Genomic DNA, 47660 nt, shown 5'->3' with positions numbered 1-47660 from the left:
TGGCGGCTGGTTTGCGCCTCCCGGCTACGCTACCGCTCGGTCCACGCAGCGCAATCGCGCTCCCGTCGCCCCCGCGCCGATCCTCCAACGACTTCCTCACAGTCGCTTGAACTGGCGATTTGGAATTTTGCAGGGCCGACTCAGTACGAATCTCATGAAGATGTGGGCGCGGCAACAGCGCCGAAGGAAGCTGCCCGATGTCCGTAGAGCACGAAGTGATGGGTCGTCACGGGCCTTGCTCGCGACATCAAAGCGCTCACCCCGAAGTGCTGCATGGAGTCCCCTTCGCCGCGCTCCGCCGCGTTTCTCTTTCCGTAGACAGCACGCGCTCCTAGGTGTCGTTCACGAACAGAATACAAGCGGCTGCGGCGTGCAAGCCTTGCTTACTAACAAACCTATGTATTACCTACACACCATGGTCCGCGTCGAAAACGTCGACGCCTCGATGAAGTTCTACCGCGACGCCCTCGGCCTGCAGGAGGTCAAGCGCTCGGAGAGCAGCGCCGGCCGCTTCACGCTGATCTACCTGGCCGCTCCGGGCGACGAGGACGCCCAGGTCGAGCTGACCTACAACTGGCCCGATGCCGACGGCAAGGCAGAGACCTACACCGGCGGCCGCAATTTCGGCCACCTGGCCTATGCGGTGGACGACATCTATGCCGCCTGCCAGCGGCTGATGGACCACGGCGTGACGATCAACCGCCCGCCGCGCGATGGCCGCATGGCCTTCGTGCGCTCGCCCGACGGCATCTCCATCGAGCTGCTGCAGGCCGGCGCCGCGCTGGCACCGGCCGAGCCCTGGGCGTCGATGCCCAACACGGGCAGCTGGCAACTCACAGCGCCAGGCTGTCGGCCCAGATGTTGTCGGCCCAGGCGCGAGCGATGGCGCCCTCGGCGAGGCTCGCCGCCGGCGACACGCCGCCCGAGCCGGGCACCGCCTTCATCGTCTTCTCGGCTGCGTCGTACTGGTGCACCGAGGCCACGTGCATCGCCTCGCCTGGCGTGACGAAGCTGTAGCAGGTGTTCATGACGACGGGCGCCGGGTTCACCGCCTCGCCCTGCAGCAACCGCAACACCGCTGCAGCGGCGAGCTTGGCCTGCTGGTTGGCGAGGTGGCCCGACTTGGGCATGCCGGGTGCCGAGAAGATCGCGTCGCCGACGACATGCACGCCCGCCGCTGCGTGAGCCTGCATGCTGAGCCAGTCGACACCGACCCAACGGCGGTTGATGTTGGCGAAGTCGCGCACCAGGTCGCCGGCGCGCTGCGGCGGAATCAGGTTGAGCACGTCGGCCTTGACGTCCTCGAACTCGAAGCGCGCGACACCGTCCGGCGTCACCTCCTTCAGCTCGGCGTTCGGCCGGTACTCCAGCACGCCGGCGTGATGCTGCGCAAAGGCGCGCTCGAACAGCGCCTTCTTGCTCTGCACCTCGGGGTTGGCATCCAGCACCAGCAGCTTGGCGCGCGGCCTGGCGCGCTGCAGGTAGTGGGCAATCAGGCAGGCACGCTCGTAAGGCCCGGGCGGGCAGCGGTAGGGCGCCTTGGGAATGCTCATCAACACGACGCCGCCGTCCGGTAGCGCTTCGAGCTGGCGGCGCAGCGCCAGCGTCTGCGCACCGGCCGTCCAGGCATGCACGGCGCGGCCGCTGTCCAGCGCCGCGGCCAGGCCAGGAATGCCGTCGAGCATGAAACCGATGCCGGGCGCCAGGATCAGCCGGTCCCAGCCCAGACTGCGGCCATCCGCCAGGCGCACGGTTTTCCCCGCGGGGTCGATGCCGACGACCTCGCCGCGCAGGCGCTTGACGCCCTGCGCTTCCAGCCCGGCATAGCCATGGCTGATGCTGGCCAGCTCGCGCTCGCCGGCGATGACGAGGTTGGACATCGGGCAGGAGACGAAACCCTCGTTGCGCTCGACCAGCGTGACGTCGACCGCGGCACCGCCCCAGAGCTTGAGATAGCGCGCCGCCGTCGCACCACCGAAACCCCCACCGACGACAACGACGCGCCCGGGCGCAGCGGTCGTCGTCGCACAGCCCGCCAGCGCCAGGCCGCCCGCCGCCATCAACTGCCGTCGCGCGATCATGGCTTGGCCTGGGCTGCAAGGTAGGTGGCGATCAGGCGCAACTGCTCCTCGGTATAGCCCTTGACGATCTGCGGCATGACGGTGCCGGGCCGTTTGCCGCTGCGGTAGTCGGCCAGCAGTTGCAGCATCACCTCAGCCTTCATGCCAGCCAGCGGCGGCATCGCCGTGTTGCGCGGCCGGCCTTGCGTGCCATGACAGTTGGCACAGGTCGCGGCCAAGCTGCGGCCCACGTGGCTCAAGTCCTGCGCCAGCGCAGGCGCGCAAAGCAACAGCAAGAGCCAAGCCTTCATGCAACAACCCCCGTCAGAGCTTGTGTGAACGGTCCCCGCGCTCGAACCCCAGCGCATCGAAAGGCGCATTCAGCGGCGCAAAGCCGATCACCTTGAACAGCTCGCCCATCTCGTGCTCGGCCAGCAGGCGATGCGCCATGGCGCGCTCGCCCAGCGATGCCCCGTGCAACAGATCGGCGATGCCGCAGTTGAGCAGGAAATTGGCCTGGCTGGTGTAACCCAGCACGACCAGGCCCGCGTCCTGACCCGCCAGCGCGATGCCGGTGAAGTTGACGTGGGCGGTGATGTCCTTGTCGCCCACCGCGACCAGCGGGTCGCTTTCCCCGCTTTGCGCCAGGTGGCCCTGGTGGCACATCAGCGTGCCGCCCAGGCGCTGCGGGTGGTAGTACTCGCCCTCGGGGAAGCCGTAGTCGATGAAGAACGCGGCGCCACGCTTGAGGCGGCGGGCCAGCGTGGCGACGAAGGCCTCGGCCTGCGGGTGGATCTCGGTGACGGTGCCGGGGACGAAGCCTGTCTCCAGCGGCGGGCGCAGCCGGCTGTCGCGGTCCTCGAAGGCAAGGCCCTCGCCCGCGCTGACCACGCCGCGTTCGCGCCACACCTGCCCATCGAAGCTGACCAGCTGCACCGGCATCGCGTCCAGCACCTCGTTGCCAATGACGACGGCCTCGATGGACTCGGGCAGCGCGTCCAGCCAGTCGACGCGGTCGGCCCAGTGGACAAGGCGCTCCCGCTGGCGCTCGCGCAGCTCGGCCGACAGCTCGACGATGGCGTAGCGCGCCAGGCCGGCGCCCAGGGCGTCCAACTCGGCAATGAGCTGGTCCGCCAGCGCGCCCGAGCCGGCGCCGAACTCGATGAGGTCGCGGCAGTCGCTGGCATCCATGGCCTGCTTGAGCTGGCGTGCCAGCGCGCGGCCGAACAGCGGTGACATCTCGGGCGCGGTGACGAAGTCCGAGCCCTCGCTGGGCATCTGGCCGAACTTGCGCCGGCCACCGGCGTAGTAGCCCAGGCCGGGCGCGTACAAGGCCATGGCCATGAAACGGTCGAAGGGCAGCCAGCCGCCGGCGGCGGCGATTTCGGCGTGGATGCGGGCGGCAAGCTTCATCGGTGGAAAAAAGTGCAACCACAGAGGCACAGAGGCACAGAGAACCCCATGAAAAGTCTTTTCTCCGTGCCTCTATGCCTCTGTGGTTGCATTCGTGTCTTCATCGTGCCTTCACCCAGGCTTCGAACTCCGCCGCAGGCATGGGCGCGCCCACCAGCTCGCCCTGGAACTGCTGGCAGCCCCAGCCGGCCAGCAGCTGCCATTGCGCGGCCGTGCGGACGCCCTCGGCCGTGACGGTCAGCCCCAGGCCCACGGCCATCTGGACGATGGCACGCGTGATGGCCTGGGCGCCGACGTCGTCGGGCAGGCGGGCGACGAAGCTCTGGTCGATCTTGAGCTTGTCCAGCGGCAGCTCGGTCAGGTGGGCCAACGAGGTATAGCCGGTGCCGAAGTCGTCGACCGAGACGGTCAGGCCCTGTGCGCGCAACTGAGCCAGCGTGGCCGGCGCGTGCGCGATGTCTTCGATCAGCATGCGCTCGGTCAACTCCAGCTCCAGCCACTGGCCCATGGCGCCGGTGTCGGCAAGCACGCGTCTGACCGTCTCGGCAAAGCCGTCGAGGTGGAACTGCATGCGCGACAGATTGACGGCGATGCGCATCGGCCCATGGCTGTGCGTGATGCCCTGCTCGCGCCAGCGCCGCGCCGTGGCGGCGGCCTCGCGCATGACCCATTCGCCCAGCGCGAGCATCAGGCGGTGGCGCTCGGCCACGAAGATAAAGCTGTCGGGCGCCAGCAGGCCGCGCTGCGGGTGGCGCCAGCGCAGCAGCGCCTCGGCGCCGGAGAGCTGGCCGGTCGTCGCTTCCACCTGGGGCTGGAAGAAGAGCTCGAACTCGCCGCGCGTCAGGGCCTGGGCCAGCTCGGCCTCCAGCACCAGGTCGCGCAGCGCCGTCTCGGCCAGCGCCGCCTCGAAGAACTGGTAGGTCGCGCGGCCGCGCGCCTTGGCCCGGTACATGGCCGTGTCGGCATGCTGGATGAGCTCGTCCGCCTGCTTGCCGTCGTCGGGATAGACGGCCACGCCGATGGAGGGCGTGACCGACAGCGCGCGGCCGTCGGCCTTGACCGGCACCTCGACAACGGACAGCAGCGCTTCCAACACGACGACGATGTCGGCGCGGCTCTCCAGGTCACTCAGCAGCACGACGAATTCATCGCCGCCGAAGCGGCCGACGAGGTCGCTGCCGCGCAGCGCGCCGACGAGGCGCTCGGAGACGGTCGTCAGCACCTGGTCGCCCTCGAGATGACCGAGCGAGTCGTTGACGCGCTTGAAGTTGTCCAGGTCGATAAAGAGCAGGGCCAGCATCTCGCCCTTGCGCTCGGCGCGCCGCATCAGCGCGGCCATGCGGTCCATGAAGGCCGCGCGGTTGAGCAGGCCGGTCAAGCCGTCGTGGTGGGCCAGGTGCTGGATGCGCGCCTCGCTGGCCAGGCGGTCACGGATGTCGCGCACGATGGTCATGCGCAGCTTCTCGCCGTCGCGCTCCAGCGTGCGCACGATGAACTCGACCGGGATGCGCGTGCCGTCCTTGTGCATGACGGCCGTCTCGTAGCGCAGCTCGCGGCCGGCCCGCATGACTTCCTTGACCTTGGCCAGCTCGTCGGGCGCGATGAAGGACAGCACGTGGCGGCCGACCATCTCGGGCAGCGTGTAGCCGACCAGCTCGCAGCAGGGCGGATTCACGTCGGTCGTGATGCCTTCCTTGTGGAAGAGGATGCCCTCGACCGTGGCCTGCATGAACTTGTCCAGCCGCGCCTCGGACTCGCGCACCTGACGCTCGGCCAGGCGGTGCTTGGTGATGTCGTTGATGAGCACGCAGCTCGCCACCGGCTCGCCGTCGGCACCGAGCTGCGGGATCAGGTGGACCTCGATCCAGCGCGGCGTGCCGTCGGCCGCGGGCAGCTCGCGCTCGTAGCAGACGGCGACGCGCTCGGACAGCACGCGCTCCACGGAAGGCTGGATCAGCGCCGCGGCCTCGGGGCCGATGACTTCGGCGAAGGTCTTGCCCAGGATATCCGCCTCGGACAGCCCGAAGGCCTCGGCATAGCCGCGGTTGGCGAACAGGCAGACCTGGGTCCTGGCGTCGTACAGCGCGATCCAGGCCGGCAGGTAGTCCGCCAGCAGCTTGAAGCGCAGCGCCTCGGTGGCGCGCGCCGCGATGTCGAGGGCGGCGTTCATTCGGCCGCCTTGCGAGCCAGGCACAGGTCATCCCAGGCGCCGGCCTTGTCGGCCGGCGAACGCAGCAGATAGGCCGGCGCATAGGTGACCACCAGCGGCAGGCCGCGCCAGTGGTGCACCCGGCCGCGCAGCCGGCCCAGCGGCTCGGCCAGGCCGGTCAACCGGCGCGCGGCCTGCAGGCCCATGGCCAGCACCAGGCGCGGCTGCAGCAACTCCACCTGGCGCGCCAGCACGGCCTCGCAGGCGTCCAGCTCGGCCGGCTGCGCGGGCCGCCCGCGCGGCGGACGGCACTTGACGATGGGGGTCACGAAGGCGGTGGCCATTTCATCGGCAGTGCGGCCCGTGCGGCGCTGGCCGGCGGCAAGCAGCATGCGGTCCAGCAGCCGGCCGGCGTTGCCGACCAAGGCTTCGCCCGCCAGGTCATCGGCCTCGTCCGCCGGGTCGGTGACCACCAGCCACTGGGCCTGGCGCTGCGCGCCACCACCGAAGACGGCATGGCGCCGCTGCTCGCCCAGGCCGCAGGCGCGGCAGGCGGACACGGCTTCGGCCAACGCGGTCAGGTCCAGGCTGCCGAAGCTCGACGGCGCGGCGGCTACGGCCACGCGCAAGACGGTCGGCGCAGGCGCGACGACGACGACGGGCGCCGGCTCATCGGCGTCGATGACGGCCTGCGCGACGGTCGGCGTCACCGCCGGCAGGCGAAATCCCATCTCGGCCAGCATCGCCCGTTGGCGCTCATCCCAGCTCATGCACCCACCATCAAGCTCATCAGTATGGCGTCCTCGCGCGGGCCCTGTGGCACGGGGTAATAGGCCCGGCGCCTGCCGACCTCGGCAAAGCCATAGCGGCGGTAAACCTCGCGGGCGCGCTCGTTGCCCACGCGCACCTCCAGCCACAGCTGGGTCAGGCCGCGGCTTCGGCAGTCGGCCACCAGGCGGTCAAGCATGGCGATGGCCAGGCCACGGCCCTGCCAGGCTGGCACCACGGTGATGTTGAGCAGGTGCATCTCGTCCAGGCCGGGCATCGCCACCCAATATCCCAGCAGCCCGGCACGCGGCCCGCGCAGCACCTCGGCCGGATAGCCGGCCGCCAGCGAGTCGACGAAATTGCCATGCGTCCATGGCACCGGGTAGGCCTGGCGCTCGACCGCGATGATCTCGGTCAGGTCGGGCCCCCGCATCGCCGCGGCCTCAAAGGGCGGCAGGTGCCGATCCAGCACGGCGCTCATGATTTCTTCTCGCGCTCGGCGGTGGTGAGCGCGACCTTGTCGCGCACATAGACGGGCAGCGCCTCGGCGGCGTCGCGGCCTTCGCCGCGCTGCCAGGCGGTCAGCGCCAGCTGGCCCAGGGCGGCGGCGCGAGAGTGCGCTCGCGGCCAGGCCCGCGGCAGGTTGCCCAGCGCCGCGGCGTACTCGGTCAGTGCGGTACCTGCTGCGGCAACAGGTGCGCCCCAGTGAGCGGCCAGCACCTCGGGGCGGTAGAGCGCCGGCGCCTCGACGACGGCCCAGGCGCCGCGCTCCCAGCGGTAATGCGCCGCATAGATCTCGCCGATGCGCGCATCCATCGCCACCCAGATGTCGTCACCGGCGCCTTGGCAGCGCGCGTCCTCGGCCACCAGCATCAGGCTGTCGATGGCCAGCACCGGCTTGCCCAGGCCGAAGGCCAGGCCTTGCGCGACCGCGCAGGCGGTGCGCAGGCCGGTGAAGGCGCCGGGGCCTTGGCCGAAGGCAATCGCGTCCAGGTCGTCCATCGCCATGCCGGCACCGGCCAGCAGGGCCTTGATCTCCGGCAGCATGCGCGCCGAGGCCTGGGCACCGCCGGCGGCCTCGAAGACCCTGGTCTGCCCGGGCGTCACGAGGGCCAGGGCCATCATGTCGGTGGAGCTGTCAAGGGCCAGGAGAGAGGGCATCCAGGCAGTTTAGGGGAGCGCGGCGGCGCCCTGGGTGGCCGCAGCGGTATCGGGAGACGGTGATGCGCCGGTTTCACTCCACCGCGGGTGCGCCGTCAGAGCAGCGCGGATGCCCTGCCAGACAGACCAGGCCGGTGCCGACGCGAACGCCACTCAGGCAATACAGGGCAGCAGCAAGACCCGCCGCCCGGCGGAGCGCCAGAACGCGATGGCGGTCGCGACGACGAGGCCAGCAGCAACACCACGTCGGCAAAAGCGAGCGCGCAGGCGAGCCGGCGCAGCCCGCACCAGTGGGTAGGAGGCTGCCTACCGTCGGTCTGAACGGCGTCCGACCGGGCGCGCCCGGCGTGGCCCCTAGAGTGCTTCGACGAGATGGGGCGCTGCGCTCCATCAAAGCTGGAGGTGCTATGTCGTTCGCGCTCTACATCCTCGGGCTGGCAGTGCTGCTGGGCGGCCTCGCCTGGGCCCTGATCACCGCCGGCCTGGCCATGACCTATGTGGCCATCGCCTGCCTCATCGTGGCGGGCATCGGCATCATGATGGCGGTGTCCCGCACGCGGGCCAAGGACCCGCCGGCCTGAAAGGCCGGGCGAGCGCCAGGGCTGGTCTCGCCTGATGGCTGCTGGAGCGTCCTCAGGCGCACGGCAGCAGCCCGCACGCTGCAACGCCGCTCGGAGCGGCGGCGGTTGCGCCGAGTGACGGCCTAGAACGCACCGCGTTCGGGCGCGTCGTTCCAGCGCTCCGGCTGGGGAGCCCAGGCCGCGTCCGGCTCACGCTCCAGCACAGCACAAGCAGCCGCGCCGAGGTCGATATGCAAATGCTCGCGCGCCGCTGCCGCCGCGCCGTCCGCCAGATCCGCGTCCAGCGCAAAGCAGCGAAAGCGCCCCCAGTCCACCGCGAACTGGGCCACGAGGATGCGCGCCAGGTCGTACGACAGCTCGTTGCCCTCGTCATTGCGCAGGAAGGACTTGCCGGACCAGAACTGCTGGATCTCCGCCTCGCCCCAAAACGCCTGATGGCGCATGCGCATCTGCCGCAGGTCCTGCAGCGCGCCGGGCCGTGGCGCGAGGCGCTGCTCGGTGTTGACGGCCAGGCCCTCGTTGAGCCAGGCCGGGAGGGGCAGATGGCTCACGCAGGCATGCGTGAGCTCATGGGCGATGACGGGTTCCACGGCGTGCAGGTCGGCCTTGACCGTGACGAAGTGGCCGCAGCGGTGGTGGATGTACATGCCGCTGCTGGCCGCGAACTCGCCGGCGTCGGGGTAGTAGTGCGAGACGTAGCGGTAATAGCCGTCCTCGTCGTCGAAGACGATCAGGATGTCCTGGCCCCAGTCCGGCGTGCTGGCCACGCCGTCAAGCGTGCGCAGTATGCGCTGCACGCTCTTGTTGACGAAGCCCAGCGTGGCCTCGGCCACATGGGCCGGCAAGGTGGACAACAAGATGGCGGACCGCTGACTCTGCAGGCGATAGGCCGGCCCCAGCGCGGCTTGCAAATGCTGCAACCAGGCCGTCTCGCAGGCCGTCCAGGCCCGCGCCTGCTCCGCCGAATCGGCAATACGCGCCACCCAGGCCTGCGCAGCCGCCCAGTCCAGGACGGGCAAGCCATGGGCGTCGGCCAGCGCGGCCCGCACGTCGAAGGCCTCGACGCCCGGCGCCTGCAACCGGTCGGGCGCCGGGCTTGGCTGGGCCGCAGCGACGGGCGCCGGCAGGACCAGCGATTTCAGGAACGTGAACATGCTTCAGGCGGAGTCGTGCGGCATGCCGAGCTTGTACCGTGGCTGCCGTTCGTGCGGCGTGGGCACCATTCACCCACGCCGGTCCGCCGTTCGCCCACCCGCCGCGCCAGCGGCAGCGTGCCGGCGCCAGCATGGCGGCCATGAACCTTTCGCCCAACCTCAAACAGACCCTGCGCGACAACCGCAGCTTCCTCCTCTTCCTGCTCAGTTTTGCGCTGCTGCGCACTGCGGTGGCCGACTGGAACCCCATCCCTTCGGCCTCGATGCGGCCGACGTTGCTGGAAGGCGACGTGGTGCTCGTCAACCGCCTGGCCTACGACCTCAAGCTGCCGCTGACCGATGTCGTGCTGCTGCCGCTGGGCGAACCGCGGCGTGGCGACGTCGTCACGCTCAGCTCGCCGGCCGGTGGCACGCGGCTGATCAAGCGCATCGTCGGCCTGCCCGGCGACCGCATCGCGATGCAGGGTGATGTGCTGATCCTGAACGGCCAGCCGCTGGGCTACAGCGACAGCCGCTCACACGGCGAGGCGGTGGCACCTGGCTGGGTGGTCGACGCGGTGCGCGCCACCGAAGAACTGGACGGCCGGCCACATGCGGTGCAATTCCTGCCAGCGCTGCGAGCGCGGCGCAACTTCGCCGAGATCACGGTGCCGTCGGGCCAATACTTCGTGCTCGGCGACAACCGCGACAACAGCGAGGACTCGCGCTTCATCGGCACCGTGCCGAGGCAGAAGCTGATCGGCCGCGCGCATCGCGTCGTCGTGTCGGCCGATTGGCTGGGCGAGGATGGCTGGCGGATGGCGCCGAGGTTCGGGCGCTGGGTGTCGGAGATCCTGTAGCGCAAGCATGGCTCGGGTAACTCCTTGATTGCGCATGCGCCTCCCGCCGCCATGTGCCCGGCATGCTCTTCATCCGCCACCCCCAGCCAGTCGTCGATTCACGGCCTGTCGTGGAACTCTCGGTTCGATGCGAACGCCCAGAACCAGCGGAGCGGGCGCTGCTGTGCGAAGCACAGAACACCGGGCCGGCACCACTCCCAAGGCTGCAGCCATCGGGCGCCGCGAGCCCCAGCGCCGCAGCGGCCGACAGGCCGATCCGTTTCACGGTGAGCTACGGCCTGCGTGAATACCTGGCCGTGCTGACGGACTATCTCCCGATCGCGCTAAGAGAGACCGGCAGGCCGTGCGAGAGGCTGGGATGGGGCGCACGGTTGATGTTGATGCTGGTGGCCACGCCGCAGTTCCTCTACAAGAAATGGCGAATCGGCGATTGCCACTTCGAGATCGACGCGCTGGGCCTGAGCCGGCACAGCCGCAGCGGGCCGCTCGTCGTGCCGTGGAGCGACGTGCGGGAACTGCACCGCCTGGGCAGCGCCTACCTGGTCGGCAAAGACAGCGGCAAGATGCCCCTGCCCTACCGCTGCCTTGGACTGGGCGATCGGGAACGCTTCGAAGGCTGGGCTGCGGCTGCAGGGGTGCTCAGATGACAGGTGACGCCACTGTCGCCGCCAGGGCCGCCTCACTCCTCCCACCGAAACCGCCACACCGCCACCACGGCAAACGCCGTGCTGAAGCCCAGCATCACCGCGCTCGGCAGCAGCGCCTCGCCGAACCCTTGGCCACGCCAGGTCATCGCGTCCAGCGCATCGACCGCCCAGCGCGTCGGCACGGCGAAGCTGAGGGTCTGCAGCCACTCCGGGAAAATGAAGGCCGGCACCCAGGCGCCGCCGAGCATGACCATCAGCAGCGTGACCAGGATGGCCAGGCCACGCGTGGCTTCGGGCGTGCGGCCCAGGGCCGCCACCAGCAGGCCGAAGCTGGCCGTCAGCAGCGAGAAGCAGACCAGCACCAGGCAGAAGCCCCCCACGCTGCCGAGCACGCGCACGCCGAAGGCGGCGATGGCGACGGCGTAGATGACGGCGAAGACGATCAGCGAGATCAGCGCGCTGGCCAGGATGCGGCTGCCCAGCAACTGGGCGCGCGACAGCGGCGCGGCGCGCAGCCGCTTCCAAAGGCCCAGGCGTCGCATCAGCAGCAGACCCACGGCCATGTCGACGCCGGCCATCAGGATGAACTGCACGCCCATGCCGGCAAACGCGTGGGCATAGCTGTTGTAGGCCATGGGCGCGGCGTTGGCGCCGGACTGCACGGCCTCGACCTCGCGGGTCGCATAGGGCATGGAGAGGCTGCCGCCCTCCGGCGCCGAGGCTGCGCCACCGTGGCGCTGCGCGCTGCCGATGGCGTCGAGCATGCGCATCAGGTCGTCGCGCTGTGCAGCGGGCATGCTGGCCGCGCCGCTGACCTGGCGCTGCATGTCGGCCAGGCCGGCGGGGCTGAGCGTCGAGCGGCTCACCTCCTGCATCAGCGTCTGCGCGAGCAGCCCGCGCACGACGGCCAGCACCGCAGCCTGCGAGGGGTCATAGTGCAGCACGATCTCGGGCTTGGCGGCGCTGCCGAGCAGCGCGCCGCCGGCCTGCGCGCCCAGGCCCTTGGGCAGCACGGCCACCGCGCGCAGCTTGCCGGCGCGCACCTGGGCCAGCGCATCGGCCTCGTCGGTGATGCTGGTCTTCAGCGAGGCCTCGGCCTGCAGCGCCGCGACGACACGCTGAGACAGCGCGCTGCCGTCCAGGTCGACCACGCCGACGGCGATGCCGCCCATCTTGGCGTCGGGGCGGAACAGGCTGCCGAAGAAGGCGGCAATGAGGATGGGCGCGACGATGCTGAACAGCACGGCGCGGCGGTTGGAGAAGTGCAGCTTGAGTTCTGCACGGACGAGGGCGAGCAAGGCTTGCATCGGTGTGCTCAATCGCGGAGGGCGCGGCCGGTGAGTTGCAGGAAGACGTCTTCGAGCGTGGCGCGCGCGGTGGCGAGGCCGCGCACCTTGACGCCGCGCTCGGCGAGCGCGGCGAGCACGGCGCCGGTGTCACGCGCGATGTCGCTCACGCTGACCTCCAGCCGCCGGCGCGTGCGCTGCACGTTGGGCAGCCCCGCCAGGGCCGCATCGTCAGGTTCGCCCCCAAGCTCGACCTGCAGCACCTGCGCCGCCGGCAGCAGTGCGAACAGCTCGGCCTGGCTGCCGCTGGCCACCACGCGGCCATGGTCGACGATGACGATGCGGTCGGCCAGGCGCTCGGCCTCTTCCATGTAGTGGGTGGTGTAGATCAGCGCCTTGCCGGCGCGTTTGAGCATCTCCAGGTTGTCGAAGATGGCGTTGCGGCTCTGCGGGTCGACACCGGCGGTGGGCTCGTCCAGCAGCAGCACCGCGGGGTCGTGCACCAGGGCGCAGGCGATGTTCAGGCGCCGCTTCATGCCGCCGGAGAAGGTCGCAGGCCTGTCGCCGGCGCGGTCGCTCAGGCCCACCATGGCCAGCACCTCGTCGGCGCGGCGCTTGAGCACATCGGGCGCCATGCCGTAGAGGGCGCCGAACAGCTCGACATTCATGCGCGCCGGCAGCTCCTCGTACAAGGCGATGTCCTGCGGCACCAGGCCGATGCGGCGCTTGTAGCCGGCCTCGTCGCTCGCCAGGCTGAGGCCACCGGCCAGCGTGACGCTGCCTGCGTCCGGCACCGTCAGGCCGCAGATCATGCCGACGGTGGTGGATTTGCCCGCGCCGTTGGGCCCGAGCAGGCCCAGCACCTCGCCCGGCCGCAGCGCCAGGCTGACGTCGTCCACGGCCACCCTGTCGCCATAGGCCTTGCACAGGCCTTGGGCCACCAACACGTCTTCTTTCATGCCGCCTCCAGGGGTTCAGGTGGCGGCATGCTAGGCAGCCCTGCCGACGTCCGGGGGTGGATTGCGACGGCTTGCCAGCAGCCGCCGTGAACGAACAGCGGCGCGAGCCGGCCCGCCAACGACAGACTTGAAACCTGCGGTCGGCCGGCCTAATTTCGCCGCATCCGGCCCCGTGCCAACCCGTGAGACCAGGAGAAGGAGCTGAGCATGTCGTCACGACCCCGCACCCCCGCCGACCGGCAGGCCGCGCTGAGTGAGAAGCAGATTGAGGCCTACCTCGCCGCACGCGACGTGCTGCGCCGCATCAGGCGGACCCACTCGCTGGTCGCGCCCTTGCTGGCGCGCCGAAGCACGCCGGCTTCGCCCCACCCCGGCCAGGCCGGCGGCTAAGGGGCGGCGCGGCCCGCCAGGGCGAATGCGCTGGCAGCCCGTTCGCGCCCGAGCTCGATCAGTTCCTCGGCGCGCCAGAACTCGAAGAAGCCGCAGGCATTGCGCGGGATCTCGACGATCACGTCCGGCGGGCAGGCCGCGAGCTTGAGGTCGGCAATCGTGTCCTCCATGGCCTGCATGGCCGTGAAGGCGACATCGAGCAGGCCGCGCGAGGGCTCGGCGCGCTCGCGCACCGGGCGCACCGCATCGACGAACTGCAGGATGCGCCGGCGGTAGCTGTTGTCGCCGATGAGGGACGGGCTGGGGGGCGGCATGGGGCTGGCTTCGCGCGGGCCGCTGAGGTCCACGGCGACGGTCAGGTCGGTGGCGTCGTCGAGCGTCGGCGCGACGGGCACCGGGTTGACGACGGCGCCATCGATCAAGGTGCGCCCGCCCAGCTTGAACGGCGTGAACACCAGGGGCGTGGCGATGGAGGCGCGGATCGCGTCGAACAGCTTGCCGCTGCGCAGCCAGACTTCCTGGCCCGTGTCGAGGTCGGTCGCCACCGCCGTGAAGGCGATGGGCAGGGCCTCGATGTCGCTGTCGCCGATGAGGTCACGCAGCACACCGATGATGCGCTCGCCCTTGAAGAGCCCGGGGCTGCCGATGGTCGGGTCCAGCAGGCGCAGCACATGCATGCGCTCCAGCGCAAGCACCCATTCGGCATAGACCTCCAGCTTGTGGGTGGCGTAGATGCCGCCCACCAGGGCGCCCATGGACGTGCCCGAGATGGAACGGATGACGTAGCCGTTCTCGGTCAACCACTGGATCACGCCGATATGGGCCAGGCCGCGCGCGCCGCCGCTGCCGAGGACAAGTGACACCGTGATCGGTTGGGCAGTGGTCGCGGTCGCAGCGGGTTCCAAGCTCATGACGCGGAGGCTTCGCAAAAACAATGCCGGCGCAGGACATCCCTGCCGAGGGCGGGCCCTCGGCAGGGCGGCTGACGGCCGGGCGGCAGGCGCGGGGACAGGGCTCAGGCCGCCCTGACCTCGATGCGCCGGGCGCGCGCCTCGTCGGCCTTGGGCAGTTCGATGCGCAGCACGCCGTCGCGGTAGCTGGCCCGGGTCTTGTCGGCCTTCACCGCTGCCGGCAAGGCCACGTCACGACGGAAGCTGCCGTAGGCGCATTGCACGACGCGGTAGCGCCCGCGGCTGAGCTCGCGGTCGGACCGCTTCTCGCCCCACACGGTGAGGCGGTCACCGTGCAGTTCGATGTTGAAGTCCTCCCGCCGCAGGCCGGGCGCCTCGATGCGCACGACGACCTTCTCGTCGTCGTCGAACACGTCCGACGCCATGAAAGCCCAGCCGCCGAAGGGCAGCGGCCCGGGGTCGGGTGCGGTCGCCTGCCGGGGCGAGGCTTCGGCGGCCTCGGCCCGCTCCGGCCACAGGCGCGTCAGCGCGCCGCTGGCGCGGGCGCTGAGCTCGCGCCAGCCTTCGGCCAGCGACTCCCAGGCCTGATCCGCGCCCTGCTTGAATTGCTCTGCAAGCTTGGTCATGGTTCATTCCTTTCGACAGATCGGTGCGGCAGCGCGCCGGCGCGGCCCTCAGCCCGCGGTGACGGCGATGCGCCGTGGCTGGGCGTGGGCTTCCTTGGGGATGCGCAGGCTCAGCACGCCGTCCTTCAGGCTGGCGTCGATGCGCGCCGTGTCGAGCTCGCGGCTGAGCGTGAAGCTGCGGCGGTAGCGGGGCACGCGCACCTCGGCGTGGAGGACCTGCAGGCCCTCGGGCGTCGCCGGCTCGGCGCTGCCCTCGATCAGCAGGGCATCGCCCTCGATCTTCAGCTCCAGCCTGTCCTTGGGCACGCCGGGCATGTCGGCCAGCAGCGTGATGCCCGAGGCGTCTTCGACCACGTCGACCGCGGGCAGCACGGTGCGCTGGCGGTCCCGTTCGGCGCCGGCAACGGCGCCGGCATGGCTGAGGGCCACTTGCTTGTTGTCGCTCATGATGGTTTCTCCTAGCGGTTGTTGCGCATCACTGCACGGCGATGCGCCGGGGCTGGACGGACTCGTGGCGGGCGATGCTGATCTGCAGCACGCCATCGCGGTAACTGGCGTTGACCTGGGCCGGGTCGACGTCGTCCGGCAGCGCGATGGCCCGGCTGAAGCTGCCGCTGCCGCGCTCGCGGGTGTAGACCTGGACCTTGGGGTCGTCAAGGGGAAAGGCCGATGCGCGCTCGCCAGAGATGCGCAGCACGCCACGGTCCAGCGTCACGTCGATCTTGGCAGCGTCCAGGCCCGGCGCGTAGGCATGGACCTCCACGCTGGTGGCGGTGCGGCCGACGTTGATGGCCGGGAAGCTGCCGGGCGCGACCGAGCGGATGCTGCTGGGCAGGCCGGAGACGCCGAAGGCATCGTCGAGTTCACGACGCAGGCGCTCGAACTGACCGAACAGGCCTTGTGGCGGGTTCAGGAGTGCTTCGTACATGGTGTGTCCTCCGATTCAAGGTGGCACCGGCAGGAGACCAGACCCGCCGGCTCGGGGCCTGACATAGAGCCCGCCGGAATGGTTTCAAGGGGGGCGGCCATACTGGCGGCATGAAGGCAAGCATCGGCATCATCGGCACCGGCTGGGTCGGCACCAGCGTCGCGTTTTCCACCCTGCTGGCCGGGCATGCGCACGAGCTCTGGCTGTACGACCAGCGCGGCGCGGTTGCCGAGGGCGAGGCCATGGACCTGTCCGACGGCGCGGCCTTCTACCCACGCTGCAAGGTCAGCGCCGTGCCGCTGGCACAGATGCGCGAGGCCGACATCGTCGTGCTGGCCGCCGGGCGCAACGGCCGGCCGGACGAAAGCCGGCTGGACCTGCTGCGTGACAACGCCCGCATCGCCGCCGGCATGGGCCGGGCGCTGGCGGGCTTTGGCGGCATCGTCATCGTCGTGACCAACCCGGTGGACATCCTGACCCGCGTGGTGGCCGCCGCCGCCGGCCTGGCCGCGGAGCGCGTCATCGGCACCGGCACGATGCTGGACACGGCGCGGCTGCGCGAGCGGCTGGCCATGCATCTCAAGGTATCACCCGCCTCGGTGCATGCCCAGGTGGTGGGCGAGCATGGTGATTCGTCGGTGATGCTGTGGTCGGGCGCCCGCGTGGGCGGCGTCGCGTTGCGCGACTGGCCCGGCTGGCCGGCCGACGAGGAGCCGACGCTGGCCCAGCATGTGCGCCGCGCGGCCTACCACGTCATCCAGCGCAAGGGCGCCACCAACCATGCCATCGGCCTGGTGACGGCCGACCTGATCGGCGCCATCGTCAACGACGAGCGCCGCCTGCTGCCGGTCAGCCGGGTGCAGCAAGGCGCGTTCGGCCTGCGAGGCGTGGCGCTGTCGCTGCCGGCGCTGGTGGGCGCCGGTGGCGCAGTGCAGGTCATGGAGCCGGCGATGGACGCGGCCGAGCGCGAGGCGCTGGACGCATCCGGCGCCGTTCTGGCCCGCGCCTTCGCGTCGCTGGCGGGTTAGTCCCGACCCGGCGAGGGCTTCCGCCCAGCAAATGGTCGCGCTACCATTGCGCACCATTTTCGCTTCTCTGTCCCTCATGCCCTTCGTCTGCCATGACCGTCGCCGCCTGCTGCTGAGCGGGCTTGCTCTCCCCTGGCTGGGTGCCTGCGGCGGCGGAAGCGCCATTGCGAGCCCCGCGCCCGCCCCGGCCGCGCCGGCCACAGACATCCCGGCGTTGAAGACCCATTTCGCGGCCAACTTCAAGCTTGGCATGGCGGCGGACCCGGCGGGCTACAAGGGCGCCATCGGCAACCCGCTGATCCTTCGCCACGCCAACTCCATCACCGGCGAGAACTGCTTCAAGCCCGCCAGCCTCGGCACCGCGCCCGGCGTCTACAACTGGACGACTGCGGACGAGCTGGCCAGCTTCGCCACCGCCAACGGCATGGTCGTGCGCGGCCACACGCTGTGCTGGCACTCGCAGACGCCCGACTGGTTCTTCACCGGCACGGCGGCCGAGGTGCGCGCCCGGCTCGAAACCTACATCCGCGACGTGGTGACGCACTTCAAGGGCAAGGTGGCCTGCTGGGACGTCGTCAACGAGTGCACCAGCGACGACGCCGGCCCGGCCTACCGCAACTCCAAGTGGTTCCAGATCCTCGGACCCGCCTACATCGAGATCGCCCTGCGCGCCGCCCGCGCCGCCGACCCCGACGCCAAGCTCTTCATCAACGACTACAGCACCGAGGACCCGGCCAAGTTCGCGCGCCTGATGACCATCGTGGCCGACGTGCAGGCCCGGGGCGCGCCGCTCGACGGCATCGGCCACCAGTTGCACGTCAGCACCGCCTCGCCGACCGCTGCCAACGTCGACAACGCGCTGCGCAGCGTGGCCGCCAAGGGCCTCATCAACCACGTCACCGAGCTGGACGTCTCGCTCTACAACGACCCCGGCTCCTGCTTCGCCAGCAAGACCGGCTGCGCGGCCGACATCACCGGCGACCCCGCGCTGCTGGCCGCCGCCCTCAAGGCCCAGGCCCTGCAGTACCGCGCGCTCTTCAAAGTCTTCAAGCAACACCCCAGCCTGCAAAGCGTCACCACCTGGGGCATTGCCGACGATCACACCTGGCTGTCGACCTTCCCGGTGACGCGCGGCAACCGGCCGCTGTTGTTTGACAGGGCGGGGGCGCCGAAGCCGGCGGTGCGTGCGATCACGGATGACGCCTACCAGCCTTGAGGCGCGCCGCGCCCAGCACCAGCCCCAGCGCCGCCATCGGCAGGCCCAGGCCGGCCCGCTCGGGCACGGGCGTGGCACCACCGTGAGGAAGGCGGTGAAAAGCCGTCTCAGCCCGCCGCCAGCGCCCGCCCGATCAATATCTTCTGCACCTCGCTCGTGCCTTCGTAGATCTGCGTCACGCGCACATCGCGGTAGATGCGCTCGACGGGGAAGTCGCTGAGGTAGCCATAACCGCCGTGGATCTGGATGGCCTCGGAGCAGACCCTCTCGGCCATCTCACTGGCAAACAGCTTGGCCATCGCGGCTTCCTTCAGGCAGGGCCGGCCGGCATCCTTCAGGCTCGCCGCATGCCAGATCAGCTGGCGCGCCGCCTCGATCTGCGTGGCCATGTCGGCCAGCTTGAACTGCACGGCCTGGTGGTTGAAGATGGGCTGGCCGAAGGTGACGCGGTCACGGCTGTAGCGCAGCGCCGCGTCAAACGCCGCACGCGCCATGCCGACTGACTGCGACGCGATGCCGATGCGCCCGCCCTCCAGGCCCGACAGCGCGATCTTCAGGCCCTGGCCCTCGTCGCCGAGGCGGTTGGCCACCGGCACACGGCAGTTCTCGAACAGGATCTGGGCGGTGTCGCTGCTGTGCTGGCCCATCTTTTCTTCGATGCGCGCCACCGTGTAGCCGGGCGTGGCGGTGGGCACGAGGAAGGCGCTGATGCCCTTCTTCCCGGCGGCCTTGTCGGTCACGGCCATGACGATGGCGATGTCGCCATATTTGCCGCTGGTGATGAATTGCTTGACGCCGTTGAGGACGTAGTCATCGCCATCACGGACCGCGGTGGTGCGCAGGCCGCCGGCCTCGGAGCCCACATGGGGCTCGGTCAGGCAGAAGGCGCCCAGCATGTCGCCGCGTGCCAGCGGTTTGAGGAAGCGCTCCTTCTGCGCGTCGTTGGCAAACGCCATCAGGATGGAGCAGACCGGGCAGTTATTGACGCTGACCACGGTGCTGGTGCCACCGTCGCCGGCGGCGATCTCCTCCAGGATGACGGCCAGCGCCAGGTAGTCCAGGCCGGCCCCGTCCCACTCGGTGGGCACGGCCACGCCATAGCAGCCCAGGGCGGCGAGGCCCTTGAGCTGCTCGGCGGGAAAGTGGTGGTTCCTGTCCCAGGCCGCGGCATGGGGGGCGATCTCGGCCTGCACGAAGGCGCGGATGGCGTCTTGCACGGCGAGGTGGTCTTCGGGTAGCAGCATGGTCAGCTCAACCTCTGTCTTGGGGGTGAGCCATTGTCCCCGGCGCCACAACCGGGCGCGCCGCGTCAGGCGTCGCCGGCCTTGACGAGCAGCGTGCCGCGCCCCACCACGCAGGGATGCGCGTGCCGCACCGTCGCCCGGCCATCCACATGGGCCAGCCAGCCGCCGAGCGTGGCATTCCATTCCACGCTGGCGACGCGCCAGTGCAGCACCAGCTCCTGCTCGGCGAACACGGGCGCCTTGAAGGCGAAGTTGAAGTTCAGGCACAGCAGCTCGCGCTGCAGGCCGTCGTCGGTGCGCGAGAAGTGGCTGGCCACCAGGCCGATCATCTGGGCGGTGGTCTGCTGGCCGCTGGCGATGATCTCGCCATGGCGGGCACGCTGGGCGGCCTGCACATCGTGGTGCAGGGGGTTGGTGTCACCGGTCAGGCGCGCAAAGGTCGCGATGTCCTCGCGGGTGAAGCGGACGATGCGCTCGCAGCTGTCCCCGACGCGGATCAGCGGGGTGGTCGAGGCTTCGGCCTCGGCTAGCAATGGACCCATCGGTACTCCCCTCACAGCGTTGCCCTCGATTGGATCGTTTCAAGATGACAGTACCGCCATCCGGCGCGCGGCCGCGGCAGTGCCACCTTAACGCAAGGGTTCAGGGGCGCTGTCGCCCACATCGGCGACGCGCGGGGCGGCCCTCACCAGTCCAGCCGCTGGCCGTCATAGTTGAAGAAGCTGCCCGTGTCGCCCGGCTTCACGCTGGCCAGCACGGTGCGCATGCCGGCGATGCTGGTTGATGTGTCGATGTCGGCCTGCGCGCCGCCCATGTCGGTGCGCACCCAGCCCGGGTGGAAGCTGATGACGGTGGCCTTGCCGGCAAGCGCCAGCGCCGCGTCCTTCATGACCGAGTTGACCGCCGCCTTGGAGGCGCGGTACAGCCAGCTCGCCGGGTTGCTGCGCCCGGCGAGGGCCCCCATCTGCGATGACATGATGGCCACGCGCGCGCCGGGCGCCAGCGCCTCGGCGATCTGCGGCAGCAGCCGCATGGGCCCGAGCACGTTGGTGTGCATGACAACATCGAAGTCCGCCACGGTGGGCGCCTCCAGCCCGCTGGTGCGCGGGCCGAAGACGCCGGCATTGACGACCACCACGTCGAAGCGCTCGCCGTCGATCAGCCAGGCCAGGCCCGACACGCTGCCGGCGTCGGCCACGTCCAGCCTGAGCGCGCGGGCGCCATGCTCGCGCAGCCGCGCCAGCGCGGCCTCCTCACGCGCGGTCGCCGTGATGTGCGCGCCAGCAGCGCGGTACTGGCGAACGAACTCGAAGCCGATGCCGCGCGACGCGCCGATGATGAGGACGTTCATGGTTTTGTCAGAGCCAGTTTGGCGGCCAAGGCGGTGAAGAGCCCTGCACCGCCGAGGTTGAGACCACGCCCCACCCAGGGCCGCGGTCTGGCGCGCCGCAGCGGCACGACGAGTGCGATCAGCGCCAGCATGAAGAGCAGGCCCTGCGTGATGAACCAGGCGCCCAGGAAGAGGAAGGCCAGCGTCTTGTCGGGCGCGGCGGTGTCGATGAACTGCGGCAGCAGCGCCAGGAAGAACAGCGCCACCTTGGGGTTGAGCGCATTCGTGAAGAAGCCCTGGCGCGCGGTGCGCCACAGCGAGGGCGGCGCCGTCACTTCAGCCTGGGCCGAGGCCTGCCGCAGCCCGGCCCGCGCCATGCCCCAGGCGACATAGAGCAGATAGGCCGCACCCACGAGCTTGACGGCCGTGAAGGCCTCGGCCGACGTTGCCAGCAGCGCCGCGAGGCCGAAGGCCGCCGCCAAGGTGTGCAGCACGCACCCGGCCATGATGCCGATGGCCGCCGCCACGCCCTGACGCCAGCCGCCGCGCAGCGTGCTGGCGACGGTGTAGGCCATGTCGACGCCGGGGGTCGCGTTCAGCACCAAGACGGTGGCGCCAAACAGCGCCAGATCGTGGGTGCCCAGCATCATCGCCCGCCGGGCCGCCCCGAGGGCGATGGCGCCCCCTCGGGGGGCAGTGAACGAAGTGAGCGTCGCGGCTTCATCTCTTTAGAGCATTTCCACGGCCAGCGCCGTCGCCTCGCCCCCACCGATGCACAACGCCGCCATGCCACGCTTGAGGCCGCGGGCCTTGAGCGCGCCCAGCAGCGTGACGACGATGCGCGCACCGCTGGCGCCGATGGGGTGGCCCAGCGCGACAGCGCCGCCGTTCACATTGACGATGTCGTGCGGCAGCTTGAACTCGGCCATCGCCGCCATGGTGACGGCGGCGAAGGCTTCGTTGACCTCCCACAGGTCCACGTCGGACGCGGCCCAGCCAGCCTTGGCCAGTGCCTTGTTGATGGCGCCGACCGGGGCGGTCGTGAACCAGTCGGGCGCCTGGGCGTGGACCGAGTGGCTGACGATGCGGGCCACCGGCATGAGGCCGCGCGCCTTGGCCGTGCTCTCGCGCATCAGCACCAGGGCGGCGGCGCCGTCGGAGATGCTGGACGAGGTGGCGGCGGTGATGGCGCCGTCCTTCTTGAAGGCGGGCTTCAGGCCCGGAATCTTGTCGAGCTTGGCCTTGAAGGGCTGCTCGTCGAACTTGACCACCGTATCGCCCTTGGGCGAGCTGAGCGTCACGGGCGCCATCTCCCAGTCGAAGGCGCCGCTTTCGTTGGCGGCCTTGGCACGCTGGGTGGAGGTGATGGCGTACTGGTCCATGGCCTCGCGGCTGAAGCTGTACTTGGCGACGCATTGCTCGGCGAACACGCCCATGGCCTTGCCGCGCTCGTAGGCGTCTTCCAAGCCGTCAATGGCCATGTGGTCGAACACGGCCGAGGCGCCGTACTTGATGCCCTTGCGCGCGAACATCAGGTGGGGCGCATTGGTCATGCTCTCCATGCCGCCCGTCACGACGACCTCGGCCGAGCCGGCGGCCAGCATGTCGTGGCCGAACATCATGGCGCGCATGCCCGAGCCGCACATCTTGCTCAGCGTCACGGCGCCGGCCGAGTCGGGCAGGCCGGCCTTGCGCATGGCCTGGCGGGCGGGCGCCTGGCCCTGGCCGGCCATCAGGCAGTTGCCCATCAGCACCTCGTCGACGGCGTCGCCGGGCACGCCGGCACGTTCGACGGCGGCCTGGATGGCCACAGCGCCCAATTCCCAGCCGGCCAGGGCGGAGAAGTCTCCCAGCAGGCCCCCGATGGGGGTACGGGCGGCGGAAACGATGACGATGGGGTCGGACATGGCGGTCTCCAGAACTGATACAGAGCCGGCATTTTGCTTGTTCTGGTTGACGTTCGCGTCAACCGCGCCAAAGCCGGTAGGCCCAGAAGGCTTCCTCGGTCGCAATCCGGCAGCGGAGTTCCTCAGGGCTGAAACCGGTCAGGCGGCGCGTCTCGCGACAAAGGTGGCTCTGGTCGGCGTAATCGGTCTCGGCGGCGATGTCGGCCCAGTTCACGCCCGCGCCGCTGTCCGCTGCGGCCACGGCATAGAAAGCCCGCTCCGCACGCGAGACCGCGCGCAGCTCGCGCATCGGCAGGCCGGCCCAGGCCTTGATGCGGCGCTCCAGCTGGCGCAGGCTGCGCCCGGCCGTGCTGGTGGCGGCGCGCACGGCCAGCGCCTCGGTCCAGACGGCGTAGCGATGGCCGGGGCGCTGCGTGCCCAGCGCTGCCCAGCGCGGCACCAGGAAGTCCTCCAGCAAGTGCAGCCGCGCCGCATCGTCGGGCGCCGCGGACATCGCTTCGGCCCAGGCCAGCCAGTCGCCCGGCAGCACCTCACGCGCATCGACGACCTGGTTGACGAAGCCGTCCAGCGCCACGCCGGTCATGGCCGTGAAGGCATCGGGCAGCAGCAGCAGCTTGAACGCGCACATCTCGCCCGGGTTGCGCGTGTGCGTGGGCAGCGTGAACGGGCCGCCGAACAGGCAGGGGGCATGGCGGCGCGCAGGGGGCGGCGTGGAGAAGCCCGGCGTCGCCAGCCATTCGCTGCTGCCTTCGGCCCACCAGAACAGCATGACCAGCGGCGTGGCGGGGAAGTAGTTTTCGCGCTGGATGCCGTCGAGCGCGCGGCCTCGCGTGTCGCGCAGCATCACGGCGCGCACGCAGCCGGCGAGTGCCAGCGGCGGCAGCCAAAGGCGGGTGCGCTCGTCGGTCATGCGAGTCAGTGTCGCATTCGTTCAAGACCCGTCCGGGCGCCCGGCGGCAGCATGGCGACCATGACAACACTGACCTGGAACGACCTGCCCGGCCACCCGACGCGTTGGTGGGGCCTGCCCGTGCTGGCCGCGATGCGGCGCGACTACCTGGCCGTCATCGCCGCGCAAAGGCCACTCGGCGACCTGGTGCGCCAGCAGGTCCTTGGCGAGCGCAGCGTCGACATCTTCGACCCCGAGCTGCTGCGTGCCGTCATGGTGGACCATGCCGACGCGCTGATCCGCTGGCAGCGCGGGCCCGAGGTGTTCGCGCAGCTGATGGGTCAGTCGGTGCTGGTGACCGAAGGCGCCACCTGGCAACGCCAGCGGCGCATGCTGATGCAGGCTTTCACGCCCAAGCGCGTGGCCGGCTACGCGGCGCTGATGACCGACGCCGCGACGGCCGGGCTGGCCGGTGTGGCCGACGGCGAGGTGGCGATGGACACGCTGTTCAGCCACCTGACCATGGACGTCATCTCGCGCACGCTGTTCAGCACGCCCATCGGCACCGACACGGCCGCGGCGGCCGATGCCGTGCAGGTGCTCAGCGAGACCGCCCTGGCCGAGATGTTCTGGCCCGTCACCCTGCCCGACTGGCTGCCCCTGCCGGGCAAGGCCGCCAAGCGCCGCGCGTCGCGGCTGATACACGGCCTGCTGCGCGAGCATGTCGAGGCGCGCCGGGCGTCGGGCGAGACCCGGCCTGACCTGCTGGGCATGCTGATGGCCTTGCGCGACGACGCCACCGGCGAGGCACTGACGCCGCAGGAGGTCTATGACCAATGCATGGTCAGCTTCCAGGCCGGCCACGAGACCAGCGCGACGGCCCTGCTGTGGTGGAGCTGGCTGCTGGCCGCCCACCCCACGGCGCAGGCGCAGGCGCGTGCCGAGGTCGACGCCGTGCTGGCCGGCCGCACGCCGACGGCCGACGACGCGAGTGCCCTGCCGTTTCTCTGCGCCACGCTGAAGGAGGCGATGCGCCTGTACCCGCCGGTCGCCGCCGTCATGACCCGCCGGTTGACGCGCGAGATCACGCTCGGCAACGTGCGCCTGCCTGCGCGCACCCTCGTGCGGGTGACGCCCTGGCTGCTGCACCGCGACCCGAGGGGGTGGCCGGATGCGCCGCTGGCCTTCAAGCCCGAACGTTTTCTCGGCCAGGCCGCGCACGCCATCCCGCGCGGCGCCTATATCCCCTTCGGCCTGGGCCCTCGCGTCTGCCTGGGCCAGCATTTCGCGATGTTGGAAATGACGCTGATCGCAGCGCTGCTGCTGCAGCGCTTCGAGCTGGCGCCGACCCGCCGCGCGGCGCCCAGGCCACGCATGGCCGTCACCCTGAGGCCCGAAGGCGGGCTCAAGCTCAGGCTGCAAAGGAGGCCGGCATGAACGCCTGGCTGATCGGCGCCGCGGCGCTGCTGTGGCTGACCGGCCTCGTGCACTCGGTGATGGCGGAGCTGATGATCTTCCGGCATCTGCGCCGCGGCGGCATCGTGCCGACCGGCGGGCAGCCGGCGCTGCGCGAATACCAGACACGCATCGTGTGGGCCAGTTGGCACCTGGTGACGGTGCTCGGCTGGACGCTGGCGGCGCTGCTGCTGTGGCTGGCTCGACCCGCCATGCAGGCCGCGTCGGCGGGCGTCGTCGAGAGCGTCATCGGCACCGCGCTGGCGTTCGGTTCCGCGCTCGTGCTGTGGAGCACGCGTGGCCGGCATCCGGGGTGGGTCGCGCTGCTGCTGGCGGCAGCGCTGGTGCTGCAGGCTCAGCGGTAGAAAGCCTCGACCACGCCCTTGAGCTTGATGCACAGCGGCCGGCCCTTGCGATCCAGCGTCTTGCCGGCGGGCACCTTGACCCAGCCTTCGCTGATGCAGTATTCCTCGACGTCGTGGCGCTCCTTGCCGTTGAAGCGGATGCCGATGTCGTGCTCGAAGACGGCAGCGACATGGTGGGGGCTGCGCGGGTCGACGCTGAGGTGGTCGGGCAGTTCGGGGCGGGTGACTTCGGACATGGCGATCAGGGCGGTGAACCGGGGCCGGCATTGTCAGGGGAAGCTGGGGGTTCCGCCGTGACGCGCTTGGCGCCAGCATGCGGCCATGACCGAGATCACCCAGTTGCTGACGGCCCTGGCCGGTGGCGACCCCGACGCACGCGACCGTCTCTACACCCTGCTCTACCCCGAGCTCAAGCGCCTGGCGCGCAGCCACCTGGCGGGCCATGCGCCGATGACGCTGGAGCCGGCGGCGCTGATTCACGAGGTCTGGCTCAAGAGCAACGGCCGCGAAGCGGCGCTGCACCGCGCGCAGTTCTTCGCCCACGCCAGCAAGGTGATGCGCAGCGTCATCGTCGACCATGTGCGCGAGCGCCGCGCCGACAAGCGCGGCGGCGGCGCGCAGGTGACCTTGTCCACCACCGCGCTGGAGCAGCTGGCGCCGCCCGACGTGCTCAAGCTCGACGAGGTGCTGCAGATGCTGGCGCGCGCCGACGGCCGTGCCCATCAGGTGGTCGAGATGCGCTTCTTCGGCGGGCTGGAGCTGGAGGAGATCGCCGAGTTGCTGGGCGTGTCGGTGCCGACGATCAAGCGAGACTGGCGCAAGGCCCGCGCCTTCTTGTTCGACGCCCTGCAAACATGAACACGGTCGACCGGGCCGGCGCGCTGGCTGCGTTCGACGCCTGGCAGGACGCAAGCCCGGCCGAGCGTGAGGCGCTGCTGTCCGAGCTGCCGCCGGCCCGGCGCGAGCGGCTGCAGGCCCTCATCGACGCCGACCGCGCCGCCGAGGCCGGCGGCTTCCTCGCGGAGCCGGCGCAGTTGCCCGACACCCATCCCGCACCGGAGCTGGCCGGCCAGGTGCTGGGCGCGTGGACGCTGGTCGCACCGCTGGGCAGCGGCGGCATGGGCGAGGTCTGGCGGGCCCGCCGCAGCGATGGCGCCCATCATGGCGAGGCCGCCATCAAGCTGCTGCACAGCCCCTGGCGCGGCGAGTCGGCGCAGGGCCGCTTCCGGCGCGAGGGCGAGCTGCTGGCGCGGCTGACCCACCCCAACATCGCGCAGCTGCTCGACATCGGCGAGGCCGTGACCGGCGCCACCCGCACGCGCTACCTCGTGCTGGAGCTGGTGGAGGGCGAACGCATCGACAGCTGGTGCAGCGCGCGTCACCTCGCGGTGGCCGCGCGGCTGCCGCTGTTCCTGCAGGTCTGCGATGCCGTGGCGCATGCGCATGCGCGGCTGGTCGTGCACCGCGACCTCAAGCCCGGCAACATCCTCGTGACGGCCGATGGCCAGGTGAAGCTGCTGGACTTCGGCGTGGCCAAGCTGCTGGCCGACGACACGGGGCCGGAGTTGACGCTGCAGGCGGCGGCCGGCCTGACGCCGGAATACGCCGCGCCCGAGCAGCTGCGCGGCGAGCCGGTCAGCACGGCCGCCGACGTGTTTGCGCTGGGCCGCCTGCTCTGCCTGCTGTTGACCGGCCAGCGCGAGCCGGGCCCGGGCTTGCGGGGCGAGCTGGGGTTGATCGTCGCCCGGGCGTTGAAGGACAGGCCCGAGGAGCGCTATGCCGGGGCCAGTGCGCTGGCCGACGACGTGCGGCGCCATCTGGCGCATCAGCCCGTCAGCGCCAGGCCCGACTCACTGGCCTACCGCAGCGCCAAGTTCGCGCGGCGCTACCGGCTGCAGCTGGCCGCCCTCGGCCTGGTACTGGCCAGCCTGCTCGCCGGCATGGCGGCCACCGCCTGGCAATGGCGCGAGGCCGAGCGCGAGGCCCAGCGCACGCGCCGCGTACAGAGCGTACTGACGGAGCTGCTGGCCGGGCTCAGCCCGGATGCATCGGGCAGCGCGACCGTGCCGATGGTCGAGCTGCTGCGGCGCAGCTGGGTGGAGGCCAAGCGGCGCCTGGGCGACGACCCGGCGCAGCTGGCCGAAGTGGCGCGGCCGCTGGGGCTGCTGCTGGTGCAGAACGGCGACATGGCGCAGGCGGGCGAGGCGCTGCAGATCAGCCTTGCGCATGCGTTGCGGCACGGCCGCACCGATACGCCAGAGCACCGCGAGGTGGCCTTCGAGCTGGCCACCGTGCTGCAACGGCAGGGCGATGTCACGCAAGCCCAGGCCTTGTTGCGCGGCCTGGTGGCGTCGCGGGACGACGAGTTCGCGCTGTTCGCACGGGCCAGCCTGGGCGAGATGGCGCTGGAGGCCGGGCAGCTCGCGGAGGCCCGCACCCAACTCGTGCAGGCAGCCCATACCGCGCTGGCCCGCCATTCCGCGCAGCACCGCAGCTATGTCAAGGCGGCCGACCTGTTGGCCGCCTTGGCGCGTGCCGAGGGTCGGTGGGACGAAGCCCGGCAGTGGTTCGCGGCGGTCGCCGCAGCGACCGGCTCGGCGCGCCCCGTCGATGCCGCCCTGGCACGGCTGTCGATGGCGACGCTCGAAGTCGAGCTGGGCCGCTATGCCGAAGCCTTGCCCATGCTGGGCGATGCGGTGGGCGAGCTGGCGCGCGTGCTCGGCCCGGGTCACATGCAGACGCTTTACGCGCGTGCCTGGTGGGCCACCGCCCTGTTCGACCACGGTCAGCCCGAGGCCGCGCTGGCCCAGGCCCGGCAGGCCCTGGCCGATGTGCAGGCGTCGGCCGACGCCGATATGCGCCCCCTGCTCGGCCTGACCCTGGCGCGGCTGGAGCTGCGCTCGGGCCGGCCCGCGCTGGCCGAACCGCGGCTGCGCACCGCGTGGGCGCATTTCTCGCCTGAGCCGGGCTCGACGCTGGCCTGGCGCGCGCAGGTGTTCCTGGGCGAGGCCGCACTGCGCCGGGGCCGGCCGCGGCAGGCACTGCCCTGGCTTGATGCCGCCCAGGCCGGCAATGCCGCCGGCCCGGCGGACCGCTGGCTGGGACTGGCGCTGCTGGGTATGGCCCATCTCGAACTGGGCGCGCCGGAACTCGCCCTGAAGACACTGCGCGAGGCCGAGGTGGCGGCGGACCAGGGGCTGCCGCCCGGGCACCCGGACCGTGTGCGGACGCAAGGCCTGGCCGCCGTGGCGGCGTGGGTCGTCGACCCTGCTTCCAAGGCCCCCGCCCAGGCAGCACTGGCGCGCTATGGGCAGGCGCTGGACACTCGTGCCGATGCGGCACAGGTCCGCGCCGAACTGCGTTCGCTGGCTGCTTCTCCCGCGCGCCCCGACCGGGCGGCTCTTCTTGCGCTGCTGCGCTATTGAAAGGACTCCCATGCGCCGATTCATCGCCTGTCCGCTGAGCTTGCTGCTCTCGATCAGCACGGCCGCGCTGGCCGCAGACCCCACACCCCAGGCCGGCGCCACCGGCACGAGCAAGGTCGTCAAGGCCGCCGCCGGCGCGAGCGCCGTGAACACGGGCAGTGCCGGCACGGGCGCCGTGCCTAAGGCCGGCGGCACCGGCGGCGGCGTCGGCAGCAACAAGGGCACGAGCGGCCAGCAAATCGGCCCGAAGAAGCCGCCCAAGTGCCCCGATCCCAACGAGACCACCTGCCCGGTCGTCGCGGCACCGGTCAAGTAGACCGTTGCCGAGCCAAAAAAAAGATGAGGGTCTTCGTCGCGGCAGACGAAGCCCTCATCGAACCACCGGCGGTCCACACCCGGACCGCTGGCGGAGACACATAGGGTCAGAAGCTGGCGCGCAGGCCGATCTGGTAGGTGCGGCCCGGCTCGTAGATCGCGTACGGCGCGTTGGCGAACTGGAAGTTGGTGCGTTGCGAGCTGCGGGTGACGTTGAAGATGTCGAAGGTGGCTTGCAGGTCGCGCTTGGCGCCGAAGACCGGTCCGAGGACTTCGCCGAGGTTCACGCGTGACGTGAAGTCCACCTGGTCGTAGTCCTGCCCGAAGAAGGCGGCGGCCGTGATGCCGTTCTGGCCGGCGCCGCTCGACTGCGAGCCCTTGGTGAAGGTCTTGGTCACGCGGAAGCCGCCGAACCGGCCCTCGTAGTAGGCCGCCAGGTTGTAGGTGTAGGGCGGCACGCCGGTGGCCACATTGGCGCCCGACTGCTTGACCTTGGTGTAGTTGGCGCTGACGCCGAATCCCTTCAGATAGGACGTCAGCAGATCCAGCGGCTGCTGCACGGTCAGCTCCAGACCCTTGATCTGCAGCTCGTCGGCGGTGTTCTGCGTCTGCGTCAGCGTGACGCCCAGCGCATTGATCGCCGCCAGCTGAGCGGCGCCCGGCACGGCCGCCAGGTCGGCGGGCACCGGCAGGCCGGCGCGGGTGTAGAGACCGGCCTTCTGCGTATCGGTCAGGCCGCCCTGGGTCCAGTTGACGCCGTAGGTGTTGAGGTCGGCGAAGGACACGTTCAGGGTGCGGTTGGCCGTGAAACCCTGGATGCCCTTCTTGAACCAGGCCAGCGCGACATAGCCCTCGCGCCCCGTGTACCACTCGATGCCCAGGTCCGTGTTCCTGGACTCGTAAGGCTTGAGGTCGGGATTGGTCAGCTGCCCGTTCTGTGCCGCCGGGTCGGTGAAGCTGAGCGCCAGTGCACGCAGCTGCGTGGGGTCGGCGCGCGTGATCGTCTTGGACAGCGACGCGCGGGCCAGCACGTTCGGGCGCAGGTTGTAGGCCAGGCTGCCCGACGGCAGGAAGTTGCTGTAGGTGGTGGTCGTCAGGCTCTCGACGACGCGTGCCGGGTAGCGGCCGCCGTCGGCCAGGCTCTGCGCGGCGTTGCGCGGGTCGGCGGGCATGGTGAGGGAGGCGAAGGTCTGCTCGGTCGTCGCATAGCGCGCGCCGGCGTTGTAGCGCAGTGTGTTGCCGAGCACGCTCGTTTCGCCGTTGACCTCGGTGAAGATCGACGAGACCTTCTCCTGGAAGAAGCCGGGCGCCACGTTGTTGTTGGAGTTGGCGGTGCCGAAGGTGGCGGCGTCGCGGGCGGCCTGGTAGCCGGAGTCCTTGGCGAAGCGCCCCCAGTCCAGCGTGACGAAGCCGTTCGATGTCGGCCTCAGGTAGCCGGGCACGGCCGAATTCGGGATCGTCGAGCCGAGGAACTGCAGCGAGGCCGGCGACGCGCCCGCGGTGAAGCCCGTGCCATAGCCCGGATAGGTGCCGGCCGCCGGCCCGGCGGCGCCGGCGCCGTTGCAGGGGCCCGGGTTGACCGTGTTGGGCCCCGGCAGGAAGACATTGACGTTGCGGCGGCAGGCGATGTTTTCCCAGTAGCCGCTGTTGTCCAGCGTGTTGATGCGGCGCGAGACGCTGTCATGCGCGCCGCCGAACTTCACTTCGAAGAGGTCGGCGTCGATGTCGATGCTGCCGCGCAGGCCGGAGGTGCGGATGGCGCGAAGTTCATCCTGCTGGTTCAGGCGGCCGCCGTTCCAGCCGAAGGCGCTGGGCGTGTTGAGTACGTCGGCGTTGCCGTTCGGGCTGATGGCCTTGAGCTTGGGCACGCCGCTGGTGTTGTCGTACTCGGTCGTCAGGCCGGAGCCGAGCACGGTCTGGAACAGCACCGTGGGCGACTGGCGCTGGAAATCGCTGCGGGTCTTGTTGGCCTGCACGTCGACGCTGATCGCGTCGGTGATCTTCAGGTTGAGGCCGGGGTTGACGCTGTGGAAGGTGGTCTCTTCCGTGTAGGGCCGGTACTCCAGGAAGTATTGCGCGTTGGCAAAGGTGCCCTTGGTGACGACGCAGCCTCCCGAGCAGTCGCTGCGGTCCACCGTCATGTTGACGGGGATGGCCGAGCCGTTGCGGCCCACCCAGTTGATGTCGACGCGCTCGAACTGGTTCTTCTTCTTGCCGTAGATGGTGTCGAGGAACATCTTCACCGAGCTGTTCGGCCGCGCCTCCAGCGACAGGATGGCGTTGTGGCGGTCACGGCTGCCCTCGGAGACCATGGCCCGGCCCAGCCGCGGGATGATGGCGTTGTCGAGCTGCTGCGTCGTCAGGCCGGGGTTGCGGGCCAGCAGGAAGGCCTCGTCGATGGTGGCCCCGGCGGTCAGGCCGTTGCCGGCGTTGGCCGGCACGGTGCCCGGGATGGTCCAGTTGCCGCCGCCGGTCCTGTTGCGTGCCGTACCCAGGCTGGCGCCCTGGGTGGCGGACAGGTTGGCATTGGTCCAGCCGATGGATTCGAAGCCGGTGGTCTTGACCTTGTTGGTCGACCAGGCCACGCCGGCCAGCACGCCGAAGCTGTTGTCCCAGGTGTTGCTGACCAGCAGGGAGCCACGATTGCCGTACTTGTCGGCCTGCTCGTTCTTGGTGCCGGTCAGCGTGAAGGCGGTGCGCAAGCCCTTGCGGTCGAACGGGCGGGCGCTGCGCATGTCGACAATGCCGGCCGCGCCGCCTTCCAGCAGCGAGGCGGTCGGGCTTTTGATGACGCTGACGCGGCTGAACAGTTCGCCGGGCAGGAAGTCCATGTCGACTTCCCGGTTGGCGCTGCCGGTGTCGGTGCGGCCGGTGGAGGCCGAGGCGACCGGCGCGCCGTTGAGCAGGATGCGGGTGAAGTTGGTGCCCAGGCCGCGGATCTGGATCTGCAGGCCTTCGCCGGTGATCTCGCGCGTCATCGTCACACCGGGGATGCGCGAGATGGATTCCGCGATGTTGCTGTCGGGGAACTTGCCCATGTCCTCGGCGCTGATCGAGTCGGTGAAGCCGATCGCGTTCTTCTTGGCATTGACCGAACTCTCCAGCGAAGCGCGGATGCCGGTCACGACAACGGTATCGAGCTTTTGCTGCTCCGCCGTGGGTGTGGCCGTCTGCGCATAGGCCTGCGCGATCAGGCCGGCCAGCAAGGTCGTACCCAGGGCCAGGCGCTGGGGGGCACGTCGCGTCGGTCGCATGAAGGATTGGGGCATTGGGGGTCTCCGTATGGTTTTGTGATCCGGCACTGACCGGTGGGAAAAGCAGGCGCCCCAGGGAAATGGTAGCGCGCACATTTCCAATTTACGGCCGCCGCCATCCACCGTCAACGAGGGTGTGTACTAATGTATTAGTGAACGGATGAACTCAAAGTGTCCTGGGTATTGCAATGTTGGAAGGATTTCGGTAGCGCTCTCAGATATGACGACTCAGGCCGAAGACATCCATGCCCCAACGCCGAGGGGGCCTTGACGCCCACGATGACAATGCCGCCTGCATGTGCGCGTGCACGGCAGCAACCCTCGACCCGAGATGAACTTCACGCTAGATCCCACCCGCCATGCGGCGCCGCAGGTTGTCGAAGCGCTTCGCGCCGCCATCATTTCGCTGGAGCTGGCACCCGGCAGCGCGCTTGATCGCGCCGAGCTGGCGCAATGCTTCGGCGTCAGCCAGACGCCCGTGCGCGACGCCCTCATCCGGCTGGCCGAGGAAGGCCTGGTCCTGATCCGGGCGCAGTACACGACGCAGGTGAGCCGGATCGATGTGCCGGCGGCCCGCGAAGCGCACTTCCTGCGCCGCTCCATCGAGATCGAGATCGCGCGCCTGTTGGCGCTGGCACATGACGATGCGGTGATCGATCAGCTGCGCGCGCAGCTGTCACGCCAGCAGGAGCTGGCGGCCAGGAAGGACTTCCTCGGCTTCATCGCTGCCGACAAGGAGTTCCACCGGCTGATGTACGTGGCCGCCGGCCTGCCGCGGCTGTGGTCGGTGGTGGTGCGCATGTCGGGCCACGTCGACCGGCTTCGGCTGCTGCACATCCCCACCGTCGGCAAGACGGAGTCGATCCTGGGCGCCCACCAGGTCATCCTCCAGGCCATCGAGTCGCGCGACGTCGAAGCGGCGCAGCATGCCGTGCGGGACCACCTGTCCGGCACCCTGGCGTCGGTGGACGAGATCCAGCAGCGGCATCCCGAATACCTGATCATGTCCTGAGCCTCCGCCCCGTCAGCCACTTGCGACCCTTGTCGCCCCTGTGAAGAGCGAGAAGACGGCACGCGCGCACCGCGCGCAGCGCCCTGCCCGGGCTGATGTTCAAGCCACCGCGCCCCGCGTGTTGACGTAAAGCGCGTACAGCGAATGCGTGCTCGCCATGAACAGGCGGTTGCCCTTGGCGCCACCGAAGCACAGGTTGGCACAGCGCTCGGGCAGGTGGATGTGGGCCAGCGGCTTGCCGGTGGCGTCGTAGACCTTGACGCCATCCAGCAGCGCCGCATCGGCCCCGGCGCTGCCGTCGCTGCCGAAGCCACACCAAAGGTTGCCCTGAACGTCGACCGCCATGCCGTCGAAGGCGCCGGGGCCGCCGGCGTCGACGAAGCGGCGCTTGCCGGCCAATGACGCGCCGTCCACGTCGTAGGCCCAGATGCAGCGGTGCGGCCTGGCGCGGCTCTCGATGACGTAAAGCGTCTTGCCGTCGGGGCTGAAGGCCAGGCCGTTGGGGCCGTTCAGGTCGTCGAGCTGCAGGCTGAGTTCCCCCGTCGCGCCGTCGATGCGGTAGACGCCCTGGGCCAGCTCGGGCTCGGCCTTCTCGCCCTCGAAGTCGCTCAGGATGCCGAACAGCGGGTCGGTGAACCACAGGCTGCCGTCCGCCGCGCAGGTGATGTCGTTGGGCGAGTTCAGGCGTTTGCCCCGGTAGCGGTCGGCCAGCACCGTGATGCGGCCGTCGTGCTCGGTGCGGGTGACGCGCCGCGTCAGGTGCTCGCAGCTGACCAAGCGCCCCTGCCGGTCGCGCACATGGCCGTTGGCGTTCTGGCTGGGGTTGCGGAACTCGCTGACGGCGCCCGTGGTCTCGTCCCAGCGCAGGATGCGGTTGCTGGGGATGTCGGAGACCAGCAGATAGCGCCCGTCGCCGAACCACACCGGCCCCTCGGCCCAGGCCAGGCCGGTGGCGAGCTGCTCGATGCCGGCGGGGAAGAGGCGCAGCGGCAGGAAGGCCTCGTCCAGCACCTCGATGGCCGGGTCAGGCCGGCGCGTGTTGGGCGTGAAGGCGATCTTCATCCCTGGGGCGCCTTCTCGAACGGACCGAGGGTGACGAACTGGCCGCCCTGGCAACGCACCTCGGGAAGGCGGGGGTCCACATAGGGCTGGGCCGCCTCGACCTCGGCGCGCCAGGGCTCGGAGCTGTCTTCGGGCTTGAAGCCGATGTGCCGGGATGTCGAGTTGTCCCACCAGGTCGAACGGTTGTCGCTCATGCCATAGATGACGCTATGGCCGACGACCTGCGCGCTGAGCGCCGCGACGATGAGGCGCTCCAGGTCATCGAAGCTCAGCCAGCTCGACAGCATGCGGCGGTCGGTCGGCACCGGCCAGCTGGAGCCGATGCGCAGCGACACCGTCTCCAGGCCGTAGCGGTCGAAATAGAACTGCGCCAGGTTTTCACCGAAGGCCTTGGACAGGCCGTAATAGCTGTCCGGCCGCGGCGTGGCCTGCGGCGTGATCGTCTCGCCCTGGCTGTAGAAGCCGGTCACGTGGTTGGAGCTGGCGAAGACGATGCGCTTGGTGCCGCGCTGGCGGGCGGCCTCGTAGACGTTGTAGGCGCCCACGATGTTGGCCGGCAGCACGACGTCGAAGGGCTTCTCGATGGACACGCCGCCGAAATGCAGCACGGCGTCCACATCCTTCAACAGCGACTGCATGGCCGCCAGGTCTTCGAGCGGGGCCTGCACGACCTCTTCACCGGCACCGGCGGGGTCCATCGCCGCGAGGTCGGACAGGCGCAGCACATCGCAGTAGTGCTTCATGCGGGGCCGCAGCACGCGGCCCAGGTTGCCGGCGGCGCCGGTCAGCAGCAGGCGCTTGAAGCGCGGGGCGGAGAGTGGAGTCATAGAGATGGAGGCAGGAATGCAACCACAGAGGCACAGAGACACGGAGGAACTACAAGGGAGGCTTTTCTCTGTGCCTCTGTGCCTCTGTGCCTCTGTGGATGCCTTTGGCTTTCAGAATTAGGCGCCCTTGCGCAATGGCGGACGCAGGCGCGGGGCGGCGTCGGACTGGCGGCGCACCAGCTCGAAGGCCATCAGCTCATGCTCGCAGGGCAGCGGCTCACCGCTGCGGCGGGCGCGGATGTGGCGCACCAGCAGGTCGACGGCTGCGCCGGCCATCTCCATGATGGGCTGGCGCACGGTGGTCAACTCGGGCCAGATGGTGGTGGCCAGCGGCGCGTCGTCGAAGCCGACGACGGTCAGGTCGCTGGGCACGTCCAGGCCCATGCGGTGGGCGATGGCCACGGTGGCCGCGGCCATGTCGTCGTTGCTGGCGAAGATGGCGGTCGGCCGCTGCTCCTGCGACAGCAGGAACTCGGCCGCATCCAGGCCCGAGCGGTAGGTGAACATGCCTTGGGCGACAACCTCTTCCTCGGCGATGTTGAGGCCCGCGTCGGTCATCGCGGCATGGAAGCCCGCCAGGCGGCGCGAGCTGCTGCTCTGGTAGGGGTCGCCGATGATGAAGCCCAGGCGGTGGTGGCCCAGGTTCAGCAGGTGGCGCGTCATGTCATAGGCGGCCTGATAGTCATCGATGCCGACGGCGCAGACGGCCTCGGGCGGCACGCCGCTGGAGACGACGACGGCCGGCGTGTCGGTCTCGGCAACCAGCTTGAGCAGGGGTTGTGAATCGCAGAAGGGCGGCGGCAGGATGAGGCCGTCGATGCCGTTGGCGATCATCTCGGAGACCGGCTTCTCCTCGCCGTCACGCGCCGCTTCGCAGCGCTGCACGACCAGCTGCACATGGCGCAGCGTGGCCTTGTTGAGCAGACCGATCAGAAACTCGTTGAGGTAGCCGGCCGTCGGGTCGATGTAGAGCATGCCGATGCGGATGGGCTCCGACCCGGCCAGATGACGCGCTGCCTGGTTGGGCAGGTAGTTCAGCTCGGCGACGGCGGCCTGCACCTTCTCGCGCGTGCCGGGGCGTACGTTCTGCTCGCCATTGATGACCCGCGACACCGTCATCGGCGATACCCCCGCGAGCTGGGCGACATCGGCGATGGTGGCGACCTTGGGACTGCGCCCGGAGCGAGCGGTTGGCTTCAAAGGGGTCCTTCGAACGAGGGTGGGGTTGTTTGCGCAATCATATTTGGGCCGCGCATTCTCAGCCGCCGCGGCCCGGCGCGAAGTTGAATTGCAACACCTTGTACTCTTCCAGCGACCGCTCCGGCGGCCGCACGCCGGCCGGCAATGGCAGGCCCGAGACCGCCTGGAAGTAGGCCACGCAGGCATCGCGCCACCAGCGCGCCTCGGCCTCCTGCACGGCCAGGTAGGCGGCGACTTCGGCATGGCGCTGCGGGTCGATGTCGGCCTGCAGCGCGGCCCAGCGCCGGCGCAGGTCGCCCACCGTCGCCACGCCGCGGTCGTAGCGTGACACCAGCTCGGCCCACAGCGTGCGGCCCGAGGCCATGCGGTGATCCCAGGGCAGCCGATGGAACCACAGCAGCAGGTTCTCGGGCGTCGTGGCCGGGTCGGCAAAGCGCTGCGCCAGCTCGGGCGCGTACTGCGCCACCGCATTGCTGCCGCGCGGCGAGCGGTCGAAGCCAATGCCGTCGCGCGCGGCGCGGTGGAAGTAGACCGGGTTCCAGTCGGCACGCTCCAGGTTGTCAACCCACGGCGCCGGGCCGTGGTGATGGCCGGTGCCCATCAGGTGGTGCAGGCCGAGCGGCGTCATGTAGTCGACCGCCGCCTCGCGCGAGGCCAGCATCATGGCGACGATCGCGTCAACCGCAGGCGGCTTGACGGTGAAGGTCTGCTGCACCCATTCACGCGCCACATCCCCCGCCGCCAGCTCATGGTCCCAGGCCATGCGCCCGTAGGCATACCAGTTGGCCTGGTCGAAGTGGGAGCCGCTCCAGTTGCGGTCGGTGCCGATGTTGGCCACGCCGGCCATCGCGGTCACCTGGGCGGCCACCGTCGCACCCTGTGGCTTGACGCGGGTGTCGGCCTTCAGCGTTTCCTCAAACATCGGGCCGAGGTAGACGAGGTGGGTCGAGAAGCCGAGATATTCCTTGGTGATCTGCAGCTCCAGCGCCAGCGGCGTGGCGGGCATGGCCCCGAACAGCGGATGGAAGGGCTCACGCGGCTGGAAGTCGATGGCGCCGTTCTTCACCTGCACGATGACGTTGGGGGCGAACTTGCCGTCCAGCGGCTTGAACTCCGCGTAGCCCTGCGCGGCGCGGTCGCTCGCGTCGGGCGAGTAGACGAAGGCGCGCCACAGCACCACGCCACCGTGGGGTGCCAGGGCCTCAGCCAGCATGTTGGCGCCGTCGGCGTGATTGCGGCCATAGTCCTGCGGGCCGGGCTGGCCCTCGGAGTTCGCCTTGACAAGAAAGCCGCCGAAGTCGGGAATGACCTTGTAGATCTCTGCCGCCTTGGTCTTCCACCAGGCCCGCACGGCCGGGTCCAGCGGGTCGGAGGTCTTCAAGCCGCCCAGCTCCGCCGGGGACGAAAAGCGCGCCGACAGGTAGACCTTGATGCCATGCGGCCTGAACACGTCGGCCAGCGCCGCGGCTTTGGCCAGGAAGGGCGCGGTCAGCGAATCGGCCTTGGCGTTGACGTTGTTCAGCACCGTGCCGTTGATGCCCAGCGAGGCATTGGCGCGGGCGTAGTCGACATAGCGCGCATCGCGGATGTCGGGCAGCTTCCACCAGTCCCAGATCGACGCGCCGGCATAGCCGCGTTCGACCGTGCGGTCCAGGTTGTCCCAGTGGTTGAGCAGGCGCAGGCTCAAGCGGGGCGACGAACGCGCATCCAGCCTGCCCAGATCGACCCCGGTCTGCGCCGCACGCAGCCAGGCATGGCTGCCGTAGAGCAGGCCGATGTCGGAGTTGGCCGCGATGACGGTCACCGCCCGCCCCTGCAGTCGGGTGCTGCGCAACAGATAGCCCTCGGGGCCCAGGTCGGCCCAGGGCAGGCTCAGGCCGGCCGGTGCGTTCGCCGGTGTCGCCAACACCAGCGCGCCGTTGGCGGGCTTGCTCGCGGACGCCAGTGGGCGGCCGCCCAAGCCCGCCACGCCGCGCCTGAGTTCGGCAACGGCGGCCTGCAGCGTCGCAGACGCCGGCTGCGCATGCACGACGCTGCGGGGCAGCGCCGCCTGATTGGCCGCGGGTAGCGCTCGGTAGCGCAGCCAGAGTTCATAGCCGTCTTCCGGCGTCGCGCTCCAGGCGGGATGCAGCACGGCAGCCAGCAGCGCGCCGGCCAGGGCTTGGGCCCATGTCTTCATTCGGTCTCCTCAGAGTGAGCCCCGCCGCGGTGTCGCCACCCCGGACTCGCGGGAATGTTAGAGATTTCTCGCTTGCGCAAAGCAAAATGGTAGCGCTACATTTGAGCCTATAACAAGCTTTTCCAAGCCTTTCCTCAGAGGCGCCGCCGAGCGCCCCGTCCCGGAGACCGCACATTGACCCCTGACCACGCCGCCCCGGCTCCCGCGACATCCGCGCGCGCCACTGCGCCCATGGCGACCTCGCTCAGGGTGGCGTGATGCTGACCTCCACGGCCATGCCGGTGGGCCGGCAGCGCTGGGTCATCTGCGCCCTGCTCTTCGTCGCGACGACCATCAACTACATCGACCGCAACGCGCTGTCGGTGCTGAAGACCAGCCTGCAGCAACCTCTCGAAGCCGGCGGCCTGGCGTTGACCGATGCCGACTATGGCTGGATCACCTTCGCCTTCACCGCCGCCTATGCCGCCTTTCCGCCGCTGATCGGCATCGCCATCGACCGCTTTGGTGTCAAGCGCAGCCTGGCCGTGGCCCTGCTGATGTGGTCCGCAGCGGCGGCCGCGCATGGGCTGGTCGCCTCGGTGCTGGGCCTGATCATCGTGCGCTTCCTGCTCGGCATGGCCGAGGCCGCCCACTTCCCCGCTGCCATCAAGGCCGTGGCGACCTGGTTCCCGCAGCAAGAGCGGGCGCTCGCCACCGGCATCTTCAACTCCGGCACGGCACTGGGCATCATCGCCTCGCCCATCACCGTGTGGCTGGCGCTCAGCTTCGGCTGGCAGTTCGCCTTCGTCGCCATCGGCGCTGCTGGCCTGGTGTGGTTGATCTTCTGGCAGCACGGCTACCACGCCCCCGAACGCCACCCGCGCGTGTCCCGCGCTGAACTGGCCCACATCCAGTCGGGCCAGGCCCCGCAGGAGCAGGCCGTCAAGCTCCCCTGGACGGCGCTGCTGCGCTTCCGGGCGATCTGGCCCTTCCTCATTGGCAAGTTGCTGACCGACCCGGTCTGGTGGTTCTTCCTGTTCTGGCTGCCGTCCTATCTGGAGCGCGAGCGCGGCCAGAACCCGCTCAAGAGCGCCGGCCTCGTCGCGTTGATCTACCTCGGCTCCAGCGTCGGCTCGATCTTCGGCGGCTGGCTGTCAAGCACGCTGCTGCAGCGCGGCTGGTCGGTCGGCCGCGCGCGCATGACCGCCATGGGCCTGGCCGCGGCCTGCATGCCGGGCGCCATCCTGGCCTACTACAGCGACAGCTTCGCGCTCTGCGTCGGCCTGATCACGCTGGCCACGGCCTGCCACCAGGCCTGGTCGGCCAACCTGCTGACGTCGGCGACCGACCTGTTCCCAACCAAGGTCTCCGGCGCCGTCATCGGCCTGGGCGCCACGGCAGGCGGCATCGGCGGCATGTTCATCGCACTGCTGGCGGCCCTGGCCGTGCAGTGGACGGGCACGCAGCAATGGGTGTTCGTGTTCGCCGGGCTGATGCACCTGACCAGCCTGGGCATCTTCTGGCTGTGGTTCCGAGGCCGCTTCGACCGCGTGGATGTCGACGCCGGCATGGACATGCACCAGGCGCACCGCCCGCTGCTCGTTGTCGGCGGGCTGCTGACGACGGCCGGCGCGCTGCTGGCCTGGGTCATCGCCGCGAACTGGGATGCCTGCGTCGCCGCGGCCAAGTTCTCGGGCGCGGCGCAGGCGCTGACGGCCGCCATCGGCGTGGGCCTGATCGGCCTGGCCTTGCTGCACGCCGGCCGCCCCCACGCCGCGGGCCGGCCGCAAACCCTCTGAAGGCCGGCATGCAGTTCACCGCCGACCAACACCTGCTCAAGGACCTCAACCGCATGGCCATCGTGCGGCAGCTGAGCGCCTGGCCCGGGCAGTCGCGCGCGGCGCTGGCCGAGTCGCTGCAGCTGACCAAGTCCACCGTCAGCGCCCTGGTGAAGGAGCTGCTCGCCGAGGGCTGGCTGCTGGAGCGCGAGGTCGTCGCCACCGGCGAGCTGGGCCGCCGACCCACGCCACTGTTCGTGCATCCGGGGCGCCTGGCGCTGCTGGGTGCCGAACTGGGCGTGGACGGGGTGCAGGTCGTCGCCACCTCGTTGACCGGCGACGTGCTGGCCCGCGCGCGCTCGCCGCTGGACGCCAGCCGCGATCCCCACCTGGCCCTGGTGCGCGCGGCCAAGCTGCTGCAGCAGATGCAGGCGCGGCTGGACACGCCGGCCCAGCAGGTCATCGGCATCGGCGTCGGCCTGCCCGGTGGCGTCGATGAGCAAACCGGCCACCTGCACTTCGCCCACAACCTCGGCTGGCGCGATCTGCCGGTGGGCCGGCTGCTGGCCGAGCATCTGCGCGGCACGCCGCTGCAGGGCCTGCCGCTGTTCGTGCAGAACGAGGCCGATGTGGCGGCGCTGGGCGAGCTGGAGTTCGGCACCGACAGCCGCTCCGACCCGTTGATCTACCTCAGCCTGGGCCTGGGCGTCGGCGCGGGCGTCGTCGTCGAGGACCGGTTGCTGACCGGCGCGCGCGGCCTGGCTGGCGAGGTCGGCCACATGACGCTGGAGATCGACGGCCCGCGCTGCAGCTGCGGCCGCCGCGGCTGTGCCGAAGCCCTGATCGGCTTTCGCGCCATGCTGGGCGCCTGTGACGCAGCCGGCGGCCTGGCCGAGGTGCAGCGCCGGTTGCGCGCCAAGCAGGCCGACAGCGTCGAGGCCGTCGCCAGCGCGGGCCGGCATCTGGGCATGCTGCTCGGCAATCTCTGCGCCGCCTACGACCCCGCACGCATCGTGCTCGGCGGCGCCGCGGTCGAACTTGGCGCCCCGTTTCTCGAACACGCCTTCCGCACGCTGGAAAGCAATGCCGCCGCCGCGGGCCTGACGCCACCACTGGTCACCCTGTCGCGCTTTGGCGCCGACGCGGTGGCCGTGGGCGCCGCCGCCCTGGCGCGCTACCGACTCACCCGCCCCCTGATCGCCGCCAGCCGTCTGGCCGCGGCCGCCTGACCCTCCCGCTCTCCGACCCATGATCACCAATCCCATCCTGCCGGGCTTCCATGCCGACCCCTCGATCTGCCGCGTTGGCGACGACTACTACATCGCCACCTCCACCTTCGAGTGGTGGCCCGGCGTGCGCATCCACCATTCGCGCGACCTCAAGCACTGGCGGCACCACAGCTATGCCTGCACCCGCAAGAGCCAGCTCGACCTGACCGGCCACCCCGATTCGGCCGGCGTCTGGGCGCCCTGCCTGAGCTATTCGGGCGGCCAGTTCTGGTTGATCTACACCGACGTGCGCAGCACCATCGGCGCCTTCAAGGACACGCACAACTACCTCATCACCGCGCCCAGCATCGACGGCCCCTGGAGCGAGCCCATCTACCTGAACAGCTCGGGCTTCGACCCCAGCCTGTTCCACGACGAGGATGGCCGCCACTGGCTGATCAACCAGCAGTGGACGCATGTGCCGGGCAAGAACCATTTCAACGGCATCCTGCTGCAGCAGTACGACCACGAGGCCAGGCGCCTGGTCGGGCCGGTGAAGAACATCTATGCCGGCACCGAGCTTGGCGTTGTCGAAGGCCCGCACCTGTACCGCCGCAACGGCTGGTACTACCTGCTGACGGCCGAGGGCGGCACCTTCTACGAGCATGCCGTGACGCTGGCGCGCTCGCGCGCCATCGACGGCCCTTACGAGACGCTGCCCGGCAACCCGCTGCTGACCGCCTGGCAGCAGCCCACCGACGGCCTGCAGCGCAGCGGCCATGCCAGCCTGGTCGAGACGCAGAACGGTGACTGGTACCTGGCCCACCTCTGCGGCCGGCCACTGGAATGGAGCGGCCCGAACGCCGACCAGCAAAACGGCGTCTACGAGAACCTGCACTGCCCGCTGGGCCGCGAGACGGGCATCCAGCGCATCGTCTGGCGTGACGACGACTGGCCCGAGATCGCGGGCGGCGGCAATGCGCCGCGACTGCAGGTGGCCGAACCCGGCCTGCCCGAGCATGTCTTCCCGGCCGAAGCGCCGCGCGACGACTTCGACACCGCGACGCTCAACCCCCACCTGAACTCGCTGCGCCTGCCCTTCGATGACAGCTGGATCACGCTCACCGAGCGCCCCGGCTTCCTGCGCCTGAAGGGCCGCGAGTCGCTGATGAGTCTGTTCGACCAGAGCCTGGTCGCGCGCCGCCAGCAGCACTTCAACTGCCGCGTCGAGACGCGCCTGGAGTTCGCGCCCGCACTCTTCCAGCAGATGGCCGGCCTCGTCGCCTACTACAACACCAGCAACCACGCCTACCTGCACGTCAGCCGCGACGTCGACAGCGGCCGGCGCGTGCTGCGCCTGACCGTCAACCGCGACGCGGCGCTCAGCGAGCCCACCAGCGCCGTCGAGCTGGCCGACGGGCCGGTGGACCTGGCCGTCGAGTTCAGCCACGCCACCTACCAGTTCCATTACGCGCAAGATGGCAAGGCCTGGACCGCCTTCGGCCCGGCGCTGGACACCGCCATGCTCAGCGACGAGTTTGCGACCCAGTTCGTCAATGGTTTCGCGCGCAGCTTCGGCTTCACCGGCAACTTCATCGGCATCGCCTGCCAGGACCTGTCCGGCCAGCGGCTTGCGGCGGACTTCGATCACTTCAGCTACGAGGCCCTGGAATGAAAACCAAAGGCAACCACAGAAACACGGAGCCACAGAGAAAGGCCTTCTCCGTATCTCCTCTGTGCCTCTGTGCCTCTGTGGTTGCATTTCGACATTGAGCTCCGTCCACGCCAGAACAACGACACGAGACAAAACCCATGGCCACCACCCACCAACCCCTGTCCTTCATGGAGAAGGCCGGTTACAGCTGCGGCGACGCGGCTGCAAACCTGGTCTTCATGTCCATGATCCTGTTCCAGCTGAACTTCTACACGGACGTGTTCGGGTTGAGCGCGAGCACGGCCGCGGCGATCCTGCTGTGGCCGCGGTTGTGGGACGCCGTCTTCGATCCCATCATGGGCGTGCTGGCCGACCGCACCAACACGCGCTGGGGCAAGTTCCGCCCATGGGTGTTGTGGACCTCGGTGCCCTGGGCCGTCGTCATGGTGCTGGCCTACACGTCGCCCGACCCGGCCTGGGGCTGGAGCACCGGCATGGTGGTGGCCTACGCCGGCATCACCAACACGCTGCTGATGACGCTGTACTCGATGAACAACATGCCCTACTCCGCTTTGGGCGGCGTCATGACGGCGGACCTCAACGAGCGCACCAAGCTCAACTCCTACCGCTTCGTGTCGGTCAACGTGGCGCAGTTCGCGGTCGGCGGCCTGACGCTGCCACTGGTGGCCAAGTTCGCGCAGGGCGCCGACCGCGCGCATGGCTGGCAGGTCACGATGACGATCTGGGCCGCTGCCTGCCTGGTGCTTTTCCTGGTCACCTTCTTCACGACCAAGGAGCGCATCAAGCCCATCGTCGAGACCCGCAGCTCGCCCCGCCAGGACTTCACCGACCTGCTGAAGAACGGCCCATGGATCGCGCTGGTGGCCTACACCCTCTTCCACTTCGCGATGCTGGCCCTGCGCGGCGGCGCCCACTACAACTACTACCACCACTACGCCGACAAGGCGGCGATGTTCGACTTCCTGGCCGCCGTCGGCCTGACGACGCCCGACCTGCAAAGCACCGGCAGCCTGGCCGACAGCCTCGGCTACATCGTGCACGGCACGCGCGAGCAGCTCGCCAGCTCCAACGTGGCCGATGTGTTCAACAGCATCATCAACATGGCCGGCACCGCGACGACCATCATCGTCATCATGCTGTCCATGGGCCTGTCGGCGCGCTTCGGCAAGCGCACGGTGGCGATCGCCTGCTTTGCGCTGTCGACGTTGACGGCCTGCGCCCTCTACCTGCTGCCGCCCTCCGCCGTGTGGGCCATGCTGGGCCTGCAGATCCTCGGCGCCATCGTCTACGCGCCGACCTGCGCCGTCATGTGGGCCATGTATGCCGACGCCGCCGACTACTCCGAATGGCAGACCGGCCGGCGCTTCACCGGCATGGTGTTCGCCACCATCGGCTTCTCGCTGAAGACGGGGCTGGCGCTCGGCTCTGCGGCGCTGCTGTGGATCCTGGCCGGCCTGTTCGGCTACGACACGCAGGCGCCCGCCGCGCCCAATGCCATCGAGGGCTACCGCTTCATGTCCAGCATCTTCGTCGGCGCGCTGTTCGCCGCCTGCGCCGTCTGCATGCTCTTCAACAAGCTGAACAAGCAGACCACGCTGCAGATGGCCGGCGAGCTCGCCGAGCGCCGCCGCAAGGCCGGCGTCAACCCCGATGACGACGCCGGCCCCGCCGCGGTGCCGGCCACCGCCTGAACCCCCATCCACACCCAACTGATCCCGCTAGTCAAGGAACCCGCCATGAGCACCGCCTATTCCGACCTCCCCAACGTGGCCTACGAAGGCCCCACCTCCACCAACCCGCTGGCCTACCGCTGGTACGACGCCAAGCGCGTGGTGATGGGCAAGACGCTGGCCGAGCACCTGCGCCCCGCCGTCTGCTACTGGCACAACTTCTGCTGGAAGGGCGAGGACATCTTCGGCCTCGGTGCCACCGCCCATGCACGCAGCTGGTTTTCCGAGACCGACCCGGTCAAGGGCGCCTACGGCAAGCTCGACGCCGCCTTCGATTTCTTCGGCAAGCTCGGCCTGCCCTACTGGTGCTTCCACGACCGCGATGTGGCCCCTGAAGGCGCCAACCTCGCCGAGTCCAACCGCATCCTCGACGGCCTGCTTGAAGCCGCTGCCAAGAAGATGCAGGACCAGAAGATCGGCCTGCTGTGGGGCACGGCCAACCTGTTCTCCAACCCGCGTTTCATGAGCGGCGCGGCCACCAACCCCGACCCCGAGGTGTTCGCCTACGCCGCCGCGCAGGTCAAGCATGCGCTGGAGTGGACGAACCGCCTGGACGGCCAGAACTACGTGCTGTGGGGCGGCCGCGAAGGCTACGAGACCCTGCTCAACACCGACCTCAAGCGCGAGCTGGCCCAGTACGGCCGCTTCCTCGCCGCCGTCGTCGAGCACAAGCACAAGATCGGCTTCAAGGGCACCATCCTCATCGAGCCCAAGCCGCAGGAACCCACCAAGCACCAGTACGACTACGACAGCGCCACGGTCCACGGTTTCCTGAAGACCTATGGCCTGGAGAACGAGGTCAAGGTCAACCTCGAGGTCAACCACGCCACGCTGGCCGGCCACAGCTTCGAGCATGAAGTGGCCACGGCCTGCGCCCTGGGCATCTTCGGCTCCATCGACGCCAACCGCGGCGACGAGCAGCTGGGCTGGGACACCGACCAGTTCCCCAACAACCACGCGGCCCTGGTTCCGGCCATGCTGGAGATCATCCGCGCCGGTGGCTTCACGACGGGCGGCACCAACTTCGACGCCAAGGTGCGCCGCCAGTCCATCGACCCGACCGACCAGCTCGAAGGCCACATCGGTGGCATGGACACGATGGCGCGTGCCTTCCTCAGCGCGGCCGCCCTGTTCGAGAGCGGCCAGCTGGAAAAGGCCGTCAGCGAGCGCTATGCCGGCTGGAACGGCGAGCTCGGCCAGAATATCCACGGCGGCGCCAGCCTGGACGACCTGGCTCAAATCGTGCACGCACAGGGCATCTCGCCGCAGCCGCGCTCGGGCCGCCAGGAGCGCCTGGAAAACGTCGTCAACAACTTCGTCTAAAGCCAAGACGACCACAGAGCCACGGAGGCACAGAGCAAGCACAGAGAAGATTTCTCCGTGTCTCTGCGTCTCTGTGGTTGCATTCCCGCATCTGGATCACTGACCCATGTTCTTAGGCATCGACCTCGGCACGTCTGAGCTCAAGCTCTTGCTCCTCGACGAACGGCACCACATCGTCGCCACCACCGGCGTCGCGCTCACTTTGCAGCGCCCGCAGCCGCTGTGGAGCGAGCAGGACCCCGCCGCCTGGTGGGCCGCGCTCGATACCGGCATGGCCAAGCTCAAGGGCGAGCACGGTGCCGCACTCGCGCAGGTGCGCGGCATCGGCCTGTCCGGCCAGATGCATGGCGCTGTCACGCTGGATGCCGCCGACCGCGTCCTGCGGCCGGCCATCTTGTGGAACGACGGCCGCAGCGCAGCGCAGTGCGCCGAGATGATGGCCGCCTGCCCCGAGCTGCCGGCCATCACCGGCAACCTGGCGATGCCGGGCTTCACGGCGCCCAAGCTGGCCTGGATGCGCCAGCATGAGCCCGAGCTGTTCGCCCGCGTCGCCAAGGTGCTGCTGCCCAAGGACTGGCTGCGCCTGCAACTCAGCGGCGAGTTCGTCAGCGAGATGAGCGACGCCGCCGGCACGCTGTGGCTGGACGTGGCCCGGCGCCGCTGGTCTCCCGAAGCGCTGGCGCTGACCGGGTTGAACGAGAGCCACATGCCGCGCCTCGTCGAAGGCAGCGAACCGAGTGCCGGTCTCAAGCAAGACCTGGCCGCGCGCTGGGGCCTGCAATCCGGCATTCCTATCGCAGGCGGCGGCGGTGACAACGCGGCCAGTGCCGTCGGCATGGGCGTCGTCAAACCCGGCCAGGGCTTCCTGTCGCTCGGCACCTCGGGCGTCATCTTCCTGTGCAACCCCGCCTTCAGCCCCAACCCCGCCCGCGCCGTGCATGCCTTCTGCCACGCACTGCCGGGCACCTGGCACCAGATGAGCGTCATGCTCAGCGCGGCCAGCGCGCTGCGCTGGGTCACGCAGCTGCTGGGCGAGGCCAGCGAGGCGGCCCTCATCGACAAGGTCGCGGCACTGACGCCGGCCCAGCGCGAGCGGGCGCCGATCTTCCTGCCCTACCTCAGCGGCGAACGCACGCCTCACAACGACGCCAACGCGCAAGGCGTGTTCTTCGGCCTCACGCATGAGCACGACGCCGCGGCGCTGGGCTATGCCGTGCTCGAAGGCGTGGGCTTCGGCCTGCTGGACGGCTGGCAGGCCTTGCAGGCCGGCGGTGGCGCGGCCGAATCGCTGTGGCTGGTCGGCGGCGGCGCGCGCAGCGCTTGGTGGGCACGGCTGCTGGCCTCGCTGCTGAACACGCGCCTGGTCACCGGCGTCGGCGCCGAAGCC

The 47660-nt window shown here is 69.8% G+C and carries 44 protein-coding genes and 1 pseudogene; 19 read left to right on the top strand and 26 right to left on the bottom strand.

The genetic code is table 11. From position 1 onward, the window contains the following. Positions 1-154 precede the first annotated feature (154 nt). Positions 155-751: pseudogene (locus tag ACT6S0_RS08555) on the top strand (VOC family protein); the annotation flags it as partial. A gap of 82 nt (positions 752-833) precedes the next feature. Here ACT6S0_RS08555 and ACT6S0_RS08550 read toward each other — a convergent pair. From ACT6S0_RS08550 to tsaB, 7 genes are all read right to left on the bottom strand, one after another. Next, a complete protein-coding gene (locus tag ACT6S0_RS08550; protein ID WP_444763476.1) occupies positions 834-2081 on the bottom strand; it encodes an FCSD flavin-binding domain-containing protein in 1248 nt (415 codons plus the stop codon). Beyond that, the gene (locus ACT6S0_RS08545; protein WP_444763475.1) at positions 2078-2371 is read right to left on the bottom strand and encodes a c-type cytochrome; all 294 of its coding nucleotides are present in this window, start codon (positions 2369-2371) and stop codon (positions 2078-2080) included. The genes ACT6S0_RS08550 and ACT6S0_RS08545 overlap by 4 nt, the downstream gene beginning before the upstream one ends. A 13-nt stretch (positions 2372-2384) precedes the next feature. Then, positions 2385-3473 carry a class I SAM-dependent methyltransferase gene (locus ACT6S0_RS08540; protein WP_444763474.1) on the bottom strand — a complete coding sequence of 363 codons (1089 nt, stop codon included), beginning with the start codon at positions 3471-3473 and terminating at the stop codon, positions 2385-2387. Positions 3474-3573: 100 nt separating this feature from the next. Next, positions 3574-5643, bottom strand: a complete 2070-nt coding sequence (locus ACT6S0_RS08535) for a putative bifunctional diguanylate cyclase/phosphodiesterase (protein ID WP_444763473.1) — start codon at positions 5641-5643, stop codon at positions 3574-3576. Further along, complete coding sequence (locus ACT6S0_RS08530; protein WP_444763472.1) at positions 5640-6392, bottom strand: uracil-DNA glycosylase; 753 nt, start codon at positions 6390-6392, stop codon at positions 5640-5642. The genes ACT6S0_RS08535 and ACT6S0_RS08530 overlap by 4 nt, the downstream gene beginning before the upstream one ends. Next, the gene (rimI, locus tag ACT6S0_RS08525; RefSeq protein ID WP_444763471.1) at positions 6389-6871 is read right to left on the bottom strand and encodes a ribosomal protein S18-alanine N-acetyltransferase; all 483 of its coding nucleotides are present in this window, start codon (positions 6869-6871) and stop codon (positions 6389-6391) included. The genes ACT6S0_RS08530 and rimI overlap by 4 nt, the downstream gene beginning before the upstream one ends. Beyond that, positions 6868-7551, bottom strand: coding sequence for a tRNA (adenosine(37)-N6)-threonylcarbamoyltransferase complex dimerization subunit type 1 TsaB (gene tsaB / locus ACT6S0_RS08520; protein WP_444763470.1), 684 nt, complete (start codon positions 7549-7551; stop codon positions 6868-6870). Before tsaB ends, rimI begins: the two co-directional genes overlap by 4 nt. 407 nt (positions 7552-7958) lie before the next feature. Here tsaB and ACT6S0_RS08515 point away from each other — a divergent pair, with 407 nt between their 5' ends. Continuing rightward, positions 7959-8132 (top strand): hypothetical protein, encoded by a 174-nt coding sequence (locus ACT6S0_RS08515; protein ID WP_444763469.1) that lies wholly within the window; start codon positions 7959-7961, stop codon positions 8130-8132. A 122-nt stretch (positions 8133-8254) separates the two neighbouring features. Here ACT6S0_RS08515 and ACT6S0_RS08510 read toward each other — a convergent pair whose 3' ends face one another. Beyond that, a complete protein-coding gene (locus tag ACT6S0_RS08510) occupies positions 8255-9286 on the bottom strand; it encodes a hypothetical protein (RefSeq protein ID WP_444763468.1) in 1032 nt (343 codons plus the stop codon). Between the two features lie 140 nt (positions 9287-9426). Between ACT6S0_RS08510 and lepB the strand changes: the two genes are divergently transcribed. Continuing rightward, a complete protein-coding gene (gene lepB / locus ACT6S0_RS08505; protein ID WP_444763467.1) occupies positions 9427-10125 on the top strand; it encodes a signal peptidase I in 699 nt (232 codons plus the stop codon). 266 nt (positions 10126-10391) lie between these two features. Beyond that, a complete protein-coding gene (locus ACT6S0_RS08500; protein ID WP_444763466.1) occupies positions 10392-10772 on the top strand; it encodes a hypothetical protein in 381 nt (126 codons plus the stop codon). Positions 10773-10804: 32 nt separating this feature from the next. On the opposite strand, the gene ACT6S0_RS08495 is transcribed toward ACT6S0_RS08500, so the two are convergent. Next, entirely contained in the window at positions 10805-12079 is a 1275-nt protein-coding gene (locus tag ACT6S0_RS08495; RefSeq protein WP_444763465.1) for an ABC transporter permease, read from the bottom strand. 8 nt (positions 12080-12087) lie between these two features. After that, positions 12088-13017: an ATP-binding cassette domain-containing protein gene (locus ACT6S0_RS08490; RefSeq protein WP_444763464.1), complete on the bottom strand. Its 930-nt coding sequence runs from the start codon at positions 13015-13017 to the stop codon at positions 12088-12090. 207 nt (positions 13018-13224) lie between these two features. Here ACT6S0_RS08490 and ACT6S0_RS08485 point away from each other — a divergent pair, with 207 nt between their 5' ends. Continuing rightward, positions 13225-13407 (top strand): hypothetical protein, encoded by a 183-nt coding sequence (locus tag ACT6S0_RS08485; protein WP_444763463.1) that lies wholly within the window; start codon positions 13225-13227, stop codon positions 13405-13407. On the opposite strand, the gene ACT6S0_RS08480 is transcribed toward ACT6S0_RS08485, so the two are convergent. From ACT6S0_RS08480 to ACT6S0_RS08465, 4 genes are all read right to left on the bottom strand, one after another. Further along, positions 13404-14318 carry a patatin-like phospholipase family protein gene (locus ACT6S0_RS08480; RefSeq protein ID WP_444763462.1) on the bottom strand — a complete coding sequence of 305 codons (915 nt, stop codon included), beginning with the start codon at positions 14316-14318 and terminating at the stop codon, positions 13404-13406. The two genes, ACT6S0_RS08485 and ACT6S0_RS08480, sit on opposite strands and share 4 nt — an antisense overlap. 104 nt (positions 14319-14422) lie before the next feature. Then, positions 14423-14944 (bottom strand): Hsp20/alpha crystallin family protein, encoded by a 522-nt coding sequence (locus ACT6S0_RS08475; protein ID WP_444763461.1) that lies wholly within the window; start codon positions 14942-14944, stop codon positions 14423-14425. A gap of 48 nt (positions 14945-14992) precedes the next feature. Next, positions 14993-15391, bottom strand: a complete 399-nt coding sequence (locus ACT6S0_RS08470; RefSeq protein WP_444763460.1) for an Hsp20/alpha crystallin family protein — start codon at positions 15389-15391, stop codon at positions 14993-14995. A 28-nt stretch (positions 15392-15419) separates the two neighbouring features. Further along, positions 15420-15872 (bottom strand): Hsp20/alpha crystallin family protein, encoded by a 453-nt coding sequence (locus ACT6S0_RS08465; RefSeq protein ID WP_444763459.1) that lies wholly within the window; start codon positions 15870-15872, stop codon positions 15420-15422. A gap of 110 nt (positions 15873-15982) precedes the next feature. Between ACT6S0_RS08465 and ACT6S0_RS08460 the strand changes: the two genes are divergently transcribed. Together ACT6S0_RS08460 and ACT6S0_RS08455 are read left to right on the top strand one after the other, a co-directional pair. After that, positions 15983-16900 (top strand): lactate/malate family dehydrogenase, encoded by a 918-nt coding sequence (locus ACT6S0_RS08460; protein ID WP_444763458.1) that lies wholly within the window; start codon positions 15983-15985, stop codon positions 16898-16900. Between the two features lie 76 nt (positions 16901-16976). Further along, a complete protein-coding gene (locus tag ACT6S0_RS08455; protein ID WP_444763457.1) occupies positions 16977-18116 on the top strand; it encodes an endo-1,4-beta-xylanase in 1140 nt (379 codons plus the stop codon). A 107-nt stretch (positions 18117-18223) separates the two neighbouring features. Here ACT6S0_RS08455 and ACT6S0_RS08450 read toward each other — a convergent pair whose 3' ends face one another. The 6 genes from ACT6S0_RS08450 to ACT6S0_RS08425 form a co-directional block, all read right to left on the bottom strand. After that, complete coding sequence (locus ACT6S0_RS08450) at positions 18224-19360, bottom strand: acyl-CoA dehydrogenase family protein (protein WP_444763456.1); 1137 nt, start codon at positions 19358-19360, stop codon at positions 18224-18226. Between the two features lie 65 nt (positions 19361-19425). Next, positions 19426-19902, bottom strand: a complete 477-nt coding sequence (locus tag ACT6S0_RS08445) for a MaoC family dehydratase (protein WP_444763455.1) — start codon at positions 19900-19902, stop codon at positions 19426-19428. 143 nt (positions 19903-20045) lie between these two features. Beyond that, positions 20046-20711 (bottom strand): SDR family oxidoreductase, encoded by a 666-nt coding sequence (locus ACT6S0_RS08440; RefSeq protein WP_444763454.1) that lies wholly within the window; start codon positions 20709-20711, stop codon positions 20046-20048. After that, positions 20708-21337, bottom strand: coding sequence for a LysE family translocator (locus tag ACT6S0_RS08435; RefSeq protein ID WP_444763453.1), 630 nt, complete (start codon positions 21335-21337; stop codon positions 20708-20710). Before ACT6S0_RS08435 ends, ACT6S0_RS08440 begins: the two co-directional genes overlap by 4 nt. A gap of 81 nt (positions 21338-21418) precedes the next feature. After that, positions 21419-22597: an acetyl-CoA C-acyltransferase gene (locus tag ACT6S0_RS08430; protein WP_444763452.1), complete on the bottom strand. Its 1179-nt coding sequence runs from the start codon at positions 22595-22597 to the stop codon at positions 21419-21421. A gap of 58 nt (positions 22598-22655) precedes the next feature. Next, positions 22656-23507, bottom strand: coding sequence for a helix-turn-helix domain-containing protein (locus ACT6S0_RS08425; RefSeq protein ID WP_444763451.1), 852 nt, complete (start codon positions 23505-23507; stop codon positions 22656-22658). Between the two features lie 60 nt (positions 23508-23567). On the opposite strand from ACT6S0_RS08425, the gene ACT6S0_RS08420 reads away from it, so the two are divergent. Next, positions 23568-24923 (top strand): cytochrome P450, encoded by a 1356-nt coding sequence (locus tag ACT6S0_RS08420; protein ID WP_444763450.1) that lies wholly within the window; start codon positions 23568-23570, stop codon positions 24921-24923. After that, positions 24920-25306 carry a hypothetical protein gene (locus tag ACT6S0_RS08415; RefSeq protein ID WP_444763449.1) on the top strand — a complete coding sequence of 129 codons (387 nt, stop codon included), beginning with the start codon at positions 24920-24922 and terminating at the stop codon, positions 25304-25306. Before ACT6S0_RS08420 ends, ACT6S0_RS08415 begins: the two co-directional genes overlap by 4 nt. Here ACT6S0_RS08415 and ACT6S0_RS08410 read toward each other — a convergent pair. Next, entirely contained in the window at positions 25297-25542 is a 246-nt protein-coding gene (locus ACT6S0_RS08410) for a DUF3297 family protein (RefSeq protein ID WP_444763448.1), read from the bottom strand. The genes ACT6S0_RS08415 and ACT6S0_RS08410 overlap by 10 nt on opposite strands. A gap of 85 nt (positions 25543-25627) precedes the next feature. Here ACT6S0_RS08410 and ACT6S0_RS08405 point away from each other — a divergent pair, with 85 nt between their 5' ends. From ACT6S0_RS08405 to ACT6S0_RS08395, 3 genes are read left to right on the top strand one after another with little or no spacing between them, the layout of a single operon-like run. Beyond that, a complete protein-coding gene (locus ACT6S0_RS08405; protein ID WP_444763447.1) occupies positions 25628-26164 on the top strand; it encodes an ECF-type sigma factor in 537 nt (178 codons plus the stop codon). Then, a complete protein-coding gene (locus ACT6S0_RS08400; RefSeq protein ID WP_444763446.1) occupies positions 26161-28731 on the top strand; it encodes a protein kinase domain-containing protein in 2571 nt (856 codons plus the stop codon). The genes ACT6S0_RS08405 and ACT6S0_RS08400 overlap by 4 nt, the downstream gene beginning before the upstream one ends. A gap of 10 nt (positions 28732-28741) precedes the next feature. Beyond that, positions 28742-29047, top strand: a complete 306-nt coding sequence (locus tag ACT6S0_RS08395; RefSeq protein WP_444763445.1) for a hypothetical protein — start codon at positions 28742-28744, stop codon at positions 29045-29047. Positions 29048-29153: 106 nt separating this feature from the next. On the opposite strand, the gene ACT6S0_RS08390 is transcribed toward ACT6S0_RS08395, so the two are convergent. Continuing rightward, positions 29154-32315 (bottom strand): TonB-dependent receptor, encoded by a 3162-nt coding sequence (locus tag ACT6S0_RS08390; protein ID WP_444763444.1) that lies wholly within the window; start codon positions 32313-32315, stop codon positions 29154-29156. A gap of 316 nt (positions 32316-32631) precedes the next feature. Between ACT6S0_RS08390 and ACT6S0_RS08385 the strand changes: the two genes are divergently transcribed. After that, on the top strand, positions 32632-33312 hold the full coding sequence (locus ACT6S0_RS08385; protein WP_444763443.1) for a GntR family transcriptional regulator: 681 nt from the start codon (positions 32632-32634) through the stop codon (positions 33310-33312). Between the two features lie 99 nt (positions 33313-33411). Here the strand turns inward: ACT6S0_RS08385 and ACT6S0_RS08380 are convergent, their stop codons facing one another. From ACT6S0_RS08380 to ACT6S0_RS08365, 4 genes are all read right to left on the bottom strand, one after another. Next, entirely contained in the window at positions 33412-34374 is a 963-nt protein-coding gene (locus ACT6S0_RS08380) for an SMP-30/gluconolactonase/LRE family protein (RefSeq protein ID WP_444763442.1), read from the bottom strand. Beyond that, positions 34371-35201: an NAD-dependent epimerase/dehydratase family protein gene (locus ACT6S0_RS08375; RefSeq protein ID WP_444763441.1), complete on the bottom strand. Its 831-nt coding sequence runs from the start codon at positions 35199-35201 to the stop codon at positions 34371-34373. Before ACT6S0_RS08375 ends, ACT6S0_RS08380 begins: the two co-directional genes overlap by 4 nt. A 117-nt stretch (positions 35202-35318) precedes the next feature. After that, positions 35319-36401, bottom strand: coding sequence for a LacI family DNA-binding transcriptional regulator (locus ACT6S0_RS08370; protein WP_444763440.1), 1083 nt, complete (start codon positions 36399-36401; stop codon positions 35319-35321). Between the two features lie 58 nt (positions 36402-36459). After that, on the bottom strand, positions 36460-38580 hold the full coding sequence (locus ACT6S0_RS08365; protein ID WP_444763439.1) for an alpha-glucuronidase family glycosyl hydrolase: 2121 nt from the start codon (positions 38578-38580) through the stop codon (positions 36460-36462). A 257-nt stretch (positions 38581-38837) separates the two neighbouring features. On the opposite strand from ACT6S0_RS08365, the gene ACT6S0_RS08360 reads away from it, so the two are divergent. From ACT6S0_RS08360 to xylB, 6 genes are all read left to right on the top strand, one after another. After that, positions 38838-40358, top strand: a complete 1521-nt coding sequence (locus tag ACT6S0_RS08360; RefSeq protein WP_444763438.1) for an MFS transporter — start codon at positions 38838-38840, stop codon at positions 40356-40358. Between the two features lie 8 nt (positions 40359-40366). After that, a complete protein-coding gene (locus tag ACT6S0_RS08355) occupies positions 40367-41566 on the top strand; it encodes an ROK family protein (protein WP_444763437.1) in 1200 nt (399 codons plus the stop codon). 19 nt (positions 41567-41585) lie between these two features. Next, positions 41586-43220 carry a glycoside hydrolase family 43 protein gene (locus tag ACT6S0_RS08350; RefSeq protein ID WP_444763436.1) on the top strand — a complete coding sequence of 545 codons (1635 nt, stop codon included), beginning with the start codon at positions 41586-41588 and terminating at the stop codon, positions 43218-43220. A gap of 137 nt (positions 43221-43357) precedes the next feature. Further along, positions 43358-44911: an MFS transporter gene (locus ACT6S0_RS08345; protein WP_444763435.1), complete on the top strand. Its 1554-nt coding sequence runs from the start codon at positions 43358-43360 to the stop codon at positions 44909-44911. 45 nt (positions 44912-44956) lie between these two features. Beyond that, positions 44957-46273: a xylose isomerase gene (xylA, locus tag ACT6S0_RS08340; protein ID WP_444763434.1), complete on the top strand. Its 1317-nt coding sequence runs from the start codon at positions 44957-44959 to the stop codon at positions 46271-46273. 106 nt (positions 46274-46379) lie between these two features. After that, positions 46380-47660 (top strand): xylulokinase (gene xylB, locus ACT6S0_RS08335; protein ID WP_444763433.1); only part of this gene is annotated, 1281 nt, incomplete at its 3' end.

The sequence above is a fragment of the Roseateles sp. genome, assembly GCF_052436255.1.
In the GTDB taxonomy this organism is placed as follows: Bacteria; Pseudomonadota; Gammaproteobacteria; order Burkholderiales; family Burkholderiaceae_C; genus Pelomonas.
The sequence above is the reverse complement of the archived record's forward strand: the minus strand, read 5'-3'. Positions and strand labels throughout refer to the sequence as shown.

Bases quoted from the DNA above. Each gene is read 5' to 3' on its own strand.
- ACT6S0_RS08550 (WP_444763476.1), bottom strand. From the start codon at position 2,081: ATGATCGCGCGACGGCAGTTGATGGCGGCGGGCGGCCTGGCGCTGGCG.
- ACT6S0_RS08545 (WP_444763475.1), bottom strand. From the start codon at position 2,371: ATGAAGGCTTGGCTCTTGCTGTTGCTTTGCGCGCCTGCGCTGGCGCAG.
- ACT6S0_RS08540 (WP_444763474.1), bottom strand. From the start codon at position 3,473: ATGAAGCTTGCCGCCCGCATCCACGCCGAAATCGCCGCCGCCGGCGGC.
- ACT6S0_RS08535 (WP_444763473.1), bottom strand. From the start codon at position 5,643: ATGAACGCCGCCCTCGACATCGCGGCGCGCGCCACCGAGGCGCTGCGC.
- ACT6S0_RS08530 (WP_444763472.1), bottom strand. From the start codon at position 6,392: ATGAGCTGGGATGAGCGCCAACGGGCGATGCTGGCCGAGATGGGATTT.
- rimI (WP_444763471.1), bottom strand. From the start codon at position 6,871: ATGAGCGCCGTGCTGGATCGGCACCTGCCGCCCTTTGAGGCCGCGGCG.
- tsaB (WP_444763470.1), bottom strand. From the start codon at position 7,551: ATGCCCTCTCTCCTGGCCCTTGACAGCTCCACCGACATGATGGCCCTG.
- ACT6S0_RS08515 (WP_444763469.1), top strand. From the start codon at position 7,959: ATGTCGTTCGCGCTCTACATCCTCGGGCTGGCAGTGCTGCTGGGCGGC.
- ACT6S0_RS08510 (WP_444763468.1), bottom strand. From the start codon at position 9,286: ATGTTCACGTTCCTGAAATCGCTGGTCCTGCCGGCGCCCGTCGCTGCG.
- lepB (WP_444763467.1), top strand. From the start codon at position 9,427: ATGAACCTTTCGCCCAACCTCAAACAGACCCTGCGCGACAACCGCAGC.
- ACT6S0_RS08495 (WP_444763465.1), bottom strand. From the start codon at position 12,079: ATGCAAGCCTTGCTCGCCCTCGTCCGTGCAGAACTCAAGCTGCACTTC.
- ACT6S0_RS08490 (WP_444763464.1), bottom strand. From the start codon at position 13,017: ATGAAAGAAGACGTGTTGGTGGCCCAAGGCCTGTGCAAGGCCTATGGC.
- ACT6S0_RS08485 (WP_444763463.1), top strand. From the start codon at position 13,225: ATGTCGTCACGACCCCGCACCCCCGCCGACCGGCAGGCCGCGCTGAGT.
- ACT6S0_RS08480 (WP_444763462.1), bottom strand. From the start codon at position 14,318: ATGAGCTTGGAACCCGCTGCGACCGCGACCACTGCCCAACCGATCACG.
- ACT6S0_RS08475 (WP_444763461.1), bottom strand. From the start codon at position 14,944: ATGACCAAGCTTGCAGAGCAATTCAAGCAGGGCGCGGATCAGGCCTGG.
- ACT6S0_RS08470 (WP_444763460.1), bottom strand. From the start codon at position 15,391: ATGAGCGACAACAAGCAAGTGGCCCTCAGCCATGCCGGCGCCGTTGCC.
- ACT6S0_RS08465 (WP_444763459.1), bottom strand. From the start codon at position 15,872: ATGTACGAAGCACTCCTGAACCCGCCACAAGGCCTGTTCGGTCAGTTC.
- ACT6S0_RS08460 (WP_444763458.1), top strand. From the start codon at position 15,983: ATGAAGGCAAGCATCGGCATCATCGGCACCGGCTGGGTCGGCACCAGC.
- ACT6S0_RS08455 (WP_444763457.1), top strand. From the start codon at position 16,977: ATGCCCTTCGTCTGCCATGACCGTCGCCGCCTGCTGCTGAGCGGGCTT.
- ACT6S0_RS08450 (WP_444763456.1), bottom strand. From the start codon at position 19,360: ATGCTGCTACCCGAAGACCACCTCGCCGTGCAAGACGCCATCCGCGCC.
- ACT6S0_RS08445 (WP_444763455.1), bottom strand. From the start codon at position 19,902: ATGGGTCCATTGCTAGCCGAGGCCGAAGCCTCGACCACCCCGCTGATC.
- ACT6S0_RS08440 (WP_444763454.1), bottom strand. From the start codon at position 20,711: ATGAACGTCCTCATCATCGGCGCGTCGCGCGGCATCGGCTTCGAGTTC.
- ACT6S0_RS08435 (WP_444763453.1), bottom strand. From the start codon at position 21,337: ATGCTGGGCACCCACGATCTGGCGCTGTTTGGCGCCACCGTCTTGGTG.
- ACT6S0_RS08430 (WP_444763452.1), bottom strand. From the start codon at position 22,597: ATGTCCGACCCCATCGTCATCGTTTCCGCCGCCCGTACCCCCATCGGG.
- ACT6S0_RS08425 (WP_444763451.1), bottom strand. From the start codon at position 23,507: ATGACCGACGAGCGCACCCGCCTTTGGCTGCCGCCGCTGGCACTCGCC.
- ACT6S0_RS08420 (WP_444763450.1), top strand. From the start codon at position 23,568: ATGACAACACTGACCTGGAACGACCTGCCCGGCCACCCGACGCGTTGG.
- ACT6S0_RS08415 (WP_444763449.1), top strand. From the start codon at position 24,920: ATGAACGCCTGGCTGATCGGCGCCGCGGCGCTGCTGTGGCTGACCGGC.
- ACT6S0_RS08410 (WP_444763448.1), bottom strand. From the start codon at position 25,542: ATGTCCGAAGTCACCCGCCCCGAACTGCCCGACCACCTCAGCGTCGAC.
- ACT6S0_RS08405 (WP_444763447.1), top strand. From the start codon at position 25,628: ATGACCGAGATCACCCAGTTGCTGACGGCCCTGGCCGGTGGCGACCCC.
- ACT6S0_RS08400 (WP_444763446.1), top strand. From the start codon at position 26,161: ATGAACACGGTCGACCGGGCCGGCGCGCTGGCTGCGTTCGACGCCTGG.
- ACT6S0_RS08395 (WP_444763445.1), top strand. From the start codon at position 28,742: ATGCGCCGATTCATCGCCTGTCCGCTGAGCTTGCTGCTCTCGATCAGC.
- ACT6S0_RS08390 (WP_444763444.1), bottom strand. From the start codon at position 32,315: ATGCCCCAATCCTTCATGCGACCGACGCGACGTGCCCCCCAGCGCCTG.
- ACT6S0_RS08385 (WP_444763443.1), top strand. From the start codon at position 32,632: ATGAACTTCACGCTAGATCCCACCCGCCATGCGGCGCCGCAGGTTGTC.
- ACT6S0_RS08380 (WP_444763442.1), bottom strand. From the start codon at position 34,374: ATGAAGATCGCCTTCACGCCCAACACGCGCCGGCCTGACCCGGCCATC.
- ACT6S0_RS08375 (WP_444763441.1), bottom strand. From the start codon at position 35,201: ATGACTCCACTCTCCGCCCCGCGCTTCAAGCGCCTGCTGCTGACCGGC.
- ACT6S0_RS08365 (WP_444763439.1), bottom strand. From the start codon at position 38,580: ATGAAGACATGGGCCCAAGCCCTGGCCGGCGCGCTGCTGGCTGCCGTG.
- ACT6S0_RS08360 (WP_444763438.1), top strand. From the start codon at position 38,838: ATGCTGACCTCCACGGCCATGCCGGTGGGCCGGCAGCGCTGGGTCATC.
- ACT6S0_RS08355 (WP_444763437.1), top strand. From the start codon at position 40,367: ATGCAGTTCACCGCCGACCAACACCTGCTCAAGGACCTCAACCGCATG.
- ACT6S0_RS08350 (WP_444763436.1), top strand. From the start codon at position 41,586: ATGATCACCAATCCCATCCTGCCGGGCTTCCATGCCGACCCCTCGATC.
- ACT6S0_RS08345 (WP_444763435.1), top strand. From the start codon at position 43,358: ATGGCCACCACCCACCAACCCCTGTCCTTCATGGAGAAGGCCGGTTAC.
- xylA (WP_444763434.1), top strand. From the start codon at position 44,957: ATGAGCACCGCCTATTCCGACCTCCCCAACGTGGCCTACGAAGGCCCC.